The sequence below is a fragment of the Fervidobacterium riparium genome (assembly GCF_025370035.1).
GTDB classification, from domain to species: domain Bacteria; phylum Thermotogota; class Thermotogae; order Thermotogales; family Fervidobacteriaceae; genus Fervidobacterium; species Fervidobacterium gondwanense.
In genome coordinates, this window is sequence record NZ_CP009277.1 from 708,015 (window position 1) to 765,685 (window position 57,671).

Annotated in this window: 53 protein-coding genes (2 of these 53 cut by a window edge); 33 read left to right on the top strand and 20 right to left on the bottom strand. The window is 39.5% G+C overall.

Going from position 1 to position 57,671, the window contains the following annotated elements; translation table 11 throughout:
* A protein-coding gene (gene mscL / locus IB67_RS03150) for a large conductance mechanosensitive channel protein MscL (RefSeq protein ID WP_498875456.1) crosses the window boundary here: on the top strand, window positions 1–342 show its 3' portion. The gene continues 12 nt to the left of window position 1, outside the view; the window shows 342 of its 354 coding nt (coding positions 13–354); its start codon lies beyond the left edge, outside the window; its stop codon occupies window positions 340–342.
* Between the two features lie 43 nt (window positions 343–385).
* On the opposite strand, the gene amrB is transcribed toward mscL, so the two are convergent.
* The 13 genes from amrB to IB67_RS03215 form a co-directional block, all read right to left on the bottom strand.
* Window positions 386–1,186, bottom strand: coding sequence for an AmmeMemoRadiSam system protein B (gene amrB, locus IB67_RS03155; RefSeq protein WP_498875457.1), 801 nt, complete (start codon window positions 1,184–1,186; stop codon window positions 386–388).
* A 114-nt stretch (window positions 1,187–1,300) separates the two neighbouring features.
* Entirely contained in the window at window positions 1,301–5,791 is a 4,491-nt protein-coding gene (locus IB67_RS03160) for a type II secretion system protein GspD (protein ID WP_498875458.1), read from the bottom strand.
* Window positions 5,792–5,819: 28 nt separating this feature from the next.
* On the bottom strand, window positions 5,820–6,386 hold the full coding sequence (locus IB67_RS03165; RefSeq protein WP_498875459.1) for a hypothetical protein: 567 nt from the start codon (window positions 6,384–6,386) through the stop codon (window positions 5,820–5,822).
* Complete coding sequence (locus IB67_RS03170) at window positions 6,373–6,798, bottom strand: hypothetical protein (RefSeq protein ID WP_498875460.1); 426 nt, start codon at window positions 6,796–6,798, stop codon at window positions 6,373–6,375. Before IB67_RS03170 ends, IB67_RS03165 begins: the two co-directional genes overlap by 14 nt.
* On the bottom strand, window positions 6,795–7,355 hold the full coding sequence (locus tag IB67_RS03175; RefSeq protein WP_498875461.1) for a hypothetical protein: 561 nt from the start codon (window positions 7,353–7,355) through the stop codon (window positions 6,795–6,797). Before IB67_RS03175 ends, IB67_RS03170 begins: the two co-directional genes overlap by 4 nt.
* Window positions 7,327–8,244: a hypothetical protein gene (locus tag IB67_RS03180; RefSeq protein ID WP_498875462.1), complete on the bottom strand. Its 918-nt coding sequence runs from the start codon at window positions 8,242–8,244 to the stop codon at window positions 7,327–7,329. The genes IB67_RS03175 and IB67_RS03180 overlap by 29 nt, the downstream gene beginning before the upstream one ends.
* Window positions 8,244–8,585, bottom strand: a complete 342-nt coding sequence (locus tag IB67_RS03185) for a hypothetical protein (RefSeq protein WP_498875463.1) — start codon at window positions 8,583–8,585, stop codon at window positions 8,244–8,246. The genes IB67_RS03180 and IB67_RS03185 overlap by 1 nt, the downstream gene beginning before the upstream one ends.
* A 56-nt stretch (window positions 8,586–8,641) precedes the next feature.
* The gene (locus tag IB67_RS03190) at window positions 8,642–9,865 is read right to left on the bottom strand and encodes a type II secretion system F family protein (RefSeq protein ID WP_498875464.1); all 1,224 of its coding nucleotides are present in this window, start codon (window positions 9,863–9,865) and stop codon (window positions 8,642–8,644) included.
* 18 nt (window positions 9,866–9,883) lie between these two features.
* Window positions 9,884–10,567, bottom strand: a complete 684-nt coding sequence (locus IB67_RS03195; RefSeq protein ID WP_498875465.1) for an energy-coupling factor ABC transporter ATP-binding protein — start codon at window positions 10,565–10,567, stop codon at window positions 9,884–9,886.
* Window positions 10,568–10,614: 47 nt separating this feature from the next.
* Window positions 10,615–11,247: a class I SAM-dependent methyltransferase gene (locus IB67_RS03200; protein WP_498875466.1), complete on the bottom strand. Its 633-nt coding sequence runs from the start codon at window positions 11,245–11,247 to the stop codon at window positions 10,615–10,617.
* Window positions 11,248–11,273: 26 nt separating this feature from the next.
* Window positions 11,274–12,380: a sensor domain-containing diguanylate cyclase gene (locus IB67_RS03205; protein ID WP_498875467.1), complete on the bottom strand. Its 1,107-nt coding sequence runs from the start codon at window positions 12,378–12,380 to the stop codon at window positions 11,274–11,276.
* Window positions 12,361–12,513 carry a hypothetical protein gene (locus IB67_RS03210; protein WP_498875468.1) on the bottom strand — a complete coding sequence of 51 codons (153 nt, stop codon included), beginning with the start codon at window positions 12,511–12,513 and terminating at the stop codon, window positions 12,361–12,363. The genes IB67_RS03205 and IB67_RS03210 overlap by 20 nt, the downstream gene beginning before the upstream one ends.
* Window positions 12,514–12,550: 37 nt before the next feature.
* The gene (locus IB67_RS03215) at window positions 12,551–13,678 is read right to left on the bottom strand and encodes a sodium ion-translocating decarboxylase subunit beta (RefSeq protein ID WP_498875469.1); all 1,128 of its coding nucleotides are present in this window, start codon (window positions 13,676–13,678) and stop codon (window positions 12,551–12,553) included.
* 159 nt (window positions 13,679–13,837) lie between these two features.
* Here IB67_RS03215 and IB67_RS03220 point away from each other — a divergent pair, with 159 nt between their 5' ends.
* A complete protein-coding gene (locus IB67_RS03220; RefSeq protein WP_245789559.1) occupies window positions 13,838–17,356 on the top strand; it encodes a histidine kinase N-terminal 7TM domain-containing protein in 3,519 nt (1,172 codons plus the stop codon).
* A gap of 13 nt (window positions 17,357–17,369) precedes the next feature.
* Here the strand turns inward: IB67_RS03220 and IB67_RS03225 are convergent, their stop codons facing one another.
* The 5 genes from IB67_RS03225 to IB67_RS03245 form a co-directional block, all read right to left on the bottom strand.
* Entirely contained in the window at window positions 17,370–18,563 is a 1,194-nt protein-coding gene (locus tag IB67_RS03225; RefSeq protein ID WP_072759460.1) for an L-cysteine desulfidase family protein, read from the bottom strand.
* A 154-nt stretch (window positions 18,564–18,717) separates the two neighbouring features.
* Window positions 18,718–19,653, bottom strand: coding sequence for a methylenetetrahydrofolate reductase (locus tag IB67_RS03230; protein ID WP_072759351.1), 936 nt, complete (start codon window positions 19,651–19,653; stop codon window positions 18,718–18,720).
* 34 nt (window positions 19,654–19,687) lie between these two features.
* Window positions 19,688–20,443, bottom strand: coding sequence for a UPF0280 family protein (locus tag IB67_RS03235; protein WP_372589801.1), 756 nt, complete (start codon window positions 20,441–20,443; stop codon window positions 19,688–19,690).
* Window positions 20,444–20,489: 46 nt separating this feature from the next.
* Complete coding sequence (locus tag IB67_RS03240; protein WP_072759349.1) at window positions 20,490–21,881, bottom strand: homocysteine biosynthesis protein; 1,392 nt, start codon at window positions 21,879–21,881, stop codon at window positions 20,490–20,492.
* Window positions 21,882–21,911: 30 nt separating this feature from the next.
* A complete protein-coding gene (locus IB67_RS03245; protein WP_178137751.1) occupies window positions 21,912–23,294 on the bottom strand; it encodes an aspartate kinase in 1,383 nt (460 codons plus the stop codon).
* A gap of 357 nt (window positions 23,295–23,651) precedes the next feature.
* Here IB67_RS03245 and IB67_RS03250 point away from each other — a divergent pair, with 357 nt between their 5' ends.
* From IB67_RS03250 to IB67_RS03320, 15 genes are all read left to right on the top strand, one after another.
* Window positions 23,652–23,927 (top strand): acylphosphatase, encoded by a 276-nt coding sequence (locus IB67_RS03250; protein ID WP_072759345.1) that lies wholly within the window; start codon window positions 23,652–23,654, stop codon window positions 23,925–23,927.
* A gap of 45 nt (window positions 23,928–23,972) precedes the next feature.
* Window positions 23,973–25,199 carry an adenylosuccinate synthase gene (locus IB67_RS03255; protein WP_072759343.1) on the top strand — a complete coding sequence of 409 codons (1,227 nt, stop codon included), beginning with the start codon at window positions 23,973–23,975 and terminating at the stop codon, window positions 25,197–25,199.
* Window positions 25,183–25,917 carry a Mut7-C RNAse domain-containing protein gene (locus IB67_RS03260; protein ID WP_072759341.1) on the top strand — a complete coding sequence of 245 codons (735 nt, stop codon included), beginning with the start codon at window positions 25,183–25,185 and terminating at the stop codon, window positions 25,915–25,917. Before IB67_RS03255 ends, IB67_RS03260 begins: the two co-directional genes overlap by 17 nt.
* A gap of 140 nt (window positions 25,918–26,057) precedes the next feature.
* Complete coding sequence (locus IB67_RS03265; RefSeq protein ID WP_072759339.1) at window positions 26,058–27,605, top strand: Na+/H+ antiporter NhaC family protein; 1,548 nt, start codon at window positions 26,058–26,060, stop codon at window positions 27,603–27,605.
* A gap of 902 nt (window positions 27,606–28,507) precedes the next feature.
* Window positions 28,508–28,795: a hypothetical protein gene (locus tag IB67_RS03270; RefSeq protein WP_072759337.1), complete on the top strand. Its 288-nt coding sequence runs from the start codon at window positions 28,508–28,510 to the stop codon at window positions 28,793–28,795.
* The gene (locus IB67_RS03275; protein WP_072759336.1) at window positions 28,783–29,346 is read left to right on the top strand and encodes a DUF4416 family protein; all 564 of its coding nucleotides are present in this window, start codon (window positions 28,783–28,785) and stop codon (window positions 29,344–29,346) included. The genes IB67_RS03270 and IB67_RS03275 overlap by 13 nt, the downstream gene beginning before the upstream one ends.
* A 5-nt stretch (window positions 29,347–29,351) precedes the next feature.
* Complete coding sequence (gene rimO, locus IB67_RS03280) at window positions 29,352–30,635, top strand: 30S ribosomal protein S12 methylthiotransferase RimO (protein ID WP_072759334.1); 1,284 nt, start codon at window positions 29,352–29,354, stop codon at window positions 30,633–30,635.
* Entirely contained in the window at window positions 30,632–31,219 is a 588-nt protein-coding gene (gene pgsA, locus IB67_RS03285; protein ID WP_245789553.1) for a CDP-diacylglycerol--glycerol-3-phosphate 3-phosphatidyltransferase, read from the top strand. Before rimO ends, pgsA begins: the two co-directional genes overlap by 4 nt.
* A gap of 44 nt (window positions 31,220–31,263) precedes the next feature.
* The gene (gene thpR, locus IB67_RS03290) at window positions 31,264–31,836 is read left to right on the top strand and encodes an RNA 2',3'-cyclic phosphodiesterase (protein WP_072759332.1); all 573 of its coding nucleotides are present in this window, start codon (window positions 31,264–31,266) and stop codon (window positions 31,834–31,836) included.
* Complete coding sequence (gene recA / locus IB67_RS03295) at window positions 31,826–32,878, top strand: recombinase RecA (protein ID WP_072759329.1); 1,053 nt, start codon at window positions 31,826–31,828, stop codon at window positions 32,876–32,878. The genes thpR and recA overlap by 11 nt, the downstream gene beginning before the upstream one ends.
* The gene (locus tag IB67_RS03300) at window positions 32,856–33,341 is read left to right on the top strand and encodes a regulatory protein RecX (RefSeq protein WP_084634378.1); all 486 of its coding nucleotides are present in this window, start codon (window positions 32,856–32,858) and stop codon (window positions 33,339–33,341) included. The genes recA and IB67_RS03300 overlap by 23 nt, the downstream gene beginning before the upstream one ends.
* A complete protein-coding gene (gene rny / locus IB67_RS03305) occupies window positions 33,341–34,894 on the top strand; it encodes a ribonuclease Y (RefSeq protein WP_072759453.1) in 1,554 nt (517 codons plus the stop codon). The genes IB67_RS03300 and rny overlap by 1 nt, the downstream gene beginning before the upstream one ends.
* Before the next feature lie 39 nt (window positions 34,895–34,933).
* Entirely contained in the window at window positions 34,934–36,367 is a 1,434-nt protein-coding gene (gene murJ, locus IB67_RS03310) for a murein biosynthesis integral membrane protein MurJ (RefSeq protein ID WP_072759327.1), read from the top strand.
* Window positions 36,368–36,404: 37 nt separating this feature from the next.
* On the top strand, window positions 36,405–37,118 hold the full coding sequence (locus tag IB67_RS03315; protein WP_072759325.1) for a biotin--[acetyl-CoA-carboxylase] ligase: 714 nt from the start codon (window positions 36,405–36,407) through the stop codon (window positions 37,116–37,118).
* Complete coding sequence (locus tag IB67_RS03320; RefSeq protein ID WP_072759323.1) at window positions 37,087–38,304, top strand: D-alanyl-D-alanine carboxypeptidase/D-alanyl-D-alanine-endopeptidase; 1,218 nt, start codon at window positions 37,087–37,089, stop codon at window positions 38,302–38,304. Before IB67_RS03315 ends, IB67_RS03320 begins: the two co-directional genes overlap by 32 nt.
* Here the strand turns inward: IB67_RS03320 and IB67_RS03325 are convergent.
* On the bottom strand, window positions 38,301–39,266 hold the full coding sequence (locus tag IB67_RS03325) for a YbgA family protein (RefSeq protein WP_245789549.1): 966 nt from the start codon (window positions 39,264–39,266) through the stop codon (window positions 38,301–38,303). The two genes, IB67_RS03320 and IB67_RS03325, sit on opposite strands and share 4 nt — an antisense overlap.
* A 62-nt stretch (window positions 39,267–39,328) precedes the next feature.
* On the opposite strand from IB67_RS03325, the gene IB67_RS03330 reads away from it, so the two are divergent.
* The 3 genes from IB67_RS03330 (at window position 39,329) to IB67_RS03340 (ending at window position 42,868) form a co-directional block, all read left to right on the top strand.
* Window positions 39,329–40,501, top strand: coding sequence for an L-lactate MFS transporter (locus IB67_RS03330; protein ID WP_498875470.1), 1,173 nt, complete (start codon window positions 39,329–39,331; stop codon window positions 40,499–40,501).
* Between the two features lie 55 nt (window positions 40,502–40,556).
* Window positions 40,557–40,736, top strand: a complete 180-nt coding sequence (locus IB67_RS03335) for an HTH domain-containing protein (RefSeq protein WP_072759319.1) — start codon at window positions 40,557–40,559, stop codon at window positions 40,734–40,736.
* Between the two features lie 77 nt (window positions 40,737–40,813).
* Window positions 40,814–42,868, top strand: coding sequence for a metallophosphoesterase (locus IB67_RS03340; protein WP_072759317.1), 2,055 nt, complete (start codon window positions 40,814–40,816; stop codon window positions 42,866–42,868).
* A 76-nt stretch (window positions 42,869–42,944) separates the two neighbouring features.
* Here IB67_RS03340 and hcp read toward each other — a convergent pair whose 3' ends face one another.
* Window positions 42,945–44,246, bottom strand: coding sequence for a hydroxylamine reductase (hcp, locus tag IB67_RS03345; protein ID WP_178137750.1), 1,302 nt, complete (start codon window positions 44,244–44,246; stop codon window positions 42,945–42,947).
* A 153-nt stretch (window positions 44,247–44,399) separates the two neighbouring features.
* On the opposite strand from hcp, the gene IB67_RS03350 reads away from it, so the two are divergent.
* From IB67_RS03350 to IB67_RS03410, 13 genes are all read left to right on the top strand, one after another.
* A complete protein-coding gene (locus tag IB67_RS03350; RefSeq protein WP_072759315.1) occupies window positions 44,400–45,077 on the top strand; it encodes a Crp/Fnr family transcriptional regulator in 678 nt (225 codons plus the stop codon).
* A gap of 194 nt (window positions 45,078–45,271) precedes the next feature.
* Window positions 45,272–46,303 carry an L-threonine 3-dehydrogenase gene (gene tdh, locus IB67_RS03355; protein ID WP_072759447.1) on the top strand — a complete coding sequence of 344 codons (1,032 nt, stop codon included), beginning with the start codon at window positions 45,272–45,274 and terminating at the stop codon, window positions 46,301–46,303.
* Between the two features lie 28 nt (window positions 46,304–46,331).
* Complete coding sequence (locus tag IB67_RS03360) at window positions 46,332–47,519, top strand: glycine C-acetyltransferase (RefSeq protein ID WP_072759313.1); 1,188 nt, start codon at window positions 46,332–46,334, stop codon at window positions 47,517–47,519.
* Window positions 47,520–47,577: 58 nt separating this feature from the next.
* Window positions 47,578–48,792 (top strand): cyclic nucleotide-binding domain-containing protein, encoded by a 1,215-nt coding sequence (locus tag IB67_RS03365; RefSeq protein WP_339746293.1) that lies wholly within the window; start codon window positions 47,578–47,580, stop codon window positions 48,790–48,792.
* 27 nt (window positions 48,793–48,819) lie between these two features.
* The gene (iadA, locus tag IB67_RS03370) at window positions 48,820–49,980 is read left to right on the top strand and encodes a beta-aspartyl-peptidase (protein ID WP_339746295.1); all 1,161 of its coding nucleotides are present in this window, start codon (window positions 48,820–48,822) and stop codon (window positions 49,978–49,980) included.
* Window positions 49,981–50,168: 188 nt separating this feature from the next.
* Window positions 50,169–51,320, top strand: coding sequence for a sodium ion-translocating decarboxylase subunit beta (locus IB67_RS03375; RefSeq protein ID WP_072759307.1), 1,152 nt, complete (start codon window positions 50,169–50,171; stop codon window positions 51,318–51,320).
* 34 nt (window positions 51,321–51,354) lie between these two features.
* Window positions 51,355–51,615, top strand: coding sequence for a ferredoxin family protein (locus tag IB67_RS03380; RefSeq protein ID WP_072759305.1), 261 nt, complete (start codon window positions 51,355–51,357; stop codon window positions 51,613–51,615).
* A complete protein-coding gene (locus IB67_RS03385; protein WP_072759303.1) occupies window positions 51,608–52,777 on the top strand; it encodes a 2-oxoacid:acceptor oxidoreductase subunit alpha in 1,170 nt (389 codons plus the stop codon). Before IB67_RS03380 ends, IB67_RS03385 begins: the two co-directional genes overlap by 8 nt.
* Before the next feature lie 103 nt (window positions 52,778–52,880).
* Complete coding sequence (secA, locus tag IB67_RS03390) at window positions 52,881–55,475, top strand: preprotein translocase subunit SecA (protein WP_464309275.1); 2,595 nt, start codon at window positions 52,881–52,883, stop codon at window positions 55,473–55,475.
* 27 nt (window positions 55,476–55,502) lie between these two features.
* The gene (locus tag IB67_RS03395; protein WP_072759300.1) at window positions 55,503–56,234 is read left to right on the top strand and encodes a cyclic nucleotide-binding domain-containing protein; all 732 of its coding nucleotides are present in this window, start codon (window positions 55,503–55,505) and stop codon (window positions 56,232–56,234) included.
* On the top strand, window positions 56,221–56,556 hold the full coding sequence (locus tag IB67_RS03400; protein ID WP_072759298.1) for a cyclic nucleotide-binding domain-containing protein: 336 nt from the start codon (window positions 56,221–56,223) through the stop codon (window positions 56,554–56,556). Before IB67_RS03395 ends, IB67_RS03400 begins: the two co-directional genes overlap by 14 nt.
* Window positions 56,557–56,664: 108 nt before the next feature.
* Window positions 56,665–57,072, top strand: a complete 408-nt coding sequence (gene mce, locus IB67_RS03405; RefSeq protein ID WP_072759296.1) for a methylmalonyl-CoA epimerase — start codon at window positions 56,665–56,667, stop codon at window positions 57,070–57,072.
* Window positions 57,073–57,125: 53 nt separating this feature from the next.
* Window positions 57,126–57,671: the beginning of an acyl-CoA carboxylase subunit beta gene (locus IB67_RS03410; protein ID WP_072759294.1), read on the top strand. 993 nt of this gene lie beyond the right edge of the window; the window shows 546 of its 1,539 coding nt (coding positions 1–546); its start codon is at window positions 57,126–57,128; the stop codon falls past the right edge of the window.

Below are 57,671 nucleotides of genomic sequence, written 5' to 3' on the forward strand. Positions count from 1 at the left end.
ATTAAAGAATTCTCTGACTTTTTGAAGCAGTACAACGTTATAGGCTTGGCTGTTGCAATTATCATCGGTGGAAAGTTGAACCAGCTCGTTACGTCTTTTGTTAATGACCTGCTCATGCCTGCGATATTCCAACCAGTTTTGACAAGGGCACGCATTGGGAAAATTGAAGACTTACAGTGGCACGGAATCTTCTGGGGTAAAGTTGTATCGGCTGCGATCGATTTTCTGATCGTTGCGTTTCTTGTTTTCATACTCGTGAGAGCACTTAATAAAGCTGCTGAAAGAGCGAGAATAGCTGCTGAACTAGCCGCAAAAAAGATAGAAGAAAAGGTAAAGAAATAAAACAAACCTGGGGAGTCCCCAGGTTTGTTTTTATCTCACAAAATCACCAAAGAACGAAAGAGGCATAGCCAACTGTGTACGAATAGTCTTGAGAAAACTCTGCACTTGTTGTATGGTAAACAAGCCTTATATTTTCAAATAAACTCCTCACAACACTCACAGGTCCCGGTCCACACATGGTTATATCGTATTTTTTCAAATCGCTGTAAAGTCCTTCCAAATCGCCATTTAGAATTCTGTTTATAGCGATCTCGTCTTTTTGAATCGTCAAATCGTGGGAGTCATAGTGGTTGAAATCGGAAGAGGCAACCACCAAGGTTTCCGGATATTCTTTAAGTATTTCTCTAATCTTTCCTGCTACAATCTTGACTGTTGAAAGACGCTGTTCCATCATACATATTGGCACCAAAGAAAATTCGCCAAATGCATGCAAAAGTAATGGTAGTTGAACTTCTATGGAATGTTCATACATATGAGCCATTTCATCTGAATATATCACTTCTTCATCCACAAGCTTCTTTGCCATCTCCTCGTTTACCTTGACACTTCCGATGGGTGTATTCCATGAGCCGCTCGTCCAAACGGAGACGGACATACCATAACCAGTGTGATTGGGTCCAAGAATTATAACGTTTTTCGGTCTGCCAAAATTTAAGGCTTCTTTTATACCGAGCCCTGCCGTCTTTCCGCTGTAAACGTAACCCGCGTGTGGCAATATCAATCCGACCGGGTATTTTAAGAAATCAACGTTTTTCTTTTCCCCTATGAACGCTTGGCACATGCTCAAAAGTTGGTTAGGAGTACCTGGATAAAACTTACCAGCAACAACTGGCTTTCTATCCATAACTCTCCTTCCCTTCATTAAGGAATTCTTGTTAAATTATAGCACAGATAGTATTATAAAACAAAAGTCTCCCACACTTCAGTGGGAGACTTATGACTATTCAGCGAAATATCTTCATTGTTCCACTATCTTTGCCGTCAAGAATATTACAATATTTCTCTGCTCTGTGCTTTCCTTAACACCTCTGAAAAGCCAACCGATTATCGGTAAATCACCCAAAATTGGAATTTTCCATTCTGATTTGCTCATCTCTTCCCTTGCAAGGCCACCGATGATTAAAGTCTGTCCGTCTTTCAGCGTTATCTTCGTTTCCACTTCTCTTTTATTGCTCTTCGGCAAGCCGCCGATTACAACGGAATAGTCAAAATTACCAACAGCTGTTTTCAGGTTGATATCAATGGTGTTATCTGGGTTCACAAACGGTACGATATTTAATTCAATACCGGTTTCGAGGTTTATTATTTCTTCAGTTGTTCCTTGCTCAGTTTTCCTTGTCAATTTTACTGGTATAGAATCGCCTATAAATATACGTGCATTATCACCGCTTTTTGCCATAATGTTGGGGCTTGCCAAAAGTTTTCCTCTGCCAGATGTTGCCTTAGGTGTAATGATTTCAGTGCCTGAAGTCTGGAAAGAAATCTCGGCGTTGTCCAAAATCTTGTTCCACAGCTCTTGAATATCCACAAAGTCTGTGATTTTGAATTTTAAGCTCAGGCCACCTGTTCCTATAGATATATAATCAGCAGACTTTAAGAGGAGTGACATGTCAAAGCCTAAGCTGCTCAAAAGTGACTCGTCAACAACCTTTGCTTCAATTGAGACCGCTTTAACCTTGGAGACTTTGTCTATCACTCTGTTGATGTCGTCAACATTTTTTGGATCAAGATCATACGCAATTATTAAACCTGCATCAGTATTAACAAGAGCCTTTCCGCCGTAAAATTCTATCAGTTCCTTAACCTTATCTGCACCGCGAGTAACGTTGAAAGTGTATGTAGTTCTTATCTTAGTCGCCTCCGGAGTTGTGTCGACAACATAAATATTCCCTGTTCTCCTAATTGATATGCCATAATTCAATATTATCGAAGTGAAAGATTCAAAATCAACATCGGCAATTGACATTGTAGCATTCGCATTGATTGGTTTGGAAAATACAACGGAATAGCCTAAACTTTCAAAAACATTCCTTATAACGTTAGAGATTGGTTCATTTTCCACCTTTATGCTTATCAGCCCATTCTTTATAGATACCTTTTCATCGCTAACCTTTTTTACAGGCGACACGTAAACGATATTCCCAACTTCTTTTATATCAGCAAACTCCGAAAATACTTTTTTAAATGTCTCATAATCCACATCTTTAAGATAAATTGAGTAGACCGTTGTCTGTACATTCTCCATTTTGTAAGACTTTCCAAGTTTTGATAACACTTGCGATATAATTTCGCCGACGTTCTTATTCGTTGCATTTATGCTTATCAAACCATTGTCCACAGAAACTTCTTCCTGCTGGATCGCTGTTGGAGTACCAGCCTGAGTACCTACTGGAATAACAGATTGTTTAGGAGTCGCTACGGAGATTATGTATACTCCATCTTTGAGTTCGTAATCAATCCCATACTCTTTCAATCTTTCAAAAAGCACACCGATGCTCGGTACTAAGATTCTTAATGATACTGATGTTTGAACATCATCTTTAAGCAGCACTTGCTCTGAAAGCAATTTTGAAACTTCTAAAATCAGATCAGACATCTTCTTGGTTTTAACATCAACAAGCAAATTCTCGCCAATGAAGTTGTACTCTCCATCCTTTTTGAATTGCGTTATCTCTGAGGTTATTTTCTCTAAGCTTTCCTCTCTTCCTACAAGGTATAATTTCTCGCCAACTCTGAAATATTTTACATTTGGATCAAAGACCGAAATCACCGTTTCTATATCTTTCGACTCAAGCTGAGTGTAAAGACTTCGCAACGTTCTCTTTTCTTCGGAGAATTGAGAAACGAAATTTCTGACATCGTTAATCTGATTTACAGAACCTATAATGAAGTATCCGAGAGCAGTTTTTATCGTTTGAACACCGTAAAGTGTCTTTATGAGAGAATCCAATTCATCGGCATAATTCAAAAGTGCGTATCTTTTTTGAGTATCCGCAAAGTTTGAGATGAATGATTTGACAGAGTCAATTTGTTCGTCTGTACCATAAATAACATATCCCTGTGGAACTTTGTAAGTATCTACTTTATACAATGTTTTTACGACACTATCTAACTCGTCTGCGTATGTCAGGACTTCGTATCTCAATGTAGGCGTTATTGTTAACTTCTCAATTTCACTCTTCAATCTCAAAATATCGTTCTGTTGCCCTTTTAAGTAAACGGTATCGCCTATCTGTTCAGTCTCAATGGTTAAACCTATAATCCTCGCCAATTTTTCTATGTCTTCCTTCTTCATATTATTTTGAACCTTGACTGAATCAACGAAAATTGTGTAATTGAGGGATTTCAAATACGCAGCTGCGCGAAGAACGTTATCGCTTGAACCAACAACATAAGCTTTATTTATGTCTCCGAAATATTCAATGTTTACGTTATAGACTTTCTTGATGTAGTCTATGTGAGTTTGAGTAAGTTTTGCAATAGGTTCTACAACTGTGCTGCTAAGTGTTTGAATGTACTGTTGAGCTTTTAGTACATCACTTTCTCTACCCACTACGTATGATGTATCGCCAACGTTGTAGATCTTGACATTAAATAGCTCCTCTACCATGCTCTTTGCATTAGATTCAACCTGAGCAACTCTCACTATCTGTTGCTGACTTGAAAATTTATCAAGAAAACCCTTTGCGGCACTTGCCTGGGGACCATATAGTACCAGTTGACCTTCTATTCCGAACGTTCTTACTCCATATATCTCTTCAACCAATTTCTTCGCATCTGGACTGTATTGATCCTGGAGTACGATTATTTCTTTTCCATATAATTTTCTTATGTTCTCAATGCTCTTCCTCACGCTGTCCTCTTCAAATTTGCTCACTGTAATAATCAAATAACCGTCTGATATGGTTACTGGATAACCTGTTATCTTTGTTAGTACTTCTGCAGATGGATCTTCTGGAGTTACCTTAATGACAAGGTTAACAATATTCTCAGCAATAGCTTTCTTCAACCTTTTAATCTCATCAATTCTACCGCTCACAAGTTTCGTACCGTCAGAGAAGGTTTGAAGAACAGTAACGTTGAATTTTTTCAAAAATTCATTATCTACTCTCACAATATCTCTCGCATCGCCAGCAAGATCAACAAATTGCATAAACCTCTTGTAGATCGTTTCGTTAACAAAGATAGTTATGAAAACTCTCCCATCCGAAGACTGGAGTGAATAATCTTCATCCTTTATCTCGAAGTACGAAATTGCTCTTTTCACTACATCTTCGGGAACGTCATCAAAGACAAGTCTCCAGGGATTTCCTATGGTTGGGTCAGCTGACAGGGTTTGGATGGTTTTTTCGTATCCAGCAGGAATATAAACGAAACTTCCAACGACTTTAGGTTCAAATTCAGGATAAAGTATTTTGAATGCGTTTGCAACTCTTATTGGATAATTAACCTGAACAGGTACATAATTTATCTTTTCCTCTTTCACAACAGGTTTGTATGATCTTACAAGTTCCTCAACTTGTTTAACATCGGCTCCATAAACTGCTACGCTTTTCTGACTTGGTAGAATGACGTATTTTATATCATATATCTGAGATAGCCTTTTCATATAATCATCTATTTCTTGATCGCTTGCAGTGTATGGAATGTAGTACCAACTTATCTTCGCGGTCGGTATTAAAGCCTCTGTCAATAATCTGTACTCACGCACACCGCCGTATACAAATAGCTTTGACTTGTCTTTTGAATATGCAGCATAAGCACCTGTACCAAGTATCGCTCTCAACTTTTCTGCGTCGATCTGACCATCATAAATTTGCCAGAATGTCGCAAAATTTCTGGATATCTCTTCTGCCGAGCCGAAATACAGTGTTCCATCTGATGAATATGCGTAAGATAGACCTGTTGTAGTAAGTATGCCTCTTATAGTGTCTTCAACTGTTGAATTATCGAATTTCATATTTAAATCCTTGCCTTTTGCACTATCATAGACAACAGTTTTCAGACCGAAGAAATCCGCGAATTCTTTAAAAAAGAGCTCCGTCTTTAACCCGATAAAACTTCCACTGATTCTTTTACTTGACATACTTATAGGAAATCTAATGTAGATTTTCGTACCAGATGTGTCTACACTCGAATTTACCGGAGTAAGTGTATAAATAAAAAGATTGAGCTTTCCATCAATAGGTATCACATGGACACCTTCAACACTTCCAGAAGAGACTGGGAGATAAGCGGAGGAGTATACAGCTTCATCTATCAAGAAATAATGAACAGTCTTGCTCTCGTTCTTTCCAAAATATACAATCTTAGGCGATTTATTGAATGTAAGTGTAATCACAACTTGATTTGAGGTTGTAGTGAAATTAATGTCAATTAACGAGGCAATCGCAAGTTCTGAGACGAAGATTAAGAAAAATGCTAAAAATATCCTGTTCAATTTTTTCAAGTTTATCCCCCCATTTTAGTTAACAGTGTCACTGGCTACCAATATATTTCAACATCTTTATCTTTCCATCCTGAGTATCCAAAACAACAAGGATTGTTGGTTTCACAACTATCGATTTGTATCTTTCTTCTATCAACTCATTTTCGTCGTAGCTCTTAACTACACCCCCTGCTCGAATAAATAATTTTCTAACCTCCTTCTTGCCTGTATTGAAACTCATATAACCGTGGTACTGAAATTCTGGTGATGAAATATCTTCGACATAGTTAGTTTCTAATATTGAAGCATCAATTTTAACTAAATACGGAGAGAACAGATTTTTTCTCCCGTCTTCTTCGATTCTAATGTCTGAAAGCTTAGATAATTGATTTTCAATTTCCATTACCGAGAGATCCAATGGCGCAGTTGTGCCTTGCTGCCGTTGAGAAGCAGAAACTGGCGCAGAGGCCGGTGCGGTCTGAGCAGTCTGATTTGAAACTGGAGTTACAGCAGCTGCCGGTTTTGGTGAATTCATCCTAATTAAAACAAATATGGCAACTGCCCAAACTCCAACGAGTATGACAAGTAATATAATTGTACGCTTATTGATTGCCAACGTATTCACCCCCACCTGCAATTATCTTAACTTGATAAACGGTAGGGGTTTCAACGAAAATAAGCGGTGATTGGAGATCAGAACTAACATAAAGATAATCTATTCTTAAAATCTTCCTGTTAAATAGCTCGGACAAGATTTTAAGAAGCTCAGAATCGGTAACATACTTTTCAACAATAAACGAGGGGACGTTCTCTACTTCCTTCTTGAAATTCGCCAAAATCTCTGATTCTTTATTCAGAACATCTAACTTCTGATAGGCACTATTAGTACTATCTATCTCGTTTCTTAAATTATCTATGTATGACTTAACTGACTTTTGAAAATTCAAAAAACTTAGTACAACTGAAACAACAAGAATGAGCAGTGCTACAATTTCTGCTATTCTTTTATCTATAACTACCTTGTTCATTTCATCCCTCCTAAACTGTAATGATAATATTTGATATTGGAAATGAAATTCCTCTCTTCAACGAGATTTACTGACACATTGTTATAAAACTTTGAAAGCTCGTTATAAATTGTTGATGTAGAAACCTTCGTTTCGATACCATACTCATAAAAATCCACATAAAAAGTTGTGCCGTCGTATATTATTTTAGTTATGTACACCTGATTTGGAATATTACTAAGTTGCGTTAGTATGTATTTCACAAAGAAAAAACTCTTGAAACTATCAGTGACATATGTGCGTATTGAACTATTTGCAATCTCTAAGTCTGTGGCTTTTTTCTGAAAAGAGAGCTTGAGCATCTGTACTTGGTTTGGGAGGCTTTCGTAATCAAAATTAGTAATATTATTAAAAACGATCGGATTATTTTTCAACAACTTCTCAGCTTGCATTACTTTCCACTGATTTGAGAATAGAAAGATAGAAATAGATGGTAAGAGACTAATCATTAATACAATTAAAAAAGTTTCAATTTTGAGTACCTTTCTCCTACCAGGTGATAGATTTAACCTTTCCAAGTTCTATACCCCCTCTGTAAAGGAGCCCGTATTCTGAAAGTCTGATAGGGCTTTTCGGATGAATATTAAATACCGGTTCAACGTACTTAATCGTTTCGCTTTGTGAATGAACTGCCAAGCTCTTAACTATTGATGAATCGCATAAAATGCTAAAACCTGTAATTTTATCTAGGGTGATTTTCTCAATCTCAGTTGTATTCACAGATATTGTAATTTCTCTTTCTAAAATTCCTATGATGTCGTCACTTATCGCCTCGACTATCTTTCTCGCACTCTCCAGCAATTCCTCATTTCCACTACTCTCTATTTCGTACAATTCAAATCCAGTCTCTTCTTTAACTATATGGCTCACTTCATTTACAGTAATATCTAACATTCTCATATTCAATATCGAATTACCATTCATCACCACTATTCCCGAAGAAGTCTCACCTATAACTATATAAACCCAATAACCCGGCAATTTTTTTATAAGCAGAAGCTCAGCAAGTATATTCGGGTATGATACGTCAGGAACAAAGTTAATGTTGTTTAAATCCAAGAACCTTTTAAAATCAGAGTTTTTAACAAACACGACAAAGCTTTTTCCAAAGTAAGGGCATACGCAACCGACAGTAATATCTTCTTCTATACCCGTCGCTCTTCTTACTTCATATTCAGCTGCTCTTATCATATCATTAGTTTTTTTGACAGGTGGCAATTCCAAAAATAGAGTTTGAATTATATCCCATGGAATATTCATTACTATAAGATCTTCAGGATCTGGTGGCACAATTCCTTGGTGATACCCTCTTATTTTGATTTTTCCATAACGTACAAAACCTAAAATAGTTCTTTTCGAATTCTCACTTATGTTGTACGCAACTACTCGTTTTCGGAACAGTCCCACTATTTCACCCCCGAAGAGATACTTGAGATACTCAAAAATATGGGCTCTACTGCAACAGAGTTGTAAGTATCTGACCTTACCCACTTGAAAGACATAACTATGAGGTTCGAAAGAGTTGGTTCGGTAGGTCGCATAAAAGAAAACATGCTCGTGGAGATAACCAAGCATTCATTAGATTTATATGTTTTCTGCAATTCTCCCTTCCATAATCCAGAGTAGACAGCTGTTTCGACATATTGGTTCGATAAATCAATGTCTGCTGCATTAAGAAATGTTGTTACGAAAAAAGTAAAAAGTATCCCCAATATGAGAATGACCACGCTTAGTTCAACTATATTCACTATGGTCACCCTCCACTTGTGTCATTACATCATTGTAAACTATCCTTATCTTCCATTCATTTTCCAAACTGTCCTTGCATTTGGAAAATTGTTGAATACATGGTAAAAGCTATGAAAGCTATGAAAAGCCCGACAAATGCAATCATCATTGGTTCTATTAAGCTCACCAACTTTTTTGTGTCAGATAGTATCTCTTCTTCATAGAAATCGGCAACCTTCTCCATCACAGTGTCGAGCTGACCCGTTTGCTCACCTGTTCCAACCATTTCGTAGACGATCTGAGGGAAAATGTTGGTTTTTCTTAGAGCTTCTTTAAGGCCACTACCAGCCTTAACGTCATCAGTAACCTTAGACATTATTGCTATAAACCTTGGGTTATTCGAAGCTTTAGCAGCCATGTCAAGGGCATTTACCATTGCAACGCCACTTCCTATTAAGACTCCAAGTGTCCTTGTGAATCTCTCATTTGCCATCTTCTGTCTCAGTTTTCGAATAGGAGGTATCATGTTACCAACAAAATCTTTAACGTAAGTACCGTATACCGTGTCCATGAAGAATTTTAAACCTATACCCAAAACAATAACTATTGGAAGCAAAATGTACCAGTAATTTGTGAAGATGTGATTCAACTTTACAAGCATCCCAAGAACTCCACCTTGAGGAGTTGTGCCAAAGACTGAGATAAGCCTCGGAAGAATAAATACAGATATAACTATAACAACTGCGACAGCAAAGCCAAGAATAAACATCGGGTAAGCCATGGATGATTTCACTTGTTCTCTGAGCCTGTTAACACCTTCATAGTAATTCGCAACTTTTTTCATTGTAACATCTAAAACTCCACCTTCTTCACCGGCACGTACCATGTTTATAAATATAGAGTCAAAAATGCCTTGACGTTCCAGTGCATCTGAAAATGACATGCCACCTTTCATATCTGAACCTATTTCTCTTAGGGCATTTCTAAATTTCTTAGAAAAGACTTCCTGTTCTGAAAGCGTCATAATAGCATCAACAAGCCTTAAGCCAGCTGACACCATCGTCTCAAGCTGTCTTGCAAAGAGCACAACATCCTTTATTTTGGCTTGGAAAACTCGCTTCTTTCCACTGCTTTTGCGCACAACACTAATTGCTGCTGCTTTTTGACTTTTCTCGACAATATCAGTAACAAGAACGCCCTGTGCTTTTAATCTATCAAGTGCCTCTTTAAAATTCTCTGCCTGAATTATGCCTTTGAGCTTTTTACCGCTCCTGTCTATTCCTCTATATTCGAATACCAAATGTATACCTCCCTAAACTTATCTAACAACCTGAAGACTTAAATTTTGGTGCGTTATTTTGCCGTTGTCTAAAACTATCGTCCGATCACACAAATCAGTGAAAAGCTCAGGTTCGTGACTGGTTATCAAAAAACCTCTACCTTGCTTTTTGAACTTTTCAAGAATGTCCCTTACAGCTAGCACACCAAACAGATCGAGTCCAGCTGTAGGTTCATCAAAAATTAAGAACTCAGGTTCATGCAACAATATGGAGGCTATCGCAACCTTTCTTTGCTCACCGCCTGAGAGTTTGAAAGGTGATTGTTCAAGTATAGATTCTGGTAGACCGACTATGCTTAGCATTTTTTTAATCCTATGCTTATCGTAAGGAATGTTAAAGTTCTTCGCTGCATATGTAATTTCATCCTCGACTGTTTCGCTGAAAAACTGCCTTTCAGGAATTTGAAATGAAACACCGAATTTTTTGCGGTACTCATATGGATTTTCAAAAGGGTCAGAGCCATCGTAACGTATTATTCCAGTAGTAGGTTTAATAAGCAAATCCAAAAGATATATCAGGGTCGTTTTTCCTGAACCTGTATTTCCAACCAAAAGAATAGTCTCATTTGTATCAAAGTCTATATTAATATCTGACAAAGCTACTTTTTCGACATCCGTTCCTTTTTCAAAAACGACAGACACATCCTTAAGTTCTATATGCACTTAAATCACTCCAGTATTTGATTGCAAGAGTTGACACCTGAAAAAAGTTACTGATTCTTTTTCGAAATGTATATCCTTATTCCTCCCTCTTTCCATATGTCTTCAGCATTACCGAATATTTCATTCATGTACTTCTTTATCCGTTCCCCGCCTTTATTGTGATAAGCTACAAGCTGGAGAGTCCCACCCGCATTCAGATGTTCAAATGCGCCTTCAATTAGTTTCATCCAAACTTCCTTACCCGCAACTATGGGTGGATTAGAAATAATATGATCAAACTTCATGTCACTCCAAGGTTCATACAAATTACCTTGCCTTATGTCGGCTTCGATATTGTTATCTTTTGCATTTATCTTTGCGAATTCAACTGCTCTCTTGTTTATGTCGGACATAAACAGCTCTACTTTCGGCTCTTCCTTTTTAATGATTATACCGATGACACCGTATCCGCAACCTACGTCTAAAACTTTTCCAAAGACAGGTGCATGATGATTTATGAGTATTTCAGTTGCTTTATCAAGCGCGCCAAAAGAGTAGACGCCTGATGGGCTTTTAAATATGTACAGGTGTCCATTCTTTAGCTTTACTTGTACTTCTTTAACTTTCAATATGGTGCTTGGCTCCTCTGTGTAGTAATGCTCGAAAGAATTCTTTCTATTTTCTGATGAACCGCTATACATTTTTTACCCCTCCAAATGTTGAAAAATCAAACAGTATGAATTGTTTCTCTTATTTCTATAACCTTTTTGTAAGCTCTCTCCTGCGCTTTTGTAAGTAAAGAATCGAAATCTTTTCCATCTGTGCCATATTCGGCAATTCCCATTTGCAATTTCAGATCAACTCCTAACTTTCTTGAAAGTTGGTGCAGATTTTCTTCAATCCTTTTTTGTATAGCAAATGGCGCTTCTTTTGACAAACTCAGCACTGCAAATTCATCTCCACCTACTCGGGCTAAGACATCACTTCGTCGAATACTCTTTGACAAAGCCTTTGAAAGTTTTTTCAGCACCTCATCTCCCACTTCAAAACCATAGACACGATTTATGGTCTCCAAATCTTTTATATCAAAACAAATCATATAGAGTTTACTCGACAACCTTTTTGAAATTTCACAGTACTTTTCAAAATAATTGACAAGGAACTTCCTGTTCGGGAGATAAGTCAAATTGTCAAACAATCTCATTCTTTCTATTTCTACGTTCTTCTCCTTCACCGTTCTCACCAACTCAAAGCGCTCAACAGCTATTGAAAGCAGATCACCAATCATTTCAGCAACACTTTCAAAGCCGGTCTTTTCAAAAATCTCTTCATCCTTCCAAGTATCAAGATTGAAGAATCCGATTATCCTTCTTTGATACCTAATTGGAATTGATATAAATGCCTTTATACTATTGATAGATTCTATTTTGTCTTTGAATCTTTCAATAATTATTTCCTCGTCCTCGCCAAGTTTTACTGCAAGTTCTTTCAGCAAATCAACGCTCCTATGTTTCATAACATAAACCCTTTTAAAACGTCTCACATAGACTTCTTCGGGTGAATATCTTATTTTATCCAAAATGTCATAACTATGATTATATGCAGCAACGTAATAAAAATATCCATCATCATCGCTCATAAGTACGCTGCCACTATCGACAAAACTGATGTTATCTACAGCGATTTTTAACAACTCTTCAAAGTCCTTCCTTTTAAGAGAAGTCTCACGTTCAGTAGCTATTTTTAACAAGTATTCACTAAACATCATAAACATGCTTTTTATTTCAGTTGAGTATGATTGTTTAATAAGTGTCTTATTTTTTGCTTGATTCACTTTCATCACCCCTTGACGTGAATTTTACAAATAAAGTTACCAATATAAAGAATATGAATAATACAACTATCAGAGATACATAGCCAGTCAAACCTACTTGAAGAGCCTTAATGAAATTATCCAGTTTGCTCATAATACCACCAACTCCCTGACATGCTCACATTTAATTATTATAAGTTGCTAATCAATGTTATCAGAATTCCTCCGGCTAGAACTGATCCAATCTGTCCGGCAACATTTGCACCAACAGCATGCATCAGCAAATAGTTTGTAGGATCTTCTTTCCTACCAAGCTGGTGTATAACTCTCGCTGACATCGGAAACGCTGAAATTCCAGCAGCTCCAAGCATTGGATTAATCTTATTTCTGAGAAATAAATTCAAAAACTTTGCGAAGAGAACACCACCAGCCGTGTCAAACACAAATGCAACAAGACCCAACAATAAAATGTAAAGTGTCTGCGGCCTCAAAAACTTATCGGCAGTCATGGTCGAACCGATCGATAAACCAAGGAAAATGGTAACTATATTGGCTAATTCATTCTGCGCAGACTTGGCTATAGAATTCAACACTCCACATTCTCTGAGGAGATTGCCAAACATCAGAAATCCAATCAGTGCAGCAGCATTTGGTGCAATTAAACTTGAAATAACCGTCACTGCTATTGGGAAAATGATTTTCGCTCTTTTACTTATCTTCAAGCTCTTAGCCGGCATTTTTATCGCTCTTTCATGCTTGGTTGTCAACACTTTAATCACCGGCGGCTGAATTATTGGGACTAATGACATATAAGAATAAGCCGCAACAGAGATAGGACCAAGGAGTTCTTTTGCAAACCTTCCCGCAACATATATTGAAGTAGGTCCATCTGCCGCGCCTATTATACCTATCGATGCCGCTTGTTTCAAATCAAAGCCGAGCAACGTGGCTACAACCATAGTCGCAAAGATTCCAAATTGTGCAGCGGCTCCAAACAAAATCATTATCGGATGTTCAAGAAGAGGACCGAAATCTATCATGGCACCGACTGCAATAAAAATCAAAAGTGGGAAAATTTCTGTTATAATACCTATGTCAAAGAATATGCTTAGAACCCCACGATGGAGTACACCTTCTATCCATTGATCCAGCACTGAGGAAAGTGGTATGTTAACCAAGACGGTGGAAAATCCTATTGGGAGAAGCAGAGCTGGTTCATATTCCTTAGAAATCGCTAAGTATATTAGAGTGAGACCAACCGCTATCATTACAACATTACCAATTGTGACAGATGTAATACCAAGAAATAAACTTGACAAAAATAACACCCCCATGCAACGTATTCTGTATGCAACCATTAAATATTCTACCATAACATAGTTTGAAAAAAATGACTAAAATATATCGTAACAGATTGTCAATTTCTTCTTATTATTGTCAATATATATGTAAACAGATGAAGTGAAGAGGTGGGGATTGTGATTCAAAACTCAGTTAGCAGTTTAAATATTCCCGTAGTTTTTATCTTCTTGCTGCTATATAACTCAATAATCTCTTTGCAAACAATCTCCGTATTTATGAGATATCGAGGGCAAAATATTTCGAGGAGTGGAAGCATAGCATCGTTGTTGATTGGTTTCTACTCTTTTTCATATGCTATGGAAGCACTTAATATTATTTCAGGTAACGCATCAGTAGCTTTCTTATGGTATAAGGTAGAGTATTTTGCTATACCGTACTTATCTTTGGCTTGGTATGGTTTTGTTTTAGATTTTGCTGGAAAAAAGATCAAGAAAAGGAATTTGGCCTTACTTTTCATAATACCTGTTTTATCGACATTGCTTGTTTGGACAAACGAATTTCATCGCCTCTATTTAGAAGGATACTTGGTTAACGAACATTACATTATTCGTGGACCTTTTTACTATGTACAAATTACATATTCCTACATCATCGCATTTGCAAGCTACTTTATCCTTCTAAAAATGGCAAAGAGATATGCGAGTATTTTTAGAAAAACAACATTCATACACCTTTTGGCGGCAGTTTTGATTCCGATCTTCGCAAGTCTTGCCTATATCGTATTTGACTTAGACATTGATCTTACTCCTTTCGGTTTAATGGTAAGCATAATTATTATACTCTACGAGGCACAAAGATTGCACGGACTGGACATCGAAAGTCAGATCAAAGATGTAGTATACAATGCCTCAAAAGATTTGATTCTCGTCATAGACAAAGATGGATATGTGATAAGTATCAATAGAAATTTTGAAGATACTTTCAGCCAGATTTATAAAACCAAGGATTTTCTTTTCAAACCTGTTGAAAAATTGCTCTCGAAGGACTGTTTAGATGCTATTAAAACAGGGCACGGAGTCATAGAAAAGTTTGGTAGATATTTTGAACTATGGGTTTCTGAATTAAAAAGCAGGGCAGGTAAGGATATAGGTAAAGTTGTGTTCTTCCATGAAATAACAGATTTAAGAAAGGCTGAAGAATTGAGAATGCTCGAAAATAGAACATACAGAACGCTCTTTGATTTCGCGCCAGTTGGCATATTAATTGAAGATGAAAAAGGCAACATTTTAGACGTAAATCCAGAATTCTGCAGAATTCACGGCCGCACGAAAGAGGAACTGATAAATAAAAGTATAACAATGTTGGCACCTGTTGAAGATCGCGATAAAGTTAAGAAAAATATAGAGGAAATATTATCAGGTAAACAATTAGTGCACTTCGTCAGGAGCATTGGGAAGCATGGTGAGCCAAGATTTATAGAGCTATATGAAACAGCAATACCCCTTCCGGACAATAAGAAGGGGATACTGTCGATTCAAAAAGATGTTACAAGGCAAAAGAGCATCCAAGAAGCAATTAAGATGATGGCAAGATATCAAGGCATCATCTTGAATCTCGCTTTAAACCTCATAAACGTCCCCGCCGAAAGATTGGACGAAGAACTTGCAAAAGCAATTAAAAATCTATCAAAGCAGCTTGGTGTTTCACGAGTTAGAGTTTATAGTTTTGATAAACTAAAGGGAAGCTTTTTCTCTGTCGCTTCATGGTTTTACTCAGCTTCTCAGAGTGAAAGTCCGAATTTTCAGTTTAATCTCACAGAGGCAGAAAGCGAAAGAACCAGTAAGTTATTGTCTGGTGAGCAGTATGTAATTACTAAAGAAAACACTAAGCATGAACTCACTTTAAGGCTTCTTGGCGACAATGCTTCGGCACTTATAACCCCCATTAAACTTGAAAATGAAGTCATAGGTTTCATAAGTGCGGTATCAAAAGAGAAAAAAGATTGGAATGCCATTGAAAGAAACATATTTAAGTTGCTATCAACCCTGATAGCAAGCACTGAAGCCAAGAAAAAATATGAACAAGAGTTGATAGATGCAAAACGTCAAGCAGAAGAAGCAAGTAGAGCCAAAACCACTTTCCTGGCAAACATGAGTCACGAGATACGTACACCGCTAAATGGAATTGTTGGGTTTACCAATTTACTTGCCGAAACAAACCTTGATGAAAAGCAAAGAAAGTACGTCACAACTATCCTGAAATCCACAGAGGTACTTTTAGGCGTAATCAACGACATATTAGACTTAGCAAAGATCGAGAGCGGAAGACTACAACTCGAGTATATTGAATCAAATTTGAAGATGGAACTTCAAAGTTCTTTAACGCTCTACGAGGCAAAAGCAAAAGAAAAGAACCTAAGATACAATGTATTTATTGACGAGAATATCCCAGACTGCCTTGTATTAGACAGCGTCAGGCTTCAGCAAGTGCTATTTAATCTTATAAACAACGCCATTAAATTCACGCAAGCAGGTGGTAGTGTTTCTATCAGGGTTGAAAAACTCGAAGAAAACGCCGAAAAGGCAACTATTAGGTTTTTAGTGAAAGATACCGGCATTGGAATACCAAAAGAAAGGCTTGAGAAGATCTTTGAACCATTTGAACAATCAGATGTATCGATAACACGTCGTTACGGTGGTACGGGCCTCGGGTTGTCTATAAGCAAGCAATTGATAGAACTCATGGGTTCGACGATACATGTAGAGAGCGAAGAAGGAAAAGGCAGCACATTTTATTTTGATTTAACACTGCAAAAGTGTATTAGGAAGGAAAAAACTGAGAGAGTGGCAAGAAAGGAGAAAGTAAAATACAACATTAATGTACTCGTTGCTGAAGATTATGAGATTAACAGGCTGTTGGTGACAGAACTATTTAAAAAGTACGGCATTGAGCCAGATTTTGCGTTAAATGGAAAAGAAGCTGTTGAAATGGCGATGAAAAAATCATACGACATAATATTCATGGATATCCTGATGCCTGAAATGGACGGGATTGAGGCAACTAAGAAGATCAGGCAGTTCAATTTGGAAGTCCCAATTGTTGCTCTGACAGCCCATGCTCTGAAAACAATACGAGACGAGGTTCTCTCTGCGGGAATGAACGACTACGTAGTGAAGCCAATAAAGACTGAGGAGATAGAGCGAGTGCTCGAAAGATTCTGTTCACACCTCGCAAAACCATTAGAAGATGAAAGACAGGCAAAACCATCATTAGAAGGTAAAGAACTGCAAGAAACAGGAAAAAAACAAGGCGCTAAAGAACAAACACGAGAACCTTTTGTTGATAAATTGAAAGATGAAATAAGAGGTGCGGAGAGTGAATATGGTTTCACGCAAGAATTTGAGAAAGAGCTCCTCGAGACATTCATTTCTTCTTCTAAAAATGGCATAGAAAAGGCTTTAAAAGCACTTTCAATTGGAGATTTTGAAACTATACGAATAGAAGCACACAGCATAAAAGGAGCTGCACGTTCTCTTGGTTTCTCGGAAATCGGTGAACTGGCTTATGATATTGAATCAGCTGCGAAAGAAAAGAGAACGGATTTTGATTATGTTTCAAATATCGAAAAGTTATCTAACTACATAGAATTCGTACAGAAACTTTATGACGAAAATTTCGGAAATTCTGGGAATTAGAAGTCTCAATAACTTAACAGTGACCAATAAAGTCAATGACATTTTCATCAAAATTTCTGAGAGAATTCGTGAGAATTTCAATTCTTCTAATCGTTTCTTCAACATCCTTTGCAGCAAATCCATTTCCACACGGAACGTTCATATCGTTCATGGATAGTTTTGCTGCGTTGAGTGCCATCTGAGTGCCGATGCTCGCTTTCAAAGCGCAGCTTCTTTTTGCTCCATCACAAGTCATTCCAAATAACGTTGCGAGGACATTGTTGATTGCGTTCTTTATTTGTTCGTGTGAGCCATTTTGAAGATACGTAATCCCCGCCGATGCACCTGCTGAGGCTATAGAACCTGCTCCGCAAATCGGCGTCAGAGCCCCGGTGTAAGCCTTTATATAAATTGTTACCAACATGCTCAGTAGTACAGCCCTTAATTTAATATCACTCAAAACTCCGAGTTCATCAGCATAAAGAGCAACTGGAACTGTACAAGAAATCCCCTGATTTCCGCTTCCTGCGACGGTCATCACAGGAAGAAGTGCACCGTTCATCCGCATATCAACACCAGACGCGACGTATCTTGGCATTCCTTCGAGCACCTTTCCAAACGTAATTTCTTCTTCTAAACCTATCTTTGAAATATTCTGATTGTATTGTATAGCATCTGAAACCATTTTAATAACATCGTTGTCTGGAGCCTCAACATATTCGAATATATCTGAAAGATTTATTGATTTAATAATGTCTTTCTTAAAATTCGCACTCGATTGGTTGTTAATCACTTCTTTGCCATCCACAACTATCCTGCTTACGTTATCGTGTGAGTCTGTAATCTCCACAAGTACATCGTTTTCTCCCAAAAGCCGTGTTCTTATGTGCAAGTACATATCGTTTGTGTATTTGACTACAATCTTATCTTTCAATTCGTAAGCTTTCATAACAGCATCAGAATCCACATATTTGAAAACTTCCAAACCGAGCTCTGCCTTTCCCACAATGTAAGCCAACGCAACTGCTAATTCAAAACCGTGAAGATGTGTTCCAGGGATTCCCACTTCCAAACCATTTTTGTATGTGTTTCTATCCATTAAAACCTCTATCTTCTGAACATCTCCTTTAAGGTACTTCTTACCAACAGCAACCGAAAGCCCAACAGCAACAGGTTCAGTGCATCCATATGACAGCTTTACGTTGTCGAAGAGTATTGTTCGTACTATTTCCCGAAGATCATTTCTCATCGCGACTCCCCCTGATTTTCAAAAATAAGAAGCTAAAAATGCATCTGATGGATATATTTTAATTCGTAGACAAAAGAATCTCAAAATTCATATGCCAAAAAAACTCAATGAAAATTGTTATTTTTTCCACTCGCTACAACACATTCTCAATTTCTTTCATTATCTCGCATATTTCATCTCCACGCCCCATTGTAAACAAGTGAACTCCCGGAGCCCCACTTTCAAACAAAGCTTCAATTAACTTCAAAGAAAATTTGATTCCTACGTTATATTCTTCCTCTTTACTTCTTGCGTTTTCTAAAGCCTCGACAAAGCTTTGCGGAATACTGACGAAAAATCTCTTAGGTACCATGTATAGAGATTTCTTGTTGACCAATGGTTTAACACCGGGTATGATTGGAACATTTATACCTTCACTCCTGCAACGTTCTACAAAACTTTTGTAAACTTCCGCACTGAAGACCATCTGAGTTATTACAAAATCTGCCCCATTTCCCACTTTCTGCTTCAAAAACCTCAAATCGGTTTCAAAGTTTGGAGCTTCATAGTGTTTTTCAGGATATCCTGCAACTCCAATGCAAAAGTCTGTAGGTTTCGCCTGCGTATATAGGTACCTTCCGCTATTCATTTCGTTAATCTGACTAACAAGTTGGTAGGCATATTTATAATCAGATTTCGTATTTATAAATCGCTCGTCAACATCGCCTCTGATTACAAATACATTATCCACACCCATTATCGAAAGGTCAATCAACAGGTCCTCTATTTCGTATTTGTTCATACCTATGCAGACTATGTGTGGGACCACGTCCACGTCGTATCGTTTCATAATCGCTGCTGTAAGACCTATCGTTCCTGGTCTCTTCACTTTCGGCACTTTGATTATTTGATTGTCGTGCTCTATATACTCTATCTCAACAGGATGGCGAGTAATATTTACAAATGAAATGTTATATTTCATCAGTTTATCGAGTGCTCTGTATATATTCTCAACATCTTCTCCTCTTTTTGGTGGAACTATTTCAATAGATATTACTTTGCCTTCTTTGAGTTTTTCTGGAATCTTCACAAAAATACCTCCTCATGCTCAAATATTTCATAATTTATACGGAAAATTGTATATTCCCAATAGCAAACAATTTTGAGTTAACTATTGAAATCGCTCCTAAAATATTCTCCTTTTCAATATCCTCTTTTACCATCATCTCCAATTTTTCAAAATCGAGTGAACTGTGCACGATGTTCCCATATCTTGTTGCAAATGCATCTGCGATTACCGAAGTCTTTGCGATAACGCACGTCGCATCGGTACTGCCGAAACTTCTGGAATGTCCAATCTTTCCCGAAGAAGTGCACACACCCCAACTTCCAGATGGCAAAACTATCAAAAGTTTGTTAAATTCGCTATTGAAATTCGCAAATATCCCGATTTTGACAGGTTTTTTAGACCTGATGTATATATCTCCGCCGTTCTCTACCACAACCTCCTCACATCTATAATTTTCGACCAAGTGATTCCCAACTATATCCGCAAACGCACCGGCAACACTTGCCATGGGACCAACATCGGCTAATTTCGAAGCATTATCCATCATTAACACAATATCTGGCACTCTTTCCAAACATTCAACAGGTACCAAGGAAGCATAAAATTCTTTGTGAATATTTATATACGATTCCAAGGCTTCATAATTTGTCTTCACCAAATCGTATACTGTTCCAAGCATACTCTTCTCAAATTTATCAACCCTGATACATAAGTCGGTGAATTTGTATTTAACATAGAACATTTCTAACCTATCTGAATAAAAATCTCTGTAGAATCTCTTCGTAACTGGGATTTTTTTACCACTTTCCAAAAGTCTCACCACCCGCAACCAATCAATTCAGCAATACGTAGTTCAGCTAATATGGCATATCAAAGGTCTCTTTTCCAGCCTTGTCATACGGAAGTCTTAATCCAACAGGGCACACGTCTGCACAAACTAAACATTCCGTGCATTTATCTTTAGCAAGAAACACATTTCCATTAGAAAATTGAAAAGCGGAATACTGACATACAGAGACACAAGCGCCGCAGTGCACACAAGATTTATCTCTTTCCAAAGTTGCTCTGAGCTCAAGATAATTCTCTTCCATCTCTAAGTCAAGTTCTTTTGCATTGTAAAGATTCTTCAAGCTTCTTTCTTCATGCAAATTATAAGCAGGATTTGTGAGCAAGAACTCGCCATTCAGCATCCACGTTTTCAATTCTTCCGCAATCTCTCTTGCAACTTTCAAGCTCGAAAGAGAAGATGTTTTGACCTCTTTTCCAAGTAGCTCCACTTCTCCAGATTTCAATTGCGCATATGAAACAACACCGAGTGTCGGTCTTTCCGGCACGGAATAGTCTTTTATCTCGGTGTGTATCTGTTCATCTGAAAGGCTCACATAGTAGGCTATCTCTTCACTGAGAATTGGGATTGGAATTCCAACTCCAACAAAAAGCGTGGTACCGTAGTTCTTGAAATATGCTCCCTTGATATATTTCGCACTCATCTTCTTCGCATCGCCTATGAGTGCAAGAGTTCGAGCAGGTGAGATGGGGATACCGTTCTCATTTTCCTTGATTGTATTCCTGAATTGCGTTCCGTACCAACTCACGTAACCTACTCCACCCCCAAGGAAGATTTTCGTACCGATGCCTATCGTCAGGAGCTTCGGGTCTTTGAGCAATGGACTGAGTTCCCCGGAAGTCGAGTATGTTATGTTACCATAGTTTGGAAGCAGTTTCCCCATGTAAGTATAAATCACTTTATCTGAGCCGTTTGTTGCAGCAGCGTAGTTCTGATAAGCATTCCTCGGATTGAACAAGAAAAAGTCATTAATCGAATGTTTATCGACGTATCCTTTAAAATGCTTCCGAGGATAACAATCCGTTCCCTTTCCAAAAGCTTCAAGGAGCACCTTTTCCCCTCGTATCAACAACTCGATGACATGTCCACCGCCGAATGTTTTGTCGTATGCAGACTCTTGCGTTGCACCAATATACCCATCAACTGCCGCTATCCCACCGTACACCTCCACACCACCGAGTGTTATTTTTTCCATCCGCATGGGTGGAAAGGTGTGACCGAAATTTATAAAAGCGCCGCTTGAACACATCGGTGCAAACGTCCCTGTCGTAACCACATCAACCTTTCTTGCAATTTCTTTAACTCCTTCCTCTTTCGCGAGTTTCACCACTTCCTCTGCAGTTAGGACAACAGCGTTCCCTTCCAATATCTTTTTGTTTATTTCCTCAATTGTTCTGTTCATAAAGCTTTTCCCCCTTTTTGAACTATATTATCAACCAATATTGGAGAAAACACGATTTTCAAAAAGACTTCTGTGAATCGCACGCAAAGATACTTCAAGATCTTTGCGATCTATTATCAGATAAAACGAAACCTCGTTTGAACCTGCCGAGATCATCTCTACATTAATACCGTTGTCTGCAAGAACGCTGAACACTTTCGCGGCGATGCCATGTTTATCGAGCATCCCATGACCTACAAGTGCTATGAGAGCTTTATCTATCTTGTATGAAATTTCATCTATATCGTCTAATCGAATTGTCTCAGCAATTCTTAAGACATCGCTTAATGCGCTTTTAGACACTATTAAGTTAATCGATGTTTGAGACGTGATGACAAACTTTATATTCACCCCTCCGTGTGCTATTTTAGATGAAATTTCCCCCAAGACTCCTGGCACACGTCCAAGGTTTCTTCCTTTGAATTGAACGACTGCAACGTCGTCTGTGTAGGAAATACTCTTAACACAACTTTCGGTAACGTGTTTATCATCCGAAATTCTCGTACACCTATTCAAATCAAAAACACCATCAAAGCTACAGACATAAAGCGGAATCGAGCTTTTTCTTAATGGCTCTATGGAATTGTATTGCAAAACTTTAGCGCCAAAGTACGACAGCTCGTCAGCTTCATCGTAGCTCATAGACTTAACAATGTATGGTGATTCGGCGACTTTTGGATCACATGACAAAAACCCATTAACGTCTTTGAACAAGAACACAGCTTCGGCATCAAGAGAGTAACCTAAAGTAGTAGCGGTGTAATCGCTCCCGCCTCGTCCAAGTAACGTAACATCACCCTCCACGGAACGGCCGTAAAAGCCAGGGACTATTGAATGAACACCATTCCATCTATTTATTTCTGATTGAATTTTTTCTTTTGTCTTCTCAAGAAGAACTGTCGAATTTCCGAATTTTCCATCTGTAATTATCCATTCGCCAGCGTCTTTTAACTCAAATCTACTATCTTCATCTTCAATAAATTTCAACAGCGTGTAGGCATTAATCTGTTCACCATGGCTCAGAAATTCATCCTTCAAGAAAGGAGGCACTTTGTTGAGAATTCTTACAACCGTTAACAATTCACGAATGCGTTCGAATAAAGACTCGAAATAACCGTCAGTACGATTATTCAAAACTTGTAAATGGAATTCATAAATCTCGTCGATAATGCTATCAACCTTCTGATCACGAAAATTGTAGAGTGCGTGGAGAAGTTTGTCCGTAGTGCCAAAAGCCGCACTAACGACAATTACGAGGTGCTTATCTTTAAAAACTTCTTCTACCTCACCTATCTTTCTCTTCACCTCTGAATAGCATTCAAAATCTTTAAAATTTGAACCTCCGAATTTTAATACGAGAAATCTTTTCTCCAATTTTCTAACCCCCTTTTCGTATTGCATAAATATATAAAAAAACGGTCGGGTGATTTTCTCACCCGACCGTTGGTTTAACGTTCCAAAACATCAGAGGCATACCCAACGGTCGGTACGCCACATCATCATAGCCATCATGAATACATTATTGTTTAGTGTGATATCACTCAGAAAAGACCCTCTTTTCACAGTTTCGAAAAGCTCAGTCTTCACTAAGAATTCCCCCGTTTGAAATTTTTTAGAATTATACTAAAAAAATCCCAAAAACGCAAGATTGAATTTTGGGAAAATTGTGCTATAAAAAAATCGTGACTTTCTCTGTGAATTTATGTAACTCGATCCACGGAAGGTGGTTGTATGGAAACAATCTGGAAAAGGTGGAATGTGAGAGGCATAGTCCAAGGAGTTGGATTCAGGCACTTTGTCAAAAACGTTGCAAGAGCGATAGGCGTGAAAGGGTATGTCAAAAACGAAGACGATGGTAGCGTGACGATAGTAGCAGGCGGTAACGCTGAGCAGCTGAACGAACTTTACAGAAGAATCATGGAAGGAAATGGTTGGAGTTACATCTCAGATTTCGATGAAAAAGAACTACCTGAACAGGATTACAAAGATTTCCACGTCGAATTTTAAGTCTATGGTTACCGAAAGAACTTTTTAAAAAAGGAGATGGAAAGCATGAAAAGCATAGTTTATGGACTGCATTGGGGGGACGAAGGTAAGGGAAAGGTAACGACTTATCTTTCCCGTGAATACGATTACGTAGTGCGCTACAGCGGTGGTAGCAACGCAGGACACACCGTCGAGTATGGGAATTTTAAATTAGTACATCATTTAGTACCATCGTTTGATGTGAGAACAGATACAATCGGTTATATATCCAACGGTGTCGTCGTGGACCTTGGAGTGCTTAATAGCGAAATCGAAGAACTGAAAAGGCTTGGATTCGATGTGTCAAGAAGAATAAAAGTATCGAACCTTGCACACGTTGTTTTGCCAGTCCACAAAATGCTCGATGAAAAGTTTGAAATGGCAAAGGGAGACAAAGCAGTTGGAACGACAAAACGAGGAATAGGACCCGCATATGCCGATAAAGTTCACAGAATAGGTTTGAGGCTTGTAGATTTTGAAAACCAAGAAAATGCACTCGAAAAATTGAAGTTCATATCCGAGTTATACAAAAATCTCTATTCGATAGATTGGACAGACTACGATAAGATCTTTGAAGAATACGAAAAAATAAGAAGTTTTGTTGTATCACCTATCGAAATACGTAAAGAATTACAAAATTCAAACGTACTCTTTGAGGGTACACAAGGTGTATTGCTCGACATAGACATGGGAAGTTATCCGTACGTCACAGGTACGTACTGTAACACAACAGGCGTTGAACCGGGGCTCGGCTATCCGATGAACATCGATAAAAGAATAGGCGTTTTCAAAGCTTACCTCACAAGAGTTGGCGAAGGTCCGTTCCCAACTGAGTTGTTCGGAGAAGACGCAGAAAAACTCAGAAAAGCAGGAAAAGAATACGGAGCAACAACTGGAAGACCAAGAAGATGCGGCTGGCTCGACTTACCACTTCTGAAATACGCCATAGAAATATCTGACTGTACCGAGATGATAATGACAAAGGCAGACGTACTCTCTGGGATGGATAAAGTTCTTGTCGGTGTTAGGTATGCGATAGATGGGAAGAAGATAGATATACCCACGGATTTAGAAATGCTCAGTAAGACCGATGTAGAATATGTCGAATTCCAAGGTTGGAAAGATTTAAACGACAGAAACTTTGCTAAATTTGTAGAATTCTTGGAAAGAGAAACCGGACGAAAAATTACTTACATATCAACAGGCGCAAATGTAGAAGATATAGTGAGCTTTGAAGATGGAAAAGAAAATTAGAATATCGATAACGTTTTTTGGAAGTCTCACAGACCTTTCCAAAGCAAGAATGATTGAATTGGAGCCTGGAGTAAACCAGACGATAAAAGATTGCATAGAACGCCTCGGTGTTCCGCACACCGAGGTGTATTTTATTACTCTCAACGGTAAATTTGTGAAGTTCGACAAGATAGTTGAAAATGGTGAGATGTATTTCGTTTATCCCGATAGCGATTTGGAGATTCCGGAAGAATACATTCTGACACCGAAATACGAAGGAGAACCAAAGTTCATCTTAGACATACACTTAGGTGGGCTTGCAAGATACCTAAGAATGCTTGGAATATACGCAGATTTTGGGATTATAGAGGATGAAAAGATTATTGAAAAGGCAAGAAACGAAGACTTGATAATACTTACCAAAGACAGGATGATGCTCAAGAATAGTGAGGTTAAATATGGATACATTGTTAGGTCCGACGAGCCAAAACAACAATTGATTGAAGTATCCAGAAGATACAAGTTAAAAAATTGGTTTAACCCATTTAAAAGGTGCATATTATGCAACGGTAAGCTCTTGCCTATTGAAAAGTCTAAGATACTCGACAAAATTCCTGAGAAAGTTAAAGAAATGTACGACGAATTTTCGATATGCAGCGGATGCGAAAAGATATACTGGGGTGGGACTCACTACGAGAAAATGAATAGATTCATCGAAGAAATTAGAAAATACGTGTGATATTCCTCTATAAATTCCTGCTCTTAATCTTTTTCGCACTCTCTTTTTCAAAGAATAATTCATTTATCAAAAGTCTTCAAATAAATTTTCAAGAGAGAGATTTTATCAAAGAGATTTACGAGATTTGGGGAGGTGTTTCTATGGCAGGTACCATTTGGTCAATTTTGCCACCTTTAGTTGCTATTGTCCTCTGTTTCATTACAAAGAACGTCCTTCTTTCACTCTTCTTAGGTATCTTCACTGGCGGATTACTTTTGAATTCCTTTAACCCGCTGTCAGCATTTGGTTATTCTCTTGATAAGATAGTTGGCTCAGTTGCTGATGAGTGGAATGCAAAATTACTGCTTTTCAACCTCATCATGGGTGCTGGAATTGCATTCATCTGGAAACTTGGCGGAAGCAAAGCATTGGCAGACTGGGCGAAAACTAAAATTAAAACGAGGCGTTCAGCTACGGTTTGGGCTTGGCTTCTCGGTGTGATTGTTTTCTTTAACGATTACATAAATGCAGCGATTGTCGGTAACGTGACCCGCGACATATTTGAAGAACACAAGATCTCTAAAGAGAAGCTTTCATACATCTTAGACTCGACATCGGCTCCTGTTGCGACGTTCTTCATATCTGACTGGATCGCATACCAGCTTGGTATGATTCAGAAAGGTATGGAAAGTGCAAATATAACCGGAATTTCACCACTCTCAGCTTTTCTTGGTAGCATTCCGTTTAACCTGTACTGTCTGTTTACCGTCCTATTCGTTGGTATTATAGCTATCACTTCCTGGGACTTTGGTCCGATGCTAAAAGCAGAGCTAAGGGCTCAGAAAGAAGGAAAGACGAAGCGTGACGGTGCAGTACCAATGTTGGATGTTGACTTTGAACTCGGAAAGCCGATAGAGACTAAGCCGATGATTTTAACTTTCGTTCTACCGATAGTTGCTTTGATAGGTGTTACGATATGGGGATTTTATTACACGGGTGCTAAGGCAGGTGGAGCGACGCTTATTGAGAAGCTCGGTAATGCAGATGCTGCGACGGCACTTCTATGGGGAGCGTTCGCTATGATGCTTACCGGCATAGCCATAGCTATTGGATTTAAGCTCATGACTATCTCAGAGACTATGAAAACTGTTCTCGATGGGTTCAAGCTCATGCTGTTAGCTTGTGCGATATTGGTACTTGCTTGGTCGATTGGTAGTGTCACTAAGGACGTTGATCTTTCAGGTTACGTTGTTTCTTTAGTTAAAGAGGATTCATCGTTCTTCTTGATACCGCCTATAATTTTCATAATAGGTGCTCTTGTTTCATTTGCTACCGGTACTTCTTGGGGAACGATGGCAATTCTCACGCCGATAGCAATACCGATAGCATACAAAGTTACTGGAGATGCGTGGTTGTCAGTAACAAGCATGGCTGGTGTTGTCTTTGCTGGTTCTATATTTGGAGATCACTGCTCACCAATATCAGACACCACAGTTTTGTCATCAATATTCTCTGGAAGTGACCATATGGACCATGTCAATACACAGATACCATATGCATTGCTTACCGCATTCGTTGCTTTGTTAATGTATTTCGTCTACGGTGCTTTCAGGACTTCTCCATTCATTCTAATCACTGTTGGTTTGGTATTAGTTATTCTACTTGCAAGAGTTTTGAATAGATATTCAATAAAACGTATCGATTCTTAAATTCGTTTCTGCTTTATACGAATAGTTCTTAAATCAGCTTTTGTTAATGTGTTTTTAGCCCGTCTGCATAGGACGGGCTTTTATGTTTTTTGTTTATTGCGCATACAATATGATATGAAATTCTTCCAGAATGGCTTCATTTCATATTTTCTTAAAAGCTAACTCTTCTTTTTACCTCCCTATACCTTAACGATAGTATATATACTATCTATAAGATAGTAGTAGTATTATATATAGTGGTGGTAAGTTTGGTAAGTTTACTCAAATGTAACCAAAAACCTCACACCAAATCTTGACTATAGACTCATATTACAACTTACCACCTTTTTGTTACAACTTACCACCTTGGTAAGTTTTTAGTAGAAATCAAGTATTTAAGCGGTATTTTCGGTGGTAAGTTTTTTAAATGCGCATGAATAAACGATTTGAGTGCAATTAGGCGTGCCTAAAATTAGAGAAATTTTTCACTATTGGTAAGTTTGGTAAGTTTTCTTATTGAGAACAATTTGCAATTTCGTATATATAGTATGTTAAAATTGTTAGCCACAATTTGTTGTATTTAAAAACTTACCAAAGCTGGTAAAAACTTACCACTTACTTACCAGAAACTTACCACTAACTTACCACATCACAATTTGTTGTTATTATAAACCATGTCATGTACTATATCTTGAGTTGTTTTTCTAACGCTATCAAAGTTAATTCAAGACTAAAATTGTTATTTTTCATTTTTGCGTTTATTCAAAACATTTTTGGCTTGTTAATAGTATAACCATCGAAGATGTTCATTTTTTCGTTTTTTGTTGTATAATATCCATGTGTATTGGTAATTTTGGAAATTTGTGACTTTGATATGGAATTTGTTTTAATGCAGAATTAGGCAGAAATGGAAAGGTGGTAAGATGTCGAAAAACTTAATACGCGTTCTTTTTTATGGCATGACACTTGTAAGTGTTTTATTGTTGTTATTCTCTTTCAGTTATATGAGACACGTTAAGAATGCTCCGCTGGTAACGATTGAAGGGTTGAGAGGCGTTTATTTTTTGAATGGAAAGCAATACAGCGGAGTCACAAACATGAATCTGGGTACATACCACATAGTCGGGGAAGCTATCTTAAGACTGTACGGTAACAGAGTTAAGATCGTTAGGATTCCACAATTCGAGGTGGAAGTTATATGGGAAAAGTGAGGATTGTAGAGCCTGTTAATTTGGTAATTTTTATGTTCTCTTCACATATTGACTATTGGTTTAACGAGGTTAAAGACGAGCTTGTTTCACTTTTCGGACCGATGGATTATGTTAGCGATGCTTTGGATTTTGAAAAGTACACGCTCTACTACAATGAAGAGATGGGTTCAGGAATAATTGGAAGGCTTATAAGTTTTGAAAGGCTTATCCATCCGTCTTTGCTTTCGATGATTAAAGTGAAGACAAACGAAATAGAGCTTAAGTATGCCGTCGACGGAAAGCGAAGGTTTAATCTCGACCCGGGGTATATGCACCATATGCAATTTGTCTTGGCAACCACAAAGATGTGGCCTCACAGAATTTACATAGGACACGGGATATATGCCGAACCGACGTTGATGTACATAAATGGTAGGTGGAAAGATTACGATTTTACTTATCCAAATTACAAAGAAGAGGTGTATAAAGAGGAATTGTCGAAGATTAGGGAATTGTACCTTGAGAAACGTAAGAATTACTTGAGACAAGTTTTCGAGAAAAAAGGAAGGTGAAGTTTTTGAAGTTGTATATTGTTGTTCTCGGATGTCCTAAAAACGAGGCTGATTTTTCTTTATTTAAGCATCACATAAAACAGCTTGGTCATGAAATTGTTGATGATTTAGAAGAGGCAGATGGAGTTGTCGTAGATACTTGTGGATTTATTGTAGATGCAAAACAAGAGTCAATTGACACTATTTTAGAGTTTGTTGAACATAAGAAGGTAAAGAAAGATTTTAAAGTTTTTGTGACTGGCTGTTTAGTGCAGCGTTATCCAAAGGACTTACCGCATGAAATTCCAGAGGTTGATGGTTGGTTTGGTGTAATACCACCGAAAGTACTTGCAGAGAATATTCAAAAGGTGAGCAAGTATATCACGGATCCTATTGCCGTGTACGATTTCGAAGGTAGAGTCGACGATGATTTACCATACGCATACGTGAAAATTGCCGATGGTTGCGACAGAGCTTGTACTTTCTGTACGATACCGAAATTTAAAGGGGGGTTTGTAAGTAGAAAGCTTGAAGATATTGAAAATGAGGTCAGAACATTAGTTTCATCCGGGAAGAGAGAAGTTATTTTGGTTGCTCAAGATACCACAGGATATGGTATAGATATTTACGGCAAACAGATGTTACCAGAACTCTTGAAAAGGTTAAATAAAATTGATGGAGATTTTTGGATTAGAGTTATGTACATGCATCCTGATCATGTGACAGATGAAATCTTGGAAGGTTTCTCGTACGAAAAGGTGGTAAAATATTTTGACATTCCAGTCCAGCATGGGAGCACCAAAATTTTGAAACTGATGAACAGAACGAGAACACCGAGTGAGCTCGAAAAGCTTTTTGAAAAGATCAGAACTATGTATCCAGACGCTGTTTTGAGGACTTCTATCATTCTCGGATTTCCTGGTGAGACTTCCGAAGATTTCGAAGAGTTGCTCGATTTTGTTAGAGCCGTTGAATTCGACAAACTCGGAGCGTTCATATATTCAGATGAAGAAGACGCTGCATCTTACAAATTACCCCACAAAGTAAGGTCATCAACAGCTCAAAAGAGGCTTGACAGGTTGATGGAGACACAAGCAGAGATTTCCGCAATGCGAAATCAGAGATTTATCGAACGTGTTATTGATGTATTGGTTGATGAAGAGGCGAATGGGGTTTTGATTGGGCGTGGTTATATGGACGCACCTGAAATTGATGGAAATGTCTTTGTGAAAGGCAGTGGTATTAAAGGTTTTGTAAAAGTCCGGATTACTGAAGCCGATACATATGATCTGGAAGGTGAAATAGTTTGAGCTTGGGAGCTGGGGAAAAGAAAACCAAAGAGAGCGTAGTCTTCAATCTACCAAATGCCATAAGTTGGCTTAGGATTTTTTCGACAGCCATAATAGTTTTGTTGATGTACCTTGGTAACTATGGCTCTGCGTTTGTTATTTTCGTCGCTGCGGCAATCAGTGATTATTTTGATGGATATTTTGCAAGGAAGTACGGCCTTGTGACAAAGTTGGGCAAGGTTCTTGACCAAATGAGCGACAAGATTCTCATTACTTCCATTTTGATAGTTTTCGTGGAATTCGGAATGGCGCCGGGCTGGTTAGTGATCGTGATGGTGTTTCGCGATACGCTTGTGAGTATCGTTCGCATGGTCGCTTCAGACGCCGGAAATGTTATAGCAGCAAACATCTTCGGAAAGTTCAAAACAGTTTCACAGATGATACTCTCAGTTGGTTTATTCTTGGAGCTAACTCTGTCTTCTTCGGAAAGGTTATTGAGGGTTCTATCCGGATTGAACGCGGTACTCATTTATGTAGTTGCGATATCAACGGTGCTATCTGGTCTTATATATGTCTATCAAAACAGGGAGTATCTCAACAGGTAAATTGCGAAAATGCGAAAAGCAGAAATTAATATGGAGGGGTTCGCGTGAGAACGTTTATTGCCGTTGATGTTAATCAGGAAATTAGAGAAATAGCCACAGATGTTATCGACAGATTGGTGGGGCTTGGTTTCAAAGCTGCATGGACTAAACCAGAAAATTTGCATTTAACTCTTTTTTTCCTCGGAGAAATGGATGAAAAGGCAGTCGAGTCGATGGCTCTCTCTTTAAACAAAAGGCTGCAAGGTTTCCCATCTTTTAGCACAAACTTGGTGGATTTTGGTTATTTTAAATTCAAGCAATCACCACGCGTTCTCTTTTTAAAGCTTGAACCAACTAAGTCTTTGCAGAGGATGTATCTTGAGATGAAGTCTGAGTTGACTAAGTGCAAGGTGAAGTACGATGACCAAGGTAATTTTGTTCCGCATGTTACGCTTGGTAGGGTCAAAGAGTATCCTAATAATTGGGAAGAACTTGTTAAGGAGATTCAAGTTCCAAAAGTATCGCTTGTTATAGATGGTATTACCATCTACAGCTCAACGTTAACGCCGCAAGGTCCGATTTATAAATGGATGTACAAATTGAAATTTGAAGGAGGTTTGGTTAGAAATGCCAGATGAAATGAAGAAAGATGTTTTAAAAAAGGCTATCAGCAAGATCGAAAAGCAGTATGGTAAAGGTTCAATAATGGTCCTTGGTGAAGATAACCTGCTCCAGGGTGTTGAAGTTATTCCGAGCGGGTCACTTGCGATCGATATAGCCTCTGGAGTCGGTGGATACCCGAGAGGAAGGGTTATCGAAATATACGGTCCAGAGTCAAGTGGTAAAACGACCATAGCTCTCCACGCGATAGCATCTGTACAGAAGATGGGCGGTATTGCAGCCTTTGTTGATGCTGAACACGCACTCGATTTGAACTATGCAAGGAACCTCGGAATTAATCTTTCTGAACTCTTGGTCTCACAACCTGACTATGGTGAGCAAGCACTCGACATTGTTGACGAGCTCGTTAGGAGCAATGCAGTGGACCTTATAGTTGTCGACTCTGTTGCAGCACTTGTTCCAAGAGCCGAGATAGAAGGAGCGATGGGAGAAGCCCAGATAGGACTTCAAGCAAGATTGATGTCACAAGCTTTAAGGAAGCTTGCAGGTAACGTGAATAAATCAAAGGCGGTAGTAATCTTTATAAACCAAACGCGTATGAAGATCGGTGTTATGTACGGAAACCCAGAAACAACAACCGGTGGTGTCGCTCTGAAATTCTATGCAACGATGAGAATGGAAGTAAGGTCTTCTGGAAAGATTGTCGAGGGCAACGAACATGTTGGAAACGAAGTCACCATAAAATTTGTCAAGAACAAAGTCGCACCGCCATTTAGGACAACGACAGTGGATATAATTTACGGAAAAGGAATAGTAAGAGAAAATGAACTTTTCAACATGGCAGTGAATGAAGGACTCATAGACAGGCGAGGAAGTTGGTTTACATACGAGGATTTGACAGGAAAAGAACATTCACTCGGTCAAGGTAAGTCTAATGCCGTGAGTTATCTCTTTGAGCATCCAGAGATTGCAACTGAGATAGAGAACAGAATCAGGGAAAAGTACTTCCACAACATAGGAACGCAGAATACGCAGGATGAAGAAAAAGTATCGAAGTAACAAATATTACAATGACCAGAGCGATAATTTCTCGCACAAGTTCGAAAAAGACGTTCGTAAAGAAAAGGGAAAAAAATCCCCCATTGATGTTGCACTGAGATTTATAAAATTCAGGGCACGCTCTCAATGGGAAGTTGAAAATAGGCTAAAACGTGACGGATTTGACGAAGGGACAATTCAAGAAACTATCCAAAAGCTCAAAGAACGAGGGTTTATAGACGATGAAAAGTTTGCATATCTGTATGCGTACGATTCCCTTGTGATACACTACAAAGGACCGTACAGAATTCGATACGAACTTCGACAGCTGCACGTTGATGAGTACATAATCGAAGATGCAATCAAAAAAGTACTCGAAGAAGTTGATGTTAACGAAATTATTGAGAAAATAACGCAGAATTTGGATGAACAGAAGAAAAGAGAAAAACTATACAGGCAAGGTTTCGGAGGTGATTGGAAATGATGGATTTGATATACATCGTTATAGGTTTAGTTATAGGCATTGCAGCAGGGTATTTCTTTGGTTCAACAATAGGTAGGAAAAAAGCGGAAGAAAGCATCGAGAAGAAATTGAAAGCCGCCAAAGAAGATGCTGAGACTATTGTAAAGAACGCTGAAAAAGAAGCTTCTGAGATTAAGAAGAAGATGATCATCGAGGCACGAGAAGAAGCACACCAGATACGCGAAGAGATAGAAAAAGAACGAAAGCGCAGAGAAGAAGAAATTAAGGCACTTGAGGAAAGAATTCTAAAGCGTGAAGAAATGCTCAGTAAGCGTGAAGAAATGCTCGACAAGCGCGAGTTATTTGTAGATAACATGAAGATTGAACTTGAAACTAAAGCTAAGGAACTTGATGAAAAAGAAAAAGAAATCGAGCAGAGATTTATACAACTTGCAGGTATTACTCACGAACAAGCAAGGGAAATTGTTCTCCAAGAAGCACGCGAAAAGTACGAACACGAAGTTGCAAAGATTTTTGTACAGATAAAGTCAAGATACGAAGATGAAGCTGAAAAACATGCAAAGAAAGTTATTGCAGATGCGATTCAAAGATATGCGCCCGAGTACACTGGCGAGGTCACGATCAGCACCGTTATGCTTCCTAACGATGATATGAAAGGTAGATTGATCGGTAGAGAAGGAAGGAACATAAGAACGTTTGAGAAAATCACTGGTGTTGATTTGATCATTGATGACACACCGGAAGTTGTTACTCTCAGCTCATTCAATCCACTTAGGAGAGAAATAGCGAGAAGAACCATAGAGAAATTAGTACAAGATGGTAGGATACATCCTGCGAGAATAGAAGAGATGTACGAAAAGGCAAAAGTGGAAGTAGAAAAAGAGATTAAAGAAGCAGGTCAAGAAGCGATAATAACTGTTGGTGTTGGTGGACTGCATCCGGAAATTGTTAAATTACTTGGTAGGTTGAAATTCAGGACAAGCTACGGTCAGAACGTCCTCTATCATTCTATGGAAGTTGCTCAGATCGCAGGACTGCTCGCTTCCGAGCTTGGTTTGAACGTTGACAAAGCAAAGCGCGGTGGTTTATTGCACGATATCGGTAAGGCGTTAGACCACGAAGTTGAGGGCTCGCACACGACAATAGGTGCAGAGATTTTAAAGAGATACGGCGAGTCTGATGAAATAATCAACATGATAATGGCACACCACGGAGAAGAAGAGCCTATTACACCGGAAGCAGCGATAGTCACTGCCGCTGATGCTATATCGGCAGCAAGACCTGGAGCGCGAAGAGAAGATGTTGAAAACTACATAAAGAGGCTCATGAAACTTGAAGAGATAGCGAAGAGCTACAAGTACGTTGAGAATGCGTATGCTATCCAAGCTGGTAGGGAGATCAGAGTAATCGTTCAGCCAGACAAAACAGACGATGCAACTATAGAAAAAATGGCGCACGATATATCTGTCAGGATAGAAAACGAGTTGCAGTACCCAGGTGTTTTGAAAGTCGTAGTTATAAGAGAAAAGAGATCAGTCTCTTACGCAAAATAATGCGAATATTGATTCTTAGCAGAAATCGGAGGGTAATAAGTGAGTGTAATAATAAGTAGCTTAGCATTTGCTGTAGCAACGTTTCTTTCCAGAATACTCGGCCTTGTTCGAGACATGCTCATGGCTTCGAAGTTCGGAACTTCGTGGCAAGCTGATGCTTATTTTGTCGCCATACTCTTTCCGTTTTTTCTGCGCAGGGTCTTTGGTGAAGGTGCGATGACGTCAGCTTTTGTACCACTCTATGCCGAAGCAGAAGAGAAAGATGAATTCTTGTCTTCCGTTTTGACAAGTTTCACACTCGTTCTTTTGGTAATTGTTGCATTAGTAATGATATTTCCTGATATAGTTGTTTACCTTTTCAGTTCCGGAGCAGCTGAACAGACAAAAGAACTGATAAGACTCTTGACAAGAATCACAGCACCATCGATACTCTTCATTTTTTGGTGGGCGATAACATATTCGATAGAAAACACGCGAGGAAAGTTTTTTTATCCGGCACTTACACCTATAATTCCGAACATCGTGATCATACTCTTTATGCTCATCCCGGGTATTGGCATCTTTGGTCCTACCTGGGGTTTTTTAATAGGCGAAGCAGCTGCGTTTTTGGCTCTTGCATATCCTTTGAGAAGGCACAGGCTCAAATTGAGCTTTAAATACACGAAGACCTTTTTAAAATTGTTCTGGCCCAGCTTTTTAGCGATGTCCATTTCGCAAATTAACAGCATTGTGGATACTAACGTCGTCTCGTACTACAGCAAAGGTTATGGCGGTGGCGTGTCGTATTTACAATACGCTTCGAGGTTTTACATGCTCCCTTATGGTTTGTTTGGTGTAGCTGTGGCAACTGTTATCCTCTCGACTATAAGCAACGACAGGACTAACTACAGCAAACATCTGAAGAGCGGGTTAACATCAACACTTTTCTTCACCGTACCTGCAACCGTTGGTTTAATAGTCCTTGACGAGCCTATTCTGAGGCTATTTTACGAATACGGTCAGTTCACGGCAAACGATACGAGAATTACTGCGCAAGTTCTGAATGCATACGTCGTTGGACTGCCTTTTTATGGCATGTATTCAACGATGGCACGTGCAAGACATGCGATGAAGGATATGAAAACACCTCTCAAAGCTACTACAATCGTAGCGATTTCTAATGTAGTTATGGACTTGTTAGTTGGTTTGAAGTACGGACCTGTAGGCGTCGCGCTTGCCACGAGCGTTGCGGGAATTATCGGATTTCTGTACTTACTTTCAAAAGAGCAAGACAAAAGGCTTTTTGAGAAAGACGACTTGTATATTCTTCTTTCAGCTGTTTTGATGGGAATTCTGACTTACTACTTCATCAGTATATCAACCCGTCGCATTTGGGTTATACCGGCAACCGTATTTGGAGCGCTCGTGTATTTACTTCTCTCAGCTGTTTTCCTGAGAGGTAGAGTGAAGGAATTCTTAAAGAGGAGAAGATAATACAGTCTTTTAAATCAAAATCAAGGGGAGCTGACGAATGATAGGCGAAGAGATAGAAGTTTTGTATGAAATCGATAGTACGAACGAATTTTTGAAGAGAAATTACAAATCCTTCCACGATGGTGCTATTGTAGTTGCGATTAAGCAGACTGCTGGTAAGGGGCGCATGGGGCGTTCTTGGTACTCACCTGAAGGTGGACTGTGGTACTCTGTGTTGTTTAAACCGAAGATACACATAAACCTTCACGTGTACACGAAGATATTCTCTATCGCTATTGTGGAAGTTTTGAGGAAGCTGAAGATTAAAGCTTACATTAAATGGCCAAACGATATATATTACAACGGAAAGAAACTTTGCGGAATACTTTCCGAAGCCGTTTCGGTAAACGATAGAGTTGTGGCGATAATCGTAGGCATAGGTTTGAATGTCAACAACGACATACCTGAGGAACTAAAGAACGTTGCTGTATCGATTAAGGACATTTTGCGAAAAAAAGTAAAGATTACATACCTTTTAGACTCAATCAATAAGCATGCTTGGAATATCTTGGTTAACTACAGGAATGAGACTGAAAACATTACTAAGTTGTGGAAAAAGTATCTTGTTCCAAGGGAAGGGGATGTTTTAAAAGTAAAAGTAGACGATGAAATTGTGGAGGGAAAAGTATTAAAGATATCTGACGACATACTTTACGTTGACGTAGGAGGTAAAGTGATCGGTGTTCAAAGCATTCATCAGCTTGTTGAATAGGAATAAAAGAATACTTTTTTCGGTTTCCATTTTCGTATTTTTTATTCTTTCTAACCGTGCGAATGGACAGGATGTTTATTCAATAATCACATCTAAAATGCCCCAGGGTGGATACGCAGGGGCATATTTTGTGGATATTGATAGCGGTAGTATGCTTGTAAAGTACAACGAGCATAATCTGTTCATACCGGCGTCGCTAACTAAGATATTCTCGACACTCGTTGCTTGGGATGTGCTTGGACCGGAGTTCAGATATACGACAACCGTTTACGTGCCAAGAGGAAATATATCTCCCACATTAAGAGGAAATATTATCATAAAAGGCAACGGCGACCCGTCGATGAGCGTTGAGATCTTGAAAGAGCATCTCTACAAATTCGTTCAAGAAGGTGTCAAGGAGATAACCGGGAACATAGTTATCGATAATTCGTTTTTCTCAAACGAACGATGGGGAGTTGGATGGGAATGGGATTACAAGAATCCAAGCATCGATGCACTCGTTCTCAAAGAAAACACTAATTCTTTCTCACCATACGATGCCAACGCCGTAGCTATAAATTATGGTTCTCAGGTGCTTTCTATACTAAGAAATTATGGAATTCGTGTCAACGGCTCGGTAATGATTGGCAAACTGAACAGCGACTATCGGGAGTTTATTGTTATGAAATCGGTGCCGTTAAAAAACCTAATAAGCGTTGCGAATAAATTCAGCAGCAACTCTTACGCTGAACAGATTTTAAGAACAGTTGGTCTAAGGGTTTACGGGTATGCCAACGTATACAATTCTCTAAAAGTTATGAATGATTTTTACAAGAGGCTTTTTGGGGAGTACTACCCTTTAAAACTCAATGACGCTTGCGGTCTTTCGACGTATAACCTTTTGACCCCTTACTCCGTTGTGCAGGTGTTACTATACGCATACAGAAATTACGGTGGTCTTGACGGATTCATATCTACGCTCGCGATCTCTGGAAAAGAAGGAACTATGCAGGGCCGACTCGGTGATATAACCTTGTATGCAAAAACCGGTACACTTCAAAAAGTTTCAAACATCGCAGGAGTGATGATTACAAGAACAGGAAGAAAGGTAGCTTTTGCGATAATGGTTAACAACTTTATTACGCCAACTTACGTGGTTATGCAATACCACGACGAGATAATTAGGTACGTGTGGAATAACTACTAATTCTTTTCTTCCAGTCTTTCTTCGTTCTTTATATCGGCTCTTAAATCTATCGCATCGAGTTCTCTCGGATAAGGCTCGAATAGGGATTGATTCTTAATATATGATTCCGAATGCCTGATTGCCCAAGATTTTAATACGCTGAGAACCGATTGCAGATTTACAATCCCGTTCTTATAATCTTCGATTAAATCCATGAAATACGCCTTTTCCTCGAGGTTTATAATGTCCTTAAAATGCCCGTACACATGCAACAGCATGTTGATGATTTTACTTCTCTTAATTGGAGTTTTAAGTAATTTAACTAACATGCTGTGGTATTCTTTGAGCGTTTCGTTATTAAAGCCTTTCTGTGCAACGAGTCTTCCCATGTCTCTCATAATCTTCTCGTTCTTTGCAAGGAACAGATACTTGTTCTTTGAGTGGAATTCAATGAGTTCATTCTTCGATTTTATGCTTCTGAACTCTACGTGTTTGAAAATGAAAGTGAAGAATTCGAACCTTATTTTGTCATTTGTAAGTCGCATTTCGCTCTCTATGGCTATTTCTGGTAATTTTTCAACCATCGTCTTTGCAAAAAGACCTGCGGTCTTTGAAACAACACGCCCATTTTCACCGTACAGCTTTGCATCGTTTAAACCACACGATGGAGACTTCGACTTTAGTATCATGCCGTCTATGATGCCTTTTACGTTTTCCAAAAATCCATCCGCAAAGTTGTACATTTTGTTTGTCAAGTCAACCGTACGGGCTTTGTTCAAAAGCTTCAGTTCGTTGTTGATTAAAAATACGTCTATCGGCTCTCTTGGAATTGGCAGACCAATTTCAACCTCTGGACAAACCCTTACGAATTCGCAGTACTTTTCCAACTTTTTCACAATTTCGCTTGAAATAATCCCTCCGTCATACCTTGTGTGTTCGAAAAAGCAGCGGCTTACAACTATCTTAGGTTTTGGCATATTCATAACATCACCCCTCGTTAAATTATAGCATATATAAATTAATAAGTCACAGAAGGGGGTAAAACATGAAATCAAGATGGATTTACGTCGTCTTTGGGATAGTCATATTTATCTGTCTTGGAACTGTGTACTCGTGGAGCATATTCAGAAAACCGCTTGAGAACATGATGGGTCTTTCTTCGGTTGAAAGTAGCTTGCCATTCATGTTCTTTTTGACATTTTACTCTTTGTTGATGCCTGTTGGTGGCAAGTTAGTAGCTAAGCACAGCCCGAGAAACGTCCTAATTTTCGGCGGTATATTAGTTGGACTTGGATGGATACTTGCATCGTTTTCGGAGGGTTTATGGCAACTCGTACTAACCTACGGTGTTGTTGCCGGCAGTGGTGTTGGGATCGCTTATGGGATACCAATAAGTGTTGTTTCAAAGTGGTTCAACGAGAAAAAAGGACTAGCTTTGGGAGTTCTCATCGCTGGATTTGGGCTTTCACCGTTTGTCACAGCGCCATTGGCTAAAAAGTTGATTACTTCCTACGGAGTCTTTCCTGCATTTAGGATTTTGGGAATGGCTTTTCTGCTCTTGATCACGCTGCTGTCTATACCATTCAAATTTCCGAAAGATTCTGGTTTTGAATCAGATAGCAACGATGGTTCGACTTCTCCAAGACAGATGCTCAAAAATAAAAAATTCTATGCACTTTGGTTTTGCTTTATGGCAAGTACGTTTATCGGATTGATGATCATCGGAATCACCGCACCTTTCGGAGAAGAGGTTATAAGGATTGACGAAAAGACGATGCCCATTTTAACCGCTATCTTTTCGGCATTTAACGGAATAGGCAGGCCGCTTTTTGGCTTGTTGTCAGACATTATCTTACCACAAGTAACGATTTCGGTATCCTATGTCTTGGTTATTTTATCATCTTTGTTGTTGGCGTATACTCATTCTCCAATCTCTTTCGTAGTTTCATTCTCACTCTTCTGGTTAACATTCGGTGGATGGCTCGCAATGGCGCCGTATCTAACTTCGAAGTTCTTTGGGAATAAATATCAAAGTCAAAACTATGGAATTGTATTTACCGCATACGGTTTTGGCGCAATTTTTGGAAATCTATCAGCTGGCATAATCAAAGACTTATTTGGAAGCTACAAGTATGTCGTATATCCGATAGCTCTTCTTGCCATTATCGCTGTTGTTGTTGCAAACGTTTATTTGAGGGTAAACGAAAACGTTAGGTAAATGACTCATGATATAATAAATACTGTGGAACGAATTTAATGTAGGGGGTGTAATCATGGACAAGAAAGAACTTGTATTCAAAGTGTTACTCGAATCAGACAAACCGCTGAGGCCGGGAGATATCGCCGAGAAGGCAAGCCTTTCAAAAGAAGAGGTTGATAAAGCCATTAAAGAGCTGAAAAACGAGGGCAAGATCGAATCTCCAAAAAGGTGTTTTTATCAAGCAAAGAAATAACCAATCAAACCCGCCGAGGATTCCCGAGGCGGGTTTGTGCTATTTATACCACTTTGTTTCGCGTTAGGAGGGAAATCGTGCGAGCTAAGTTTTTGTTATTACTAATTCTGTTTCTAACCTTTATATATTTGTTCTCATCTACCGTATTTGCTCAAATACCATTCTTATCGCATAAGGGTTTTGTAGCGGTACTGAGCGATCTGCACTATCCATACCGCTCGAATATCACGGATACTCTGTTTAAAAAGCTCCTTGAACTGAAGCCGAGTTACGTATTTTTGACAGGTGACTTGACGGAGATGGGTAGCGATGTGGAATTTTCGAAATTGTGGAAAGCCATTTCGGTGCTTGATAAATCGGGTATCAAGTACAGATATACCCTTGGAAATCATGATGTGCGTTGGAGCGATATATTCAGAAAATCAAAAAGGCTGTCGAATGTTCCATATGAATTCTTCCAAGAGACTGTGGATAAGTTATTATTTATAGGCATAGATACATCTGTCCCATTCCAGCAAGTTGGTCATATTGGCAACGAGCAGTTGAAGTGGGTTGAAAACACTCTCAAGAGTGCAGGAGTTGAAAAGAAAATTCCGATTATATTGTGCCACCATCCGTTCGGTGGTCCTTCGAATTATACCGACGACGGCTGGAAGTTGATGAATATGCTTTTAGAATACAGAGTACCTTTGGTTTTGTACGGACATGGGCACAGCTATTCTTATGCAGGAAATTACAACGGGACATGGTTTCAGATGATTGGAGCAGCAAAGGATGGGTATATGACCATTGTAAGCTGGGACGAAGCGGCTTTACATATCTGGAGATACTCGCTTGAATTTGATAAATTTGAATTATTAAAATCTGTATCTCTAATACCGGAAGCTATTGAAAAAAATCTATCGCCTTCAATAGAAAACAAAGACGGAAAAATCTCTATATCTGCCAACCCTTCAAAATACAACAGAATTAAAGCGATTTCCAACGGCAAGATTCTCCTTGAACGAACTCTAAAAGATACTTCCAAAACCAGCTTTGAAATAGGCAACGTTACAACCGATTTAGGCATCAACTTTTTATCACTCTATGGCTACTCAAAAGGATACACTATTCATAGATTTTACACATTAAAAAGCGCCATAAACACTGATGCTAAGTTAAAACTCATTTGGTCGTATGAATTACAGGAAGCTATTTATTCAAAGCCGATAGAAGTAGATGGTGGGATAATCGTAGCTGATTACTCGGGCACGGTTTTGTTTTTGCAGGATGGAAAAGAGACTTGGAAGATGAAGATTGGTCCTGTTTTCGCGAATATAGTTAGTGAAAGTGATTCGGGTACGTCGTTCTTCATTGGCGATATCGATGGTAATATGTATGTTATTGAAACCAAGACAGGAAAGATTTTGAAGAAGATAAAACTTAACGAACCAATTTATACAATTTCAAATGGAAAATCAACACTACTCGTTGGTGCAGGTAGGTTTGGTTATGTGATTCGAAAGTCAGATCTCCAGATAATAGCCAAACACGATTTAAAGGGGTTAGTACAATCAGAAGCTTATTTTGAGAATGGAGTGTATTACCAAACATCTTGGGGCGGAGGTATCTATATCATAGCCGAAGATGGAAGGCTTACAGATAGAATAGACACGGGAAGCGGATACTACACAGCGGGTGCGTGTAAACCTGCGGTGATTGACGAATGGCTCTTCTATACAACCACCGGAAGCAAAGTTGTTGGTGTGAATTTAAAAGACAAGACTAAAAAATGGGAAGCCGGCAACATAACGGTTGGATATTCCTCAGTTGAAAAATTCAAAGATTTCATCTTTGTATCTTCACTTGGGGGAACGGTGTATAAATTTGACAAAAACGGAAAGTTGGTCTGGAAAGCAAATACAGGTTCGCCGATAAGTTTTTCATCGCCGAGAGTTTTGAGCGATAATCATTTAATAATTGGAACAAACTCAGGTGAGATAGCTTTAATAGACATAACGACGGGAAGTTTCTCAAAGTACTTTGCAGGACCCTCTTATGTGACGCATGTTGTACCAACTTCAAATCCCGGAACATTTATTGTGGCTTTTGCGGACGGGAGTGTGAAGATGATAAGAATAGGTTCAACGTGAATCAATTACAAATAACGCAGGGCATTTCAGCCCTGCGCTTTTTTATTTTTCAAAATCGGTTCGAATTTAAGGTTTCTTATACCTTTAAAATCGCCTTTATATCTTCTTCCGGTTGCCCTATGAGTTTCAAATCGTAGTTCTTAACGAGCACTTCAAGAATTTCTTTATTGACCCAAGCTGGCAATACAGGACCTATGTAGATTCCTTTGAGTCCAAGTGCAAGTAGTGTCCACAGTATTGCAACAGCTTTCTGTTCCATCCATGTGAGCACGAGTGATAGCGGGAGCTCTGTGACAGGAACACCGAACGTTTCAGAGAGCGCCATGGCTATTTCGAGTGCTACGATTGTATCGTTGCATTGACCAACGTCGATGAGTCTTGGAATACCTTCAATATCGCCGAGTTGTAAGTCGTTGATTCTGAACTTACCACACGCAAGTGTTATAACTACTGTTTCCTTTGGAAGTTTTTCGACGAATTCTCTGTAGTATGCACCGCGTCTTGTTGGGGTATCGCATCCGCCAACAACAAAGAAGTGTTTTATCTTTCCAGCTTCAACAAGTTCTTTAATCTTTCCCGCTAAAGATTTAACAACGCTTGCAGAATATCCTGTTGTGAGCTTGTACTTTCCGGGTTGTTCTGGGAGCTTTGGCAATGACTTTGCCTTCGCTATAACTTCCGAATAGTCGTAACCTTCAATGTGCTTTACGCCGGGAAGCCTTGCAATCGATGTTGTGAACATTCTGTCTCTATAGGATTCTTTTGGCAACAGTACGCAGTTACTCGTTCCGAGTATCGCTGCGGGAATTTTGTCAAAGAGGTCCCTTTGATCAAACCAAGCGCCTCCGAGGTTTCCAGCTAAGTTCTTGTATTTTCTCAATCCGGGATATCCGTGTGCTGGGAGCATTTCAGAGTGCGTGTAGACGTACACATCCGTGCCTTCAACTTGTTTAAGGAGCTCTTCAAGAGCTTTGAGATTATGTCCAGTGACGATTATCGCGTGTCCTTCTTTTGTACCCGTTTCCACTTCTGTCGGCATCGGCTCACCGTACGTTTCAATATGTGCCTTCTTGAGTAGTTGCATGACTTTGAAGTTCATCATACCAGCTCTGAGAGCCAAATTCACAAACTCCTGAGCATCGAAATTCACGTTTGTGAGGGTTGAATAGAGCCCTTCACTGAGGAAAGCTGCAATTTCCTCATCTTTGTAACCGAGTTCTCTTGCATGGTAGTAATACGCAGATATACCTTTGAGTATGTACTCCAAGTTATCTTGCAATCTTGAAACAACAGGATCTTTGCCGCACACACCTGTGATAGTACATGCTTCGCCGTTCATCGCTTGTGAACACTGATAACAGAACATGTTCAACGCCATCTCAAAACACCTCCTAAAATAATACCTTTTAATATTCTTTGATTTCGAATAACCTGAGGTTTCCAAGATAAGTTTAATATAACTTCAAATATAATTCCGTAACCTATGTTACAATTTTAGAGAAATAGTCGTGTCTCAAACGGAGGGAACTTTATGGAAAAATACATAGAAGCTCTTCAAAAGTGCGAGGTATTTGCCGGTGTTGAGAAGAAATGCATAGAAGAACTTATGCGGTATGCGAAAATTCAAAGGTACGATTCGAAAGAGCTGGTGCGTTCAAGGAATGATGAGTGCGATGAGATGTTGTTTTTAGTTGAAGGTGAAGCGTTTGGGCTTTTTACAAATCCAGAGGGCCACGTTTTACAAATTGACCATATGTTCGCCCCGAAATTGCTCGCAGCTGCGGTTATATTCTCAACGGAAGCCAAGTACCCTGTTGATGTCGAAACCGCTCAACCTTCTGTTTTCCTAAGCATCGAAAAGGATAGGTTCGTTTCATACATGATGAAAAACGAGCAACTGCTGAGGAATTACCTTAGATACGTCAGCGATGCTTTTGTCTTCATCACCGATAGGTTTTATGAAATAACAATGAAAAACCTCGTCCAAAAAGTGTGTTCATATCTTGTGAGACTAATGGAAGAGCAGAAAAGTCCTGTTGTTACACTTGATATGACGAAAGAAGAGCTTTCAAGAGAGTTCGGCGCCACACGCCCTGCGCTTTCAAGGGTGTTTGTGGAGCTTGAGAAGCTTGGAATTATTGAGATGGAAGGAAAACGCGTGAAAGTCAACGATATCGACTATGTGCAAGACTATGCTGAATTTGGATAATGGATTATAAAAGTGCATATGGCTGAAAATAAGTGAATTTTTGTACTAATAACGTTCGAATTGCTAATTTTCTTCTGTATGCTCAGTTATTTCAGCTTTGCGAAAGTTTTTCGATAAACTCCGAGGTTGTATAATTGTATTGCCAGAAGAAAAGCTTTTAAACAAAGGAGGCGGTTAAATTGGGGACAGTAACAATGAAAGCTATAATGAAGCAAACAGCAGGACCAGGGCTTGTAATGACAGAAGTTGAAAAGCCAACGGAACTTGGACCAAGAGATGTGCTTGTTAAAATAAGGCGTGCTTCAATATGTGGTACGGATATACATATATACAAATGGGATGAATGGTCGCAGTCTCGAATCATCCCACCACTGATAACCGGACATGAAATGGCTGGTGAAGTTGTAGAGGTAGGTAGTGCGGTAACACAAGTTAAAGTGGGCGATTTAGTTGCGGCGGAGACGCACATTCCTTGCGAGCACTGCTATCAGTGTAAAACGGGAAGAATGCACATCTGTAAGAATTTGAAAATACTTGGCGTGGATACAAACGGTATCTTTGCAGAGTACGCGGTTATACCAGAAACTGTTCTGTGGCGCTTTTCAAAAGAGATACCTCTGGATTTCGCGTCTGTAATGGAGCCGTTTGGTAACGCTATACACACAGCTTCCGTAACAAACCTTCTCGGAAAGACTGTACTCATAACAGGTGCTGGTCCGATAGGCTTAATGGCGATACAAGTTGCTAAAGTTGCAGGAGCAAGTACGGTAATAGTTTCCGAGGTTGATCCGCTTAGAATCCAAATGGCGAGAGAAAATGGAGCAGATGTAGTAATAAATCCTGCGGAGAAGGATCTTGTAAGAGAAGTTTATAAATTGCTTGACGATGGTGTCGATGTATTGCTCGAAATGAGCGGAAATAGAAAAGCATTTGAAGATGGTTTGAAATGCGTGACGATGGGCGGAGAGGTATCCGTTCTTGGTATATTCGGCGGCAAGATCGATATCAATATCGATGCATTGCTAACTATGAGAGGCCTCACAATGTACGGCATAACCGGAAGGCGCATGTTCGAAACTTGGAGAATCGCAGATGAGCTGTTGAGGACAAAGAAAGTTGACCTCTCAAAAGTCGTGACTCACGTGCTTCCATTTGACCAGTGGGAAAAAGGATTTGAATTGATGCTCAATAAGCAATGCGGAAAAGTTGTTCTTAATCTTGACTAATGTGCCGTAGAGGAAAAGGAGGGTTTGTATGTTCGATTACAAGATTCTCGAAGATGAAATGGAAGCTCTTAAGAATGAGGGACTTTTGATAAATATCCGCACGTTGGAATCACCGCAGGGAGCATGGATTGTAATCAATGGCAAGAGAGTACTTAATCTTTGTTCGAACAATTACCTCGGGTTTGCTAACGACGAAAGGCTGAAACAGGCAGCGATAAAAGCAACCCAAGAATGGGGTGTTGGACCTGGGGCTGTTAGAACGATCGCTGGTACGATGAAAATTCACGAAGAACTCGAAAAAGCGCTTGCAGAATTTAAAGGTGCCGATGCTACGATATTCCTTCAGTCAGGATTTATAGCAAACCAAGCAGCGATCCCGACAATTTTTGGAGATGAATCAGACGCTATCATTTCCGATGAGCTTAACCATGCGAGTATAATCGATGGTGTAAGGCTTTCAAAAGCCAAGAGGTATGTATACAAACACAACGACATGAACGAACTCGAAGCAAGGCTTAAGGAAGCGAGAGATGTTCAGAAAGCAAGAAGAATACTTATCGTTACTGATGGTGTTTTCAGTATGGATGGAGATATAGCACCACTGCCTGAGATAGTCGAGCTTGCAGACAAATACGGAGCTGCTGTAATGGTCGACGACGCACATGGTGAGGGTGTGCTTGGACGTGGTGGGCGCGGTATAGTGGATCATTTCGGGTTGCACGGCAGAGTTGATATGGAAATAGGCACGTTATCGAAAGCGTTCGGCGTGCTTGGTGGATACATTGCAGGTAAAGAAACGCTTGTCAGGTACTTGAAACAGAAAGCAAGACCATTCTTGTTCAGCACGGGCCTTACACCGGCAGATGTGGCTGCGTGTCTTGAAGCGGTCAAGATACTCCAAGAGAGCGACGAAAGAGTCAGAAAGCTCTGGGATAATGCTTCATACTTCAAAACTGAAATGAGAAAGCTGGGTTTTGACCTTGGCGTAAGTCAGACACCGATAACGCCAGTAATGCTTTACGATGCAAAGGTTGCAAGCCAATTCAGTAAAGAACTGTTTGAAGAAGGCATATTCGCTCAAGCGATAGGATACCCAACGGTGCCAAAAGGAAAAGCAAGAATAAGAGTAATGATAAGTGCGGTACACTCAAAAGAAGATCTCGACTTTGCACTTGAAAAATTTGAAAAGGTTGGGAAGAAATTGGCGGTGATATGATAAAATCAAACCGGGTGGTTCTCACCCGGTTTAATTTTGCACATTAGAGGTGAGGATTATGAAGCTCATCACTTATCCTCCGAACAGTGTTATATATAAAGAAGGCGAGGTTCCGCAATCAATTTACTACATAGTTAACGGCTCCATTAGCACAAAACTCTTTAGAAAAGAAAAACAAATAGAAAGCGGTACAATCGGTGAATGGGGCATTTATAATATCCCGTCAGAAGAGAGCGTTGTTACACTTTCAGAAACTACCCTCTATTCAGTGAATCCAAGTGAAATTCTTTCATCCGAATATTCTGACAGAATATTGAGAAGTATGGTTTCCTCAATAGCCCAGCGATTGTTGGTTATAGATTCAGAGCTTGCAGAATCTCGGGAAATACCAGAATACGTTGGACCCGATAAACTAAGATTTTTCAATAGACTGCACCCGGGGGCTTATAAATTGACTGATAATATCTTTCAAGACATTTTGCAAGCCAAAAGGTTTTATGTGGGTGGTTATTATAGAGAAGCGATGGAGATATTTGCTAAGATGATGGCTCAGGTGACAAATGAAGAGCTCAAAAAGGAGATAATGGTATGGCATACTCTCCTGAGCATGCTAACGGATCCTGAAAGAGCCGAAATACACTTCAAAAGGCTCAATCCAAACGAATACGGCGATTTGCTTTCATATGTGTACCTTGTTAATTTCTTCAAAGGTGGTCAGAAGCAGGAGATACTTGAAATGTACATGAAAGCAGGTCTATTTGTTCCGGCCAACACCATAGTTACGCTCGAAGGTGAGGCAGCGTTGGAAGGATACTTGATACTGAAAGGATACCTGAAGGCTGTAAAACTTTTTGAGGATAAAGAAATACTGCTCTCAATAGTTGGACCTGGAGAATTCGTGGGTGAGGGTGCTTTCTTAGATTCAAAAGTAAGAATGGTCACACTGTACACGCTTTCACCTACCGCATTCATCCCGCTCAATGCCGAGGTTATAAACAAGACGATCACTACAAACCCAGGTTTTATACTGAAGATATGCGAGTCTCAACTGAGAAGGATATCGCAAGTCAAGAGATTACTTGAGATACGGTATCAATCAAATCCAGCTCAAAGAACGATAAGCGCGCTTAAGTACTTTTCTGAACTCTTTGGCAAGACAAAAATAACCGTAAGGGATATAGCGTATCTTGTCGATGTAAATTCCGAGAGAGTAATAGAAGAAGCTAAGCATCTTGGATTCAAAGTATCATTTGATGGAACGATCATTTCGTAGAGGATTAGCTGTTTTGGAGGAAGTGCGATGGTAAAGATATTCAAAAATGCGAAAGTGTTTGCCCCGGAATATTTAGGCGTCAAAGATATCGTATTCGATAAAGAGATTTTGTACGTGGGCGAAAGTATAAATACCGATGTACTGCCTTTCGAAATAGAAATCTATGATGCAAATGGTTTGTATTTGATTCCAGGCTTGATCGATCCTCATGTGCATATAACAGGTGGTGGCGGAGAAGGCGGGTTTGCAACGCGAACGCCTGAATTGGACTTTTCCGAGTGTGTAAAAAATGGTATCACCACAGTGATTGGTTGCCTTGGAACTGATGGGATCACGAGAAGCCTTGAAAACTTGTACGCAAAGGCGAAATCGCTTGAAACTGAAGGGATAAATACCTATATTTATACAGGCTCATATAGAATGCCACCTGTCACTTTCACAGGTTCAGTGATGAAGGATATAGTCCTAATTGATAAAGTTGTTGGCGTTGGTGAAATAGCGATTTCTGATCATAGATCTTCCCAGCCAACGTTTGAAGAAATTGCTCGAGTTGTAGCCGATACGAGAGTTGCGTCGCTCTTGTCTGGAAAGCCCGGAATTGTTAATTTCCATGTAGGAGTCGGGAACGCTGGGATAGATTATCTTTTCAAGCTTATCGATACAACCGAGATCCCAATCCACCACCTGTACCCCACGCACATGAGCCGGAGCAGAACACTTTTTGAACAAGGACTCGAATTTGTCAAAAGAGGAGGAACGATAGATCTAACCGCTTTGCAACCAGAAGAGTTGCCTAATGAAATCGAATCATTTAATACAGTCAACTGCATCGTAGAGATTTATGAGAACAAAATGCTCGATAATGTCACTATCTCGTCAGATGGACAAGGAAGTCTTCCGAGATTTGACAAAGATGGTAGATTCTTAGGGCTATCTGTTGGAAGTGTATCATCTGTTCCCCATACGCTCAAGCGTGTGGTTGAAAAAGGCGTTCCGTTTGAAGATGCACTGAAGATATCAACGACCAACCCCGCGAAAGTTTTTAACATGAAAAAAGGCAAGATATCAAAAGGATATGATGCAGATTTTGTGGTTATTGATTTAGAATCATGGAAAATTAGCACAGTAGTCTCGCGTGGAGAATTCGTTATGAAAGATGGCATTGTGAAGCCCAGAATATTTAAATAGTCTTGTGTGTGGCTTTATAGTTGCCTATAATTGCCAAATTCACATTATGGGCAAGAAAAATATAATAAATCGTTTATAGCTTGCCTATTTTTGATTTTAAGCTCGTTCTTGTTTATTGAAAAAAGATGTATTAATAGTATACTAAAATATGAGATAAAACAAAAATATTAATAGTGGAGGCTAAGTATATGCTGGATCAGTTCGCTTTGTTTTTCCAAAGTACGGGCTTTGCACAGCTTACTATGGGTAATATTTTCATGTTAATTATCGCTGGTGTTCTGGTGTATGTTGCTGTGAAAAAAGATGCTGAACCTCTTCTCTTAATTCCTATTGCTTTCGGTATAATTTTCTCGAATATTCCTTTACTTGCGACTGGTGTTCTGGCTGAACCTCAGGTTTTAGAAAATGGTGGATTAGTTCCAGGTGGTTTTTTGTATTACATAAAGCAAGGACTTGATCTGGGTATATACCCGCCGCTTATATTCTTAGGTATAGGTGCGTTGACGGACTTTTCATTTATGCTTTCCTACCCGATAACTATTTTCCTTGGCGGTGCTGCTCAAATCGGTGTTTATTTAACATTTCTTTTAGCAAGAGCTTTCCATTTTACGTTCCCTGAGGCAGCGGCGATAGGAATAATAGGCGGTGCGGATGGTCCGACGTCGATTTATTTAGCAACTAAGTTTTCACCGGATTTGCTACCTATTATCGCTATCTCTGCTTACTCGTATATCGCATTGATACCTATTTTGCAGCCTCCGATATCTAAATTACTTACAACAAAAGATGAGCGAAAGATAAGGATGAAACCACCGAGAAAAGTTTCAAAAACAGAGAAAATAGTGTTTCCAATCATTACAACTGTTATAACGGCGTTGATAGTTCCGCAATCCTTAGCGCTTGTCGGTCCTTTGATGTTCGGTAATCTTCTCAGAGAAGTTGGAAATGTGAAAAGATTGGTTGAAGCAGCGAGTAAATACATACTGGATACTACGACGATCTTGCTCTGTCTTTCTGTCGGAGCGTCTGCTCGAGCCGATGTTTTCCTCAGTCCGAAATCGCTCTTGATATTTGGCATGGGAGCTTTTGCGTTTGTTACATGCATTATCTCGGGAATACTTTTTGCAAAACTCATGAACCTTTTCTTGAAAGATAAGATTAATCCGTTGATTGGTGGAGCGGGTGTTTCGGCAGTTCCTGACTCAGCAAGGGTTGCACAGAAGATAGCTCAGGAAGAAGATCCAACAAACTTCATTCTCATGCATGCTATGTCACCGAACGTTGCTGGTGTTATCGGTACAGCTGTGGCGGCTGGTATGTTCTTAGCGATGCTTAAGTAATAAACTATAAATGTAAAAAAGGAGGTAAACCCTCGTGGCAAAAAAGCAGTACAGGGTGGAAATCAAATATCAGTGGTGTAAAGCATGTGGAATCTGCTATCATATATGTCCAACAAAGACAATTATTAAAGGAGAATTAAATAAACCTGCAGTCCCAGATCACAGCACTTGTATAGGTTGTATGATGTGTGAAAACCTTTGCCCGGATTTCGTTATAAACATAGTTGAGATACAACCAGAAAACTCCAGTATTGAAAAAGAAGCTGAACAGAAGGTGGGTGTTGAAAATGCCTAAAAATTCTCGCATGGTCTTTTGGCAAGGAAATGAAGCCTGTGCCTACGGTGCCATAAGGGCTGGTTGCCGATTTTATGCAGGCTATCCGATAACCCCATCTTCCGAAATAGCCGAAGCGATGGCAAGAGAACTCCCAAAAGTTGGTGGCGTTTTCATACAGATGGAAGATGAAATAGCGAGTGCCGCAGCTATAATTGGTGCTTCGCTTGCAGGTACAAAGTCTATGACCGCGACAAGTGGTCCCGGGTTCAGCTTAATGCAAGAAGCCATAGGTTACGCAGTTATGACTGAAACGCCAACTGTATTTGTGAACGTAATGCGTGGTGGTCCCTCAACGGGTATGCCAACAAAGCCAGCACAAGGAGATATAATGCAGGCAAGGTGGGGAACGCACGGAGACCATGCGATCATTGCCCTTTATCCTTCAACTGTTGAAGAAGTTTATAAATACACGATCAAGGCTTTCAACTTAGCGGAAGAGTACAGAACACCAGTAATATTGTTAATGGACGAAGTGCTCGGACACATGTACGAGAACTTTATGCTCCCACCTGACAGTGAAATAGAAATTGTAGAAAGACTAACATCAAGAGAACTCGAAGAGGAAGAATTGTTCGTACCTTTCAGTGAGAGTGAATATGCTGAAAACTTACCGCCAACTTTGGTTGAGATGGGTAAGGCGAGATTCCATGTATCCGGTCTCGTGCACGATGAATCCGGCTTCCCAATGGCAACGGCAGAGACTGCTGAAAAATTGATCAGGCGACTTGTGAATAAGATAAAGCTTCACATAGACAAGATTGCAGAATGTGAAGAATTTATGACTGAAGATGCTGAAACAATAATAGTTGCGTACGGTTCGGTTGCAAGGTCCGCAAAGGAAGCTGTCAAAATGGCAAGGCAGGAAGGTATAAAGGTTGGCTTACTCAGACCGATAACAATATGGCCCATCCCAATAGAGAAAATGAGGAAAAAGCTTTCGAGTGTTCAAAACGTCCTTGTTGCGGAGATGAATCTTGGGCAGTACGCAGGCGAAATTGCAAAGCTCATAAGACCTGGAACGAAAATGAGACTTTTAAGTAGGGTAGGGGGCGAACTCATAGCACCTCACGAGATACTTAACGAGCTTAACAATATGCTCCTCGAAGGCATAGATTTTTGAGATACTTTTGTCTTTTGGTCATCCTCGCTTGGATGACCTTTTTTCTTTTTTGTGGTAGAATATTATAGGTAAGTGAATTAACGATTTAAGGAGGAAAAAAGACGTGATTAGCAAGTTAAAAAAACTTTTTGACAAGAATGAGTCTGAAATAAGAAAGGCACGAAAGTTGGTAGAGAAAATTAACGCCCTGGAAGAACAAGTGAGAAGAATGTCTTTCGAAGAAATGAAGAACTATATCTTAGAACATAAAGGAAAGATCCAGAACCTTGAAGAACTCGACGAACATCTGGAAAAGGTTTTCGCATTTGTAAGAGAAGTTGCAAGGCGTACCGTGGGAATGAGGCATTTCGATGTGCAGCTTATAGGCGGAATAGTGCTCCACAAAGGTAAAATTGCTGAGATGAAGACCGGTGAAGGTAAAACGCTTGTCGCAACCGCACCAGTTGTGCTCAATTCTTTGATGAACAGAAATATCCACATGGTCACCGTTAACGATTATCTTGCAAAAAGGGATGCCATGTGGATGGGACCGATTTACCTCGCACTTGGGTTGAGGGTTGGAATTATAAACACCGCTGGTAAAGCGTACGAGGTAGTTTGGAAAAATCCGGAATTAGCTCAAAAAGGACTCGAAGAAAATTACTGCGTCTGGCCCGATGATTTCGACGGAGAATTTCTATCCGATGAGGCAAAAGTTAAGAAAGCCGTTGAAGCTTTTGAAGTTGATATCGTTGAGGTAAGTAAGAAAGAAGCTTACAGGTGCGATGTTACATACGGAACGAATTCTGAGTTTGGGTTTGATTACCTGCGAGATAATCTCGTTATCTCGCTCGAGGACAAAGTCCAAACCGGACATTTCTATGCGATAGTCGACGAGGTCGATAGCATACTCATAGATGAAGCAAGAACGCCGTTGATCATAAGCGGTCCTTCCAAGAACAATGCTTCCGTTTACAAACAATTCTATCAGATTGCAAAAAGACTTGAGAGAGACAAGCACTTTAAACTCGATGAAGAGCACAGAACGGTGCTCCTCACAGATGAAGGCATCGAATTTTTGGAAAAATTACTTGGCGTTGATAATTTGTACGATCCGGCGAACGTGAACAGTATTTACCATATAACGAATTCTCTGAAAGCGATACATCTTTTCAAAAAGGACGTTGATTACTTAGTTCACAACGGACAAGTCCTCATCGTCGATGAATTCACAGGGCGCGTTCTACCAGGAAGACGTTACAGTGGAGGCTTGCACCAAGCGATAGAGGCGAAAGAAGGAGTGCCTATAAAGGAAGAAAGTATTACGTATGCAACTATAACTTACCAGAATTACTTCAGAATGTACGAGAAACTCGCCGGTATGACTGGAACTGCGAAGACGGAAGAGGAAGAATTTAAATCGATATACGGTCTTGAAGTCGTTGTCATCCCAACGCACAAGCCTATGATTAGAAACGACAGAGACGACCTGATTTACCGAAGCGTAGACGAAAAATACAAAGCTATCGTTGAAGAGATTAAGAAAAGATACGAGAAAGGCCAGCCTGTTCTCATTGGAACGACGTCGATTGAGAAAAGTGAAAGGTTAAGCGAGATGCTGAGGCGTGAAAAGATTCCACATCAAGTTTTGAATGCGAAATACCACGAAAAAGAAGCGCAGATCATAGCCCAAGCAGGTCAAAAAGGAACGGTAACAATAGCAACTAACATGGCTGGAAGAGGAACGGACATCAAGTTAGGTCCAGGTGTGAAGGAACTCGGCGGTTTGTGCGTTATAGGTACTGAACGCCACGAGAGCAGAAGGATAGATAACCAGCTACGCGGTAGGTCAGGAAGACAAGGCGATCCGGGAGAGTCTATATTCTTCTTGTCTGTCGAAGATGATCTCATGAGAATCTTCGGTGGAGACAGGATACAAAAAGTTATGGACATGGTCAAGATAGAACCCGGACAGCCAATTTACCATCCGCTTTTGACAAAACTCATCGAACAGGTTCAGAAGAAAGTTGAAGGCATAAACTTCGGAGTTCGTAAATTCTTACTTGAACTTGATAGCGTCTTAGACACACAAAGAAGGGCGATTTATGGTTATCGAGATTACATACTTGAACACAACGTTGATAATTTCATAAACGAGGCGATTGAGAATTTTGTCCAGTCGAGAATCGATGAATTCTGTTCATCAATTGAATGGGATTTAGAAGGGTTGAAGAATTCCTTTGCCGTAATAAAAGATTATGTCAAAATAAACGAAAAAATCGACGATGTTGAAAAACTGAAAGCCGATTTAACGGCGCAGATCAGAGGATGGTACGAGGAGAAGAAGAAAGAATTTGGCGAAGATTTTGAACATGTCGCAAAGTTTATTGTACTAAGGATTATTGATGAAAACTGGAGACAGTACCTTGAAGAAGTGGAGCATGTCAAAGAGTCTGTAAGATTGAGAAGTTATGGACAAAAGGATCCAGTTCTTGAGTTTAAGAAAGAGACGTACGCGATGTTCACGGATATGATGTCGCGAAATTATGAACTTGCGGTTTCTTACCTACTCAATTTGAGAAGGGTGGACAATAAAGCAGAAGAAGAATCGAAGAAGGAACTTGCAAGAGTCAGCACAATTCATGATGAATTTAAACTTGTAGAAGACAAAACAGCTGATGGTAAGAAAAAACCAAAATTAAAAATAAAGAGAGATTAAAAAATCTGTCTGGGTGAGTGAGTAGGCATGAAAATCGAGGGCGTGATATTCAAAAGTGGAGAAATTCCAAAGAAGCTTTTTAAAATTCAGTACGGAACCATTAGGGAAACAAGGAATAAGACATATCACGATATATCGAAGGGTGATTATGTTGCTCTGGTCGAGTATCTTCTTGAGATACCGCTGGAAGAGGATGTCGTTGCATTGGAGGAAAGCGAGATAATTGACGTTTCACTTGAAGATGAATACGAAAATATAATAAATAAGATTCTTGAACTTAGGAAGATCCTTTACGAAACATCTGTGGATTTAGACAAAATAGTTCTTGATGATTTTAATTTCGAAACGCCTGATTTAGATGAGTACCTTGAACAAGTTGAATCGCTCTTAACTTTATCAGGAGGGGAATTGCCGGAGAATAAAGAAGAAGCGATCAAGTTTATAGAGAGCATTGAGGACGACAAGCTAATCACAAAGGTCAATTTGGTAAAGAAATTCTCAGACAAATTTCCAGACGAGCAGATTGGTGCGAAATTTTTAATAGAAACAGCGGCCAAAGTTTACATAGTGCTGAACGACAGGTACGTAGCGAAATCTCTGCTGAAAAAGGTGCTTCTAAGGTACTCTCATCTTAAAGACTATTGTTACGAAGCGGTCAAAACTCTTGAGAGCATATACAAGGATGAAGGTAACATCATTTACAGAAGGTATTCAAAGATTGCGCGGGTTTTAGAGGTGATGTTGCGTGGAAACTCTTGAATTCAGCGACGGTGAGAAGATCATAGAAAAAGATGACAGAAAGCCTTACATTTATATAATCAAGACTGGAACCGTTAAAGCTATCGTAGGTGGTTATGAAACACTCGTTAGTAGTGATCAAGCAGCTGATATGGTTGAAGTCTTTGGTCTTGAGGCTCTCGTCGGAGAACCTTATTCTGAAACGTGCATCGCTGTTGGGGCTGTTAAAGTGATACGTTGTGAAAAGAATGAATTTTTGGATATATATGCAAAAACAGAAGTTGGAAAGAATGCACTCAAAAACTTTATGAAACGCACGGCAAAAGCACTTGGATGGATTTGATAACCGTTTGGCAGGTTTTGACACACCAAGAGTGTATTGTAAAATAGAAGTAGATTCCAAGGGATAATTTTAATAAACTTTTAATAGACTTTTTGGGGGTGACTTGTTGTGCACACTAACCGAATAGATCACATAGGCATCGCTGTAAGAGATGCCTCAGAGAAGCTGAAGTTGTATAAGGATTTCTTAGGACTGGAAGTGACAGAAATAGAAGAGCTTCCTGAAAGAGGTTTGAGAGTGTATTTTATCAAAGTTGGCGACACTCGAGTAGAACTTCTTGAGCCGATGAACGAAAACTCTGAAGTGTCAGGCTTTCTCGAGAAAAAGGGCGAGGGAATTCACCATATAGCATTCAACGTCCATGGGATAGATGAGGCAGTCAAACTTGCTAAAGAGAACGGACTGCAACCTTTGTCTGAAGAGCCGAAAAAAGGTGCGGGCGGTACTCGTGTTCTTTTCCTGCACCCGAAGACAACAGGTGGGGTCCTTGTTGAATTAGTTGAAGGTGAACATTGAATTGTTAGTTGATTTAACTGATTTGATAGATGTATCGGAAGGAGTGGGAATTGATGGACGAACTCATTGAAAAGCTTAAACAGATGGAGGAAGAAATAGAGCTTGGCGGTGGAAAAGATAAGATAGAAAAGCAACATGCCGAAGGGAAGTTGACAGCAAGGGAAAGACTTGAGCTGCTCTTTGACGAAGGCACTTTCGAAGAGATAGATAAATTCGTAAAACACAGAAACGCAACTTTTGGACTCGATAAGATGAAGTTACCAGCTGATGGCGTTGTCACCGGTATTGGAAAAGTTAACGGAAGACCCGTTGCTGCATTTTCCCAGGACTTTACCGTAATGGGCGGTTCATTAGGCGAGATGCATGCAAAAAAGATAGTAAAAATAATGGACCTTGCGTTGAAAATGGGAATACCTCTTGTAGGTATTAATGATTCAGGTGGTGCGAGGATACAAGAGGGTGTTGATTCTTTATACGGTTACGGAGAGATATTCTTCAGAAACACGATTGCATCGGGAGTTATACCGCAGATTACGGTTATCTCCGGTCCGTGTGCAGGTGGTGCTGTGTATTCTCCTGCGATAACGGATTTTGTAGTG

Bases quoted from the DNA above. Each gene is read 5' to 3' on its own strand.
- tdh (WP_072759447.1), top strand. From the start codon at position 45,272: ATGAAAGCTATAATGAAGCAAACAGCAGGACCAGGGCTTGTAATGACA.
- IB67_RS03250 (WP_072759345.1), top strand. From the start codon at position 23,652: ATGGAAACAATCTGGAAAAGGTGGAATGTGAGAGGCATAGTCCAAGGA.
- IB67_RS03385 (WP_072759303.1), top strand. From the start codon at position 51,608: ATGCCTAAAAATTCTCGCATGGTCTTTTGGCAAGGAAATGAAGCCTGT.
- IB67_RS03275 (WP_072759336.1), top strand. From the start codon at position 28,783: ATGGGAAAAGTGAGGATTGTAGAGCCTGTTAATTTGGTAATTTTTATG.
- IB67_RS03170 (WP_498875460.1), bottom strand. From the start codon at position 6,798: ATGAACAAGGTAGTTATAGATAAAAGAATAGCAGAAATTGTAGCACTG.
- IB67_RS03330 (WP_498875470.1), top strand. From the start codon at position 39,329: ATGAAATCAAGATGGATTTACGTCGTCTTTGGGATAGTCATATTTATC.
- recA (WP_072759329.1), top strand. From the start codon at position 31,826: ATGCCAGATGAAATGAAGAAAGATGTTTTAAAAAAGGCTATCAGCAAG.
- IB67_RS03375 (WP_072759307.1), top strand. From the start codon at position 50,169: ATGCTGGATCAGTTCGCTTTGTTTTTCCAAAGTACGGGCTTTGCACAG.
- IB67_RS03200 (WP_498875466.1), bottom strand. From the start codon at position 11,247: ATGTATAGCGGTTCATCAGAAAATAGAAAGAATTCTTTCGAGCATTAC.
- IB67_RS03335 (WP_072759319.1), top strand. From the start codon at position 40,557: ATGGACAAGAAAGAACTTGTATTCAAAGTGTTACTCGAATCAGACAAA.
- IB67_RS03265 (WP_072759339.1), top strand. From the start codon at position 26,058: ATGGCAGGTACCATTTGGTCAATTTTGCCACCTTTAGTTGCTATTGTC.
- IB67_RS03240 (WP_072759349.1), bottom strand. From the start codon at position 21,881: ATGAACAGAACAATTGAGGAAATAAACAAAAAGATATTGGAAGGGAAC.
- IB67_RS03360 (WP_072759313.1), top strand. From the start codon at position 46,332: ATGTTCGATTACAAGATTCTCGAAGATGAAATGGAAGCTCTTAAGAAT.
- amrB (WP_498875457.1), bottom strand. From the start codon at position 1,186: ATGGATAGAAAGCCAGTTGTTGCTGGTAAGTTTTATCCAGGTACTCCT.
- iadA (WP_339746295.1), top strand. From the start codon at position 48,820: ATGGTAAAGATATTCAAAAATGCGAAAGTGTTTGCCCCGGAATATTTA.
- hcp (WP_178137750.1), bottom strand. From the start codon at position 44,246: ATGGCGTTGAACATGTTCTGTTATCAGTGTTCACAAGCGATGAACGGC.
- IB67_RS03300 (WP_084634378.1), top strand. From the start codon at position 32,856: ATGAAGAAAAAGTATCGAAGTAACAAATATTACAATGACCAGAGCGAT.
- IB67_RS03255 (WP_072759343.1), top strand. From the start codon at position 23,973: ATGAAAAGCATAGTTTATGGACTGCATTGGGGGGACGAAGGTAAGGGA.
- IB67_RS03350 (WP_072759315.1), top strand. From the start codon at position 44,400: ATGGAAAAATACATAGAAGCTCTTCAAAAGTGCGAGGTATTTGCCGGT.
- IB67_RS03325 (WP_245789549.1), bottom strand. From the start codon at position 39,266: ATGAATATGCCAAAACCTAAGATAGTTGTAAGCCGCTGCTTTTTCGAA.
- IB67_RS03270 (WP_072759337.1), top strand. From the start codon at position 28,508: ATGTCGAAAAACTTAATACGCGTTCTTTTTTATGGCATGACACTTGTA.
- rny (WP_072759453.1), top strand. From the start codon at position 33,341: ATGGATTTGATATACATCGTTATAGGTTTAGTTATAGGCATTGCAGCA.
- IB67_RS03395 (WP_072759300.1), top strand. From the start codon at position 55,503: ATGAAAATCGAGGGCGTGATATTCAAAAGTGGAGAAATTCCAAAGAAG.
- IB67_RS03260 (WP_072759341.1), top strand. From the start codon at position 25,183: ATGGAAAAGAAAATTAGAATATCGATAACGTTTTTTGGAAGTCTCACA.
- IB67_RS03315 (WP_072759325.1), top strand. From the start codon at position 36,405: ATGATAGGCGAAGAGATAGAAGTTTTGTATGAAATCGATAGTACGAAC.
- IB67_RS03365 (WP_339746293.1), top strand. From the start codon at position 47,578: ATGAAGCTCATCACTTATCCTCCGAACAGTGTTATATATAAAGAAGGC.
- IB67_RS03210 (WP_498875468.1), bottom strand. From the start codon at position 12,513: ATGAGCAAACTGGATAATTTCATTAAGGCTCTTCAAGTAGGTTTGACT.